At 70.4% G+C, this 57671-nt stretch carries 46 protein-coding genes (2 of these 46 cut by a window edge); 29 read left to right on the top strand and 17 right to left on the bottom strand.

The genetic code is table 11. The features are described 5' to 3' along the window. Positions 1 to 1065 carry the 5' portion of an Ig-like domain-containing protein gene (locus OV208_RS38140; RefSeq protein ID WP_267578872.1) on the bottom strand. The gene continues 1785 nt to the left of window position 1, outside the view, so the window shows 1065 of its 2850 coding nt (coding positions 1–1065); it begins with the start codon at positions 1063 to 1065; the stop codon falls past the left edge of the window. A gap of 511 nt (positions 1066 to 1576) precedes the next feature. Here OV208_RS38140 and OV208_RS38135 point away from each other — a divergent pair. Then, on the top strand, positions 1577 to 3157 hold the full coding sequence (locus OV208_RS38135) for a sensor histidine kinase (protein ID WP_267578871.1): 1581 nt from the start codon (positions 1577 to 1579) through the stop codon (positions 3155 to 3157). 12 nt (positions 3158 to 3169) lie between these two features. Here OV208_RS38135 and OV208_RS38130 read toward each other — a convergent pair whose 3' ends face one another. After that, positions 3170 to 3838, bottom strand: coding sequence for an ATPase, T2SS/T4P/T4SS family (locus OV208_RS38130; protein WP_267578870.1), 669 nt, complete (start codon positions 3836 to 3838; stop codon positions 3170 to 3172). Positions 3839 to 3973: 135 nt separating this feature from the next. On the opposite strand from OV208_RS38130, the gene OV208_RS38125 reads away from it, so the two are divergent. The 10 genes from OV208_RS38125 to OV208_RS38080 all read left to right on the top strand — a co-directional run bounded on the left by OV208_RS38125 (position 3974) and on the right by OV208_RS38080 (position 16461). Continuing rightward, positions 3974 to 4207 carry a hypothetical protein gene (locus OV208_RS38125; RefSeq protein WP_267578869.1) on the top strand — a complete coding sequence of 78 codons (234 nt, stop codon included), beginning with the start codon at positions 3974 to 3976 and terminating at the stop codon, positions 4205 to 4207. Continuing rightward, complete coding sequence (locus OV208_RS38120) at positions 4204 to 7161, top strand: ATP-binding protein (protein WP_267578868.1); 2958 nt, start codon at positions 4204 to 4206, stop codon at positions 7159 to 7161. The genes OV208_RS38125 and OV208_RS38120 overlap by 4 nt, the downstream gene beginning before the upstream one ends. Next, positions 7158 to 8543, top strand: a complete 1386-nt coding sequence (locus tag OV208_RS38115) for a sigma-54-dependent transcriptional regulator (protein ID WP_267578867.1) — start codon at positions 7158 to 7160, stop codon at positions 8541 to 8543. Before OV208_RS38120 ends, OV208_RS38115 begins: the two co-directional genes overlap by 4 nt. Before the next feature lie 174 nt (positions 8544 to 8717). Further along, complete coding sequence (locus OV208_RS38110) at positions 8718 to 9197, top strand: hypothetical protein (protein ID WP_267578866.1); 480 nt, start codon at positions 8718 to 8720, stop codon at positions 9195 to 9197. A 39-nt stretch (positions 9198 to 9236) separates the two neighbouring features. Beyond that, a complete protein-coding gene (locus OV208_RS38105) occupies positions 9237 to 10331 on the top strand; it encodes a serine hydrolase domain-containing protein (RefSeq protein ID WP_267578865.1) in 1095 nt (364 codons plus the stop codon). Positions 10332 to 10433: 102 nt separating this feature from the next. Continuing rightward, positions 10434 to 11237 (top strand): hypothetical protein, encoded by an 804-nt coding sequence (locus tag OV208_RS38100; protein WP_267578864.1) that lies wholly within the window; start codon positions 10434 to 10436, stop codon positions 11235 to 11237. 212 nt (positions 11238 to 11449) lie between these two features. After that, complete coding sequence (locus OV208_RS38095) at positions 11450 to 12520, top strand: hypothetical protein (RefSeq protein WP_267578863.1); 1071 nt, start codon at positions 11450 to 11452, stop codon at positions 12518 to 12520. A gap of 12 nt (positions 12521 to 12532) precedes the next feature. Further along, the gene (gene acs, locus OV208_RS38090; protein WP_267578862.1) at positions 12533 to 14497 is read left to right on the top strand and encodes an acetate--CoA ligase; all 1965 of its coding nucleotides are present in this window, start codon (positions 12533 to 12535) and stop codon (positions 14495 to 14497) included. A 43-nt stretch (positions 14498 to 14540) separates the two neighbouring features. Then, positions 14541 to 14819: a DUF485 domain-containing protein gene (locus OV208_RS38085; protein ID WP_120540733.1), complete on the top strand. Its 279-nt coding sequence runs from the start codon at positions 14541 to 14543 to the stop codon at positions 14817 to 14819. Positions 14820 to 14835: 16 nt separating this feature from the next. Then, positions 14836 to 16461, top strand: coding sequence for a sodium:solute symporter family transporter (locus OV208_RS38080; RefSeq protein WP_267578861.1), 1626 nt, complete (start codon positions 14836 to 14838; stop codon positions 16459 to 16461). Between the two features lie 113 nt (positions 16462 to 16574). On the opposite strand, the gene OV208_RS38075 is transcribed toward OV208_RS38080, so the two are convergent. Together OV208_RS38075 and OV208_RS38070 are read right to left on the bottom strand one after the other, a co-directional pair. Next, positions 16575 to 17687: an alpha/beta fold hydrolase gene (locus OV208_RS38075; protein WP_267578860.1), complete on the bottom strand. Its 1113-nt coding sequence runs from the start codon at positions 17685 to 17687 to the stop codon at positions 16575 to 16577. 43 nt (positions 17688 to 17730) lie between these two features. Continuing rightward, a complete protein-coding gene (locus tag OV208_RS38070) occupies positions 17731 to 18492 on the bottom strand; it encodes a hypothetical protein (protein WP_267578859.1) in 762 nt (253 codons plus the stop codon). A 188-nt stretch (positions 18493 to 18680) separates the two neighbouring features. Between OV208_RS38070 and OV208_RS38065 the strand changes: the two genes are divergently transcribed. From OV208_RS38065 to OV208_RS38055, 3 genes are all read left to right on the top strand, one after another. After that, positions 18681 to 19544 (top strand): ion transporter, encoded by an 864-nt coding sequence (locus OV208_RS38065; RefSeq protein ID WP_267578858.1) that lies wholly within the window; start codon positions 18681 to 18683, stop codon positions 19542 to 19544. 11 nt (positions 19545 to 19555) lie between these two features. Next, a complete protein-coding gene (locus OV208_RS38060) occupies positions 19556 to 21133 on the top strand; it encodes an N-6 DNA methylase (RefSeq protein WP_267578857.1) in 1578 nt (525 codons plus the stop codon). Between the two features lie 111 nt (positions 21134 to 21244). Continuing rightward, on the top strand, positions 21245 to 21820 hold the full coding sequence (locus OV208_RS38055) for a superoxide dismutase family protein (RefSeq protein WP_267578856.1): 576 nt from the start codon (positions 21245 to 21247) through the stop codon (positions 21818 to 21820). Positions 21821 to 21879: 59 nt separating this feature from the next. Here OV208_RS38055 and OV208_RS38050 read toward each other — a convergent pair whose 3' ends face one another. Beyond that, on the bottom strand, positions 21880 to 24159 hold the full coding sequence (locus OV208_RS38050; protein ID WP_267578855.1) for a glutamine amidotransferase: 2280 nt from the start codon (positions 24157 to 24159) through the stop codon (positions 21880 to 21882). A gap of 21 nt (positions 24160 to 24180) precedes the next feature. Then, entirely contained in the window at positions 24181 to 24939 is a 759-nt protein-coding gene (locus tag OV208_RS38045; RefSeq protein WP_120540724.1) for a DUF4159 domain-containing protein, read from the bottom strand. Positions 24940 to 24995: 56 nt separating this feature from the next. Here OV208_RS38045 and OV208_RS38040 point away from each other — a divergent pair, with 56 nt between their 5' ends. From OV208_RS38040 to OV208_RS38025, 4 genes are all read left to right on the top strand, one after another. Then, a complete protein-coding gene (locus OV208_RS38040) occupies positions 24996 to 25268 on the top strand; it encodes a molecular chaperone DnaJ (protein ID WP_267578854.1) in 273 nt (90 codons plus the stop codon). Between the two features lie 27 nt (positions 25269 to 25295). Beyond that, a complete protein-coding gene (locus tag OV208_RS38035) occupies positions 25296 to 26003 on the top strand; it encodes a hypothetical protein (RefSeq protein WP_267578853.1) in 708 nt (235 codons plus the stop codon). Positions 26004 to 26084: 81 nt separating this feature from the next. After that, positions 26085 to 27539, top strand: a complete 1455-nt coding sequence (locus tag OV208_RS38030; RefSeq protein ID WP_267578852.1) for a hypothetical protein — start codon at positions 26085 to 26087, stop codon at positions 27537 to 27539. A 28-nt stretch (positions 27540 to 27567) separates the two neighbouring features. Continuing rightward, on the top strand, positions 27568 to 29133 hold the full coding sequence (locus OV208_RS38025) for a beta-ketoacyl synthase N-terminal-like domain-containing protein (RefSeq protein ID WP_267578851.1): 1566 nt from the start codon (positions 27568 to 27570) through the stop codon (positions 29131 to 29133). Between the two features lie 36 nt (positions 29134 to 29169). Here the strand turns inward: OV208_RS38025 and OV208_RS38020 are convergent, their stop codons facing one another. Continuing rightward, the gene (locus OV208_RS38020; protein WP_267578850.1) at positions 29170 to 30297 is read right to left on the bottom strand and encodes a sigma-70 family RNA polymerase sigma factor; all 1128 of its coding nucleotides are present in this window, start codon (positions 30295 to 30297) and stop codon (positions 29170 to 29172) included. A 68-nt stretch (positions 30298 to 30365) separates the two neighbouring features. Between OV208_RS38020 and OV208_RS38015 the strand changes: the two genes are divergently transcribed. Next, on the top strand, positions 30366 to 32792 hold the full coding sequence (locus OV208_RS38015) for a DEAD/DEAH box helicase (protein WP_267578849.1): 2427 nt from the start codon (positions 30366 to 30368) through the stop codon (positions 32790 to 32792). A gap of 59 nt (positions 32793 to 32851) precedes the next feature. Here the strand turns inward: OV208_RS38015 and OV208_RS38010 are convergent, their stop codons facing one another. Then, positions 32852 to 33343 carry a helix-turn-helix domain-containing protein gene (locus OV208_RS38010; protein WP_267578848.1) on the bottom strand — a complete coding sequence of 164 codons (492 nt, stop codon included), beginning with the start codon at positions 33341 to 33343 and terminating at the stop codon, positions 32852 to 32854. A gap of 62 nt (positions 33344 to 33405) precedes the next feature. Here OV208_RS38010 and OV208_RS38005 point away from each other — a divergent pair, with 62 nt between their 5' ends. The 4 genes from OV208_RS38005 to OV208_RS37990 all read left to right on the top strand — a co-directional run bounded on the left by OV208_RS38005 (position 33406) and on the right by OV208_RS37990 (position 42489). Beyond that, a complete protein-coding gene (locus OV208_RS38005; RefSeq protein WP_120543922.1) occupies positions 33406 to 34635 on the top strand; it encodes a Glu/Leu/Phe/Val family dehydrogenase in 1230 nt (409 codons plus the stop codon). 134 nt (positions 34636 to 34769) lie between these two features. Beyond that, positions 34770 to 35987, top strand: a complete 1218-nt coding sequence (locus OV208_RS38000; protein ID WP_267578883.1) for a threonine ammonia-lyase — start codon at positions 34770 to 34772, stop codon at positions 35985 to 35987. Between the two features lie 58 nt (positions 35988 to 36045). Continuing rightward, complete coding sequence (locus tag OV208_RS37995; protein WP_267578847.1) at positions 36046 to 37410, top strand: tetratricopeptide repeat protein; 1365 nt, start codon at positions 36046 to 36048, stop codon at positions 37408 to 37410. 117 nt (positions 37411 to 37527) lie between these two features. Continuing rightward, a complete protein-coding gene (locus tag OV208_RS37990) occupies positions 37528 to 42489 on the top strand; it encodes a DUF6982 domain-containing protein (RefSeq protein ID WP_267578846.1) in 4962 nt (1653 codons plus the stop codon). Between the two features lie 118 nt (positions 42490 to 42607). Here OV208_RS37990 and OV208_RS37985 read toward each other — a convergent pair whose 3' ends face one another. Further along, positions 42608 to 43237 carry a YceI family protein gene (locus OV208_RS37985; protein ID WP_267578845.1) on the bottom strand — a complete coding sequence of 210 codons (630 nt, stop codon included), beginning with the start codon at positions 43235 to 43237 and terminating at the stop codon, positions 42608 to 42610. A 34-nt stretch (positions 43238 to 43271) separates the two neighbouring features. Beyond that, the gene (locus OV208_RS37980) at positions 43272 to 44147 is read right to left on the bottom strand and encodes a DODA-type extradiol aromatic ring-opening family dioxygenase (RefSeq protein ID WP_267578844.1); all 876 of its coding nucleotides are present in this window, start codon (positions 44145 to 44147) and stop codon (positions 43272 to 43274) included. 127 nt (positions 44148 to 44274) lie between these two features. Between OV208_RS37980 and OV208_RS37975 the strand changes: the two genes are divergently transcribed. Beyond that, positions 44275 to 45933 carry a sigma 54-interacting transcriptional regulator gene (locus OV208_RS37975; protein WP_420715087.1) on the top strand — a complete coding sequence of 553 codons (1659 nt, stop codon included), beginning with the start codon at positions 44275 to 44277 and terminating at the stop codon, positions 45931 to 45933. Between the two features lie 67 nt (positions 45934 to 46000). On the opposite strand, the gene OV208_RS37970 is transcribed toward OV208_RS37975, so the two are convergent. The 7 genes from OV208_RS37970 to OV208_RS37940 form a co-directional block, all read right to left on the bottom strand. Next, complete coding sequence (locus OV208_RS37970) at positions 46001 to 46738, bottom strand: DUF1751 domain-containing protein (protein ID WP_267578843.1); 738 nt, start codon at positions 46736 to 46738, stop codon at positions 46001 to 46003. A 133-nt stretch (positions 46739 to 46871) separates the two neighbouring features. After that, a complete protein-coding gene (locus OV208_RS37965) occupies positions 46872 to 47069 on the bottom strand; it encodes a hypothetical protein (RefSeq protein ID WP_120544774.1) in 198 nt (65 codons plus the stop codon). A gap of 184 nt (positions 47070 to 47253) precedes the next feature. After that, a complete protein-coding gene (locus tag OV208_RS37960) occupies positions 47254 to 47469 on the bottom strand; it encodes a hypothetical protein (RefSeq protein WP_014399195.1) in 216 nt (71 codons plus the stop codon). Positions 47470 to 47521: 52 nt separating this feature from the next. Continuing rightward, on the bottom strand, positions 47522 to 48718 hold the full coding sequence (locus OV208_RS37955; protein WP_267578842.1) for an acetyl-CoA C-acetyltransferase: 1197 nt from the start codon (positions 48716 to 48718) through the stop codon (positions 47522 to 47524). 72 nt (positions 48719 to 48790) lie between these two features. Beyond that, positions 48791 to 49441: a hypothetical protein gene (locus OV208_RS37950; RefSeq protein ID WP_267578841.1), complete on the bottom strand. Its 651-nt coding sequence runs from the start codon at positions 49439 to 49441 to the stop codon at positions 48791 to 48793. 20 nt (positions 49442 to 49461) lie between these two features. Beyond that, positions 49462 to 50118 carry a 2-hydroxychromene-2-carboxylate isomerase gene (locus OV208_RS37945; protein ID WP_267578840.1) on the bottom strand — a complete coding sequence of 219 codons (657 nt, stop codon included), beginning with the start codon at positions 50116 to 50118 and terminating at the stop codon, positions 49462 to 49464. A gap of 28 nt (positions 50119 to 50146) precedes the next feature. Further along, positions 50147 to 53806, bottom strand: coding sequence for a serine/threonine-protein kinase (locus OV208_RS37940; RefSeq protein WP_267578839.1), 3660 nt, complete (start codon positions 53804 to 53806; stop codon positions 50147 to 50149). A gap of 367 nt (positions 53807 to 54173) precedes the next feature. On the opposite strand from OV208_RS37940, the gene OV208_RS37935 reads away from it, so the two are divergent. The 5 genes from OV208_RS37935 to OV208_RS37915 all read left to right on the top strand — a co-directional run. Continuing rightward, entirely contained in the window at positions 54174 to 54809 is a 636-nt protein-coding gene (locus tag OV208_RS37935; RefSeq protein ID WP_267578838.1) for a S1 family peptidase, read from the top strand. Between the two features lie 215 nt (positions 54810 to 55024). Next, positions 55025 to 55309 carry a hypothetical protein gene (locus tag OV208_RS37930; protein WP_267578837.1) on the top strand — a complete coding sequence of 95 codons (285 nt, stop codon included), beginning with the start codon at positions 55025 to 55027 and terminating at the stop codon, positions 55307 to 55309. 147 nt (positions 55310 to 55456) lie between these two features. Next, positions 55457 to 55855 (top strand): response regulator, encoded by a 399-nt coding sequence (locus tag OV208_RS37925; protein ID WP_120542748.1) that lies wholly within the window; start codon positions 55457 to 55459, stop codon positions 55853 to 55855. 153 nt (positions 55856 to 56008) lie between these two features. After that, positions 56009 to 57664: an L-glutamate gamma-semialdehyde dehydrogenase gene (pruA, locus tag OV208_RS37920; RefSeq protein ID WP_267578836.1), complete on the top strand. Its 1656-nt coding sequence runs from the start codon at positions 56009 to 56011 to the stop codon at positions 57662 to 57664. A gap of 3 nt (positions 57665 to 57667) precedes the next feature. Beyond that, on the top strand, positions 57668 to 57671 hold the beginning of the coding sequence (locus OV208_RS37915) for an aldose epimerase (protein WP_267578835.1). The gene runs 845 nt beyond the window's last position; 4 of the gene's 849 nt are visible here — the first part of the coding sequence; it begins with the start codon at positions 57668 to 57670; its stop codon lies beyond the right edge, outside the window.

The raw sequence follows: 57671 nt of genomic DNA, 5'->3' as shown, positions 1-57671 counted from the left end.
CACCTCCACGCTGAAGTCACCGAAGCACGCGAGACCCAGCGACGCGAACGTCGTCGGGATGTCCGGCGTCGCCGTGCCCGAGCCCCAACTGCCGTCCGCCGCCTGCCGCGACTTCAGCCATTCAATGGCGTTGAACAACCGCGTGTTGTCCGCGGGCTGCTTGCCCGCCAGGCACAGCGCATACACGCCGATGCCCGTGGCGAAGTCGTTGGACGCGTTCGCGGGGAGGTCGCCCCAGCCCTGGCCGCCCACCGGCGCCATCGCCGTCAACTGGTTGGCCAGGGTGGTGATGGCGGCGGTGTTCACACCGTCCGTGCCCGGACCCGCGGCCTTCAGCCCCACGATGACCCACGACTTCTGGAACGTGTACGGCATGCCGTCACCGGCGTAGGACGTGTCGTTGTTGTTGAGGTTGGCGCGAAGAAAGGCCGCCGCCTTGTCGATGGCCGCCTGGTATTGCGCCGCCTTCGCGGGGTCCACTCGCTGCTTCGCCTGCGCCAGGACGACGAGGAAGCGCGACGTCAGGGAGACGTTGCCGTAGTTCACGGGGAAGCTGTTGTGGTCCTCCACCCACCTTCCGCTCGCCTGCTGCGTGGTCAGGGCCCAGTTGGCCGCCATCACCAGCGAGTTGCTGTACTGCGTGGACACGTACTGGTCGAAGCCCGCCAGGCCAAAGGACGCCCAGCTCGTCTTCGAGTTCGGGTAGGGGGGAGAGGAGTGCAGCCAAACTCCCGAAGGCTGCTGGTCCGCCTTGATGCGCGCGCCCAGCAGGTCCAGGTTGGCCTGGATGGTGCGGCCGTTGGAGGTGACCTGGGCCATGTTGTAGCCATTGGCCTTGGCGCTCGACAGACCGAACACCGCCGCGCCCTGGCGGTGACACGCGATGCAGTTCTGCGACGTGGTCCAGTTGGCCACGTCGGAGCTCAGGAAGTGGATGGCCTTCTGCGTGGCCTCCGTGTTGGTGGCCGCGGCCGCCGGCAGGCTCAAGCCTGACAGCAGCAGCGCCGCGAACACGGCGACGCACGCCGCCCAACGGGGCGACGAACGGGTGACGACAGGTGACATGGAATGCGTCCGGGGTAGTGGGTGAGCACGGACCAGACGCGAGGAGCCGGGCCCCCAGGGCACACGCAGGCCAGCCACCCGCGCGCTTGCATCCCGCGCCCCGGTGTTCCGGCACTTGTGTCTGACCTGGAAGGTTGCGCCCCGCGAAGGACGTGCCAGGTCAGAATAAACAGTATTCAAGTAAATTGTCCAGGGCACCCAAAGACAGCCATTCCATGGTGTTGCAAGCAATCATCGACCCATCCGGAGTCATCCAAGACTCACAACACCGAATCGCTACAGCGCTGTCACACCGGTCGCATCAATTCCCAATCCCATCACCTTCGGGAACGGGAGGGCCCTCCGCGGCATGGGCCCCTGATCACGGACCGCGAGGGCGAGCGGTGGCAGGCACGCATGTCCCAAGCCCCCGCCCGCCTGGGTGCATGACGCCCAGGCGGGAGTGTCCGGCGGCCGAACCTGCCGTGCGACACCGCCGAATCGCCCCCCGGAAGGGTTTAGGCTTCGAACCATGCGAAGCCCCCAGGATGACCGCCTCGAGCCCGAATCCCCGGGCAGCGGAGGCATCACCTACGTCACCCGTCACAACACCGCCGACGCGGACGCCCAGTTGCGCCTGCTCATCGACAACGTCAGGGACTACGCCATCCTGACCCTGGACTTGGAGGGGCGCGTCGCCAGTTGGAATGCGGGGGCCGAGCGCATCAAGGGCTACCGGGCCGAGGAGAGCCTCGGGCAGCACTTCAGCCGCTTCTACCCCGCCGAGGACGTGGCCCGGGGCAAGCCCCAGGCGGAGCTGGAGCTCGTCACCCGGGAGGGCCGCTTCGAGGAGGAGGGGTGGCGGCTGCGCAAGGACGGAAGCCGCTTCTGGGCCAGCGTCGTCATCACCGCGCTGCGCGACGAGCAGGGGACCCTGCGGGGCTTCGGCAAGGTGACGCGCGACTTCACGGAGCGCAAGCTGGCCCAGGAGCGCCTGCTCCAGAGCGAGGAGCGCTTCCGGCTGCTGATTGAAAGCATCCAGGACTACGCCATCTACATGCTCGACCCCGAAGGCCGGGTCAGCACCTGGAACGCGGGGGCCGAGCGCATCAAGAACTACCGGGCCGAGGAGATCCTCGGCCAGTACTTCGGCCGCTTCTATCCCCCGGAGGACGTGGCCCGGGGCAAGCCCCAACGGGCCCTCCAGGTGGCGGCGGAGGAGGGGCGCTTCGAGGAAGAAGCCTGGCGGATCCGCAAGGATGGCAGCCGCTTCTGGGCCAGCGTCGTCATCACCGCGCTGTATGACCCACAAGGGACGCTGCGGGGCTTCGCCAAGGTGACGCGCGACTTCACGCAGCACAAGCAGACCCAGGAGCGGCGCGAGCTGGAGATGCTGCGGGACGCCGTGCTCGCCCGGGACGAGTTCCTGTCCGTCGCCTCCCATGAGCTGAAGACGCCGCTGACGCCGCTGCAACTGAAGCTGACGTCCCTGCTGCGCGTCGTGGAGAACCACCCGGAGGCCACCCTGCCCGTGGGGCGCCTGGTCCGGGACCTGGACGTCGCGCGCCGACAGGTCCGCAAGCTCGCGGACCTCATCGAGGACCTGCTGGATGTCTCACGCATCAGCATGGGCCAGCTGCGCCTGGACCGGACGCCCATGGACCTGACCGCGCTCGCGCGGGAGGTGGTGGTGCGCTACACGCCGCAGGCCCTCCAGGCGGGCTCCACGGTGAACCTGGAGGCGCCGGCCCCCCTGCCCGGCAACTGGGACCGGGTCCGGATGGAGCAGGTGCTGACCAACCTGCTCACCAACGCGCTCAAGTACGGCGCGGGAAAGCCCATCCGCGTCCACGTGCGCATGGACTCGGGGCTGGCCCTCCTCACCGTGCAGGACGAAGGCATCGGCATCGCGCCGGAGCATCAGCCCCGCGTCTTCGACCGCTTCGTGCGCGCGGTGTCCGAGCGCAACTACGGGGGGCTGGGGCTGGGCCTCTTCATCACCCAGCAGATCGTCGAAGCCCACGGCGGCATCGTCCAGGTCCGGAGCACGCTCGGGCAGGGCTCCGCGTTCACCGTGCTGCTGCCGTCGGGCCTGGACGCGAAGCTGGACTGAACGCCGTCGCTGTCAGCCCGCCGTACCGCGATCCTCGCGCGCCGTGACGAGGTAGCGGTATGGCACCACGCGCGTCAGCTCATGCAGCGTGGTGACGCCCGCCGCCACCTTGCCCACCGCGACGTCGAGCAGGCGGATGACCACGTCCTCGCCCGACGGCGACGGCGCCACGTTCACGCGGAAGTCCACCGACTTGGGCCCCGCCTCCCCGTGGTAGAGCGCGCGAAGCCGGCCGTCCTGCGGCCTGCGCCGCTCGGAGATGTCCAGCCCGGCCATCACCTTGATGCGGCCCACCACCTCCGGCAGGGAGTCCGGGGAGATGTCCGTGTATGCCTGATGCAGGATGCCGTCGACGCGGTAGCGCAGGTCCACGTCGTCCGGGTAGCTCTCCAGGTGGATGTCGGACGCGTTCTGCTCCACCGCCCGCGTCAGCACGTGGTTCACCAATTCCACGGGCGTGGGCTTCTGCGACAGGGGCGTGCCCGGACGCAGCACCACGTCCACCGTGACGTGGGAGCCCGCGCCGAAACCCACCTCCAGCGCGGTGTCGATTTCGTATTGGTTCAGCCGCACCGGCTGCACCGGACGGCGCAGGAAGTCCGCGATGTGGTAGCGCACGGACAGGTCGTCCGGATTCAGCATCGCCACCGTCACCGGAGCCTGCTCCTTCGTCGAGTCCACCCACCCCATCACCGCGACGCCAGGCGGCGGCAGAAGGACTCCGGCAGCAGCCGAAGTGATTCGCGGTCGAGCGTGAACTGGGACAGCTCGGTGAAGGGGGGCACTTCCGGGGGAGCCATGGGCAGGCGGCTTATCATGGCCCCCCTCACGCCCGACGGGGCTGTTATCCTCGTGCCCATGTCGCGGCCTCCCGCGGAACCTCCCGCCATGCCGTCGCTGCTGGTGTTCGCCGTCGCGGTGCTGCTGTTCGGCTCGCCGCTGCGGCGACTGTGGCTGGCGGAAGGCGCGCCCGCCTACCTCCCCTTCGTCGTGTGGCTGGGCGTCATCGCCCTGGGCGGCTGGGTGGCGCACCGGAGCCTGCGCCCATGACGCTGGGCCTGGGCCCGCTCGTCGTCGCCTCCGTCGCCTATCTGGGCGTGCTGTTCCTGGTGGCCTACGCGGCCGAAAGGGGCCGCATCCCGGCCCGCATCACCCAGCACCCGCTCGTCTACGCGCTGGCCCTGGGCGTGTACGCCACGTCCTGGTCCTACTTCGGCAGCGTGGGCTACGCGGCCCGCCACGGCTTCCGCTACCTGGGCATCTACCTGGGCCTCACGCTCGCATGCCTGCTGGCCCCCGTGCTGTGGCGGCCCCTGCTGCGGCTGACGCGCGAGCTGCAACTCACGTCGCTCGCGGACCTGCTCGCGTTCCGCTACCCCGGTCAGGTGACGGGCACCGCGGTGACGCTGTTCGCGCTGGCGGGGAGCCTGCCGTACCTGGCCCTCCAGATTCGCGCCGTCGTGGAGTCCGCCCGCCTGCTGAGCCCCGCCGCGTCCCCCGCGCTGGTGGGCCCCGGCTTCTGCGGCGTGCTGGTGGTCTTCTCGCTGCTCTTCGGCGCCCGCCACCCCGCCCCGCGGGAGCGTCACGAAGGCCTGATGCTGGCCATCGCCTTCGAGTCCGGCGTGAAGCTGTTGGCGCTCGTCATCGTCGCGGGCTGGTGCGTGGTGTCTGTCTTTGGTGGCGTGGGCGGGTTGCAGGACTGGCTCACCCTCCACCCCGAAGCGGTGGAGGCGCTGCAACGCCCCGCGCGCGACGCGTCGTGGGCCCCGCTGCTGGTGCTCTCCGTCGTCGCCGCCTTCCTCACGCCCCGCCAGTACCACGTGGCCTTCACCGAAGCCCCCGAGCGCGACGGCCTGGCCACCGTCGCGTGGGCCTTCCCGCTGTTGATGCTGCTCATCAACGCGGCGGTGCCGGTGCTGCTGTGGTCCGGAGAGGCGCTGGGCCTGCCCTGGCCCGCGGACTTCCACGTGCTCTCCGTGCCCGCCGCGAAGGGGGCCACGGCCGTGGCGCTGCTCGCGTTCCTGGGCGGCGTGTCCGCGGCGAGCGCGATGGTCATCGTCACCACGCTCGCGCTCGCGCCCATGTGCCTGACGCACCTGGTGTTGCCATTGGGCACCGCGCGCGGCCGGGACGACCTCTACGGGTGGCTGCTCTGGGCCCGGCGCGTGCTCATCGCCGCCATCATCCTCGCGGGCTACGGCTTCTACCGGCTCATCGACACGCGGGCGACGGGGCTCGTGGACCTGGGGCTCGTGTCCTTCGTGGCGACCGCGCAGTTCGCGCCGGGCGTGCTGGGCCTGCTGCTGTGGCCCCAGGCGACGCGCGCGGGCCTGCTCGCCGGGCTGGGCGCGGGGGCCGCGACGTGGACGGCCACGCTGGTCGCGCCCCTGTGGGAGCCGCCGTCGGTGGTGGCGTGGACGAACCAGGCCTCCGTCGCGCTGGGCTTCTCCGCGGAGGAGCCGTGGGGCTTCGCCACGTTCACGTCGCTGGGGCTCAACGCGCTGTGCTTCGTTGCCGTATCGCTGATGACGCGCCAGTCGGCGGAGGAGAAGGAGGCCGCCCGCGTGTGCGCGCGCGAGGCGCCGGGGCTCGCCGAGGGCAGCGTGGCGGCCAGCTCCCCCGACGAGTTCCGCCGGCAGTTGGAGCCGGTGCTGGGCGCGCAGGTGGCGGCGGCGGAGGTGGACCGCGCGCGCGAGGCCCTGGAGTTGCCCCCGGACGAGCGCCGGCCCGCGGAGCTGCGCCGCCTGCGCGACGGCGTGGAGCGCAACCTGTCCGGCCTCATCGGTCCGGTGCTGGCCCGGCTCGCGGTAGGCGAAGCGCTGCGGTTGGATCCCGGCGCGCGCACCGCCCTGGCGGATCAGCTGCGCTTCGTGGAGGAGCGGGTGCGCGACGCACGGGACATTCGCGGGCCGGTGCGCGAACTGGAGGTCGTGCGCCGCTACCTCTACCGCATCCTGGAGGACCTGCCGCTGGGCGTGTGCACGGTGGGCCCGGACGGAGAGGTCGTCATCTGGAACGCGGCGCTGGAGGCGGTGTCGCGCGTGCCCATGGACGCGGCGCGAGGCCACCCGCTTGCGCACCTGCCGGAGCCCTGGGGCGCCCTGCTTTCAGACGTGGCCACGTCCCAGGCCAGCGACACCGAGGCGCGCGTCCCGGTGGCGGGCCAGACGCGCATCCTGCGCGTGCACTGCTCGCGGCTGGCGCCTTCCGACGGGGACAGCGCGGGGGATGCGCAGGGCATGACGCTCCTGGTGGAGGACTGGACGGAGCGCAAGGCGGTGGACGCGCGGCTCGCGCACCAGGACCGGCTCGCGTCGCTGGGCCGGGTGGCCGCGGGCGTGGCGCATGAGATTGGCAACCCGCTCACCGCCATCGCCAGCCTCACGCAGAACCTCAAGTACGACCTGGAGGACCCGGAGGCGGTGCGCGACCGCGTGGGGCTCATCCTCCAGCAGTGCCGCCGCATCGACGCCATCGTCCGGACGCTCGTGGGCTTCGGCCACGCGGGCACGGTGGGCGGTGAGTCCCGGCCCTTCACGCGCGTTCCCGTGGGCCCGCTGCTCGCGGAGGCCACGCAGCTGGCGCGGCTGTCGCGCAAGAGCCGCGACGTGGCGTGCACGCACCAGAGTCCGGACGGGCTGGACGTGAGAGGCGACGCGCAGCGGCTGGAGCAGGTACTGGTGAACCTCCTGACCAACGCCATCGACGCGTCGCCCACGGGTGCTCAGGTGGACCTCCTGGCGGAAGCCGCTGGAGATCAGGTGCGCATCCAGGTGGAGGACCGGGGCCACGGCATCGCCCCGGAGTTGTCGCAACGCATCTTCGAACCCTTCTTCACCACCAAGCAGCCCGGCGAAGGCACCGGCCTGGGCCTGATGCTGGCGGAGGGCATTGTGCGCGAGCACGGTGGCACGCTGCGCATCGAAGGCCGTGTCGAGGGCGGAACTCGCGTCACCGTGAGCCTGCCCCGCGCGCCCCTGAACCTCCCGGAGGCTTCCGCGTGAGCCGCATCCTGGTCATCGAGGACGAACCCATCATCCGCACGGAGCTGCGGCGGCTGCTCACCCGCGCGGGCCACGACGTGGCGGAAGCCGGCGCCGTCCCAGAGGCCGCGGCCGAGCACGCGCTGGACGCGTTCGACCTGGTCATCTCCGACCTGCGCCTGCCCGGGCCGCCGGGCACGGACATCATCGGCCTGTGTCCGGGCGTGCCGGTGCTCATCATGACCAGCTACGCCACGGTGAAGTCCGCCGTGGACGCGATGAAGCTGGGCGCGGTGGACTACATCGCGAAGCCCTTCGACCACGACGAGCTCCTGCTCCAGGTGGAGCGCGTGCTGCGCGAAGGACGGCTCACCCGGCAGAACGCCGCGCTCAAGCGCGAGGTGGAACAGACGTGGGCGCCCGGCGGCATGGTGGGCAGTTCCGCCGCGATGCGCGACGTGTTCGAGCGCGTGCGCAAGGTGGCCTCCTCCTCCGCCACCGTGTTGGTGCTGGGCGAGTCCGGCACCGGCAAGGAGTTGGTGGCCCGCGCCGTCCACGCGCAGAGCCCGCGCGCGGAGGGCCCGATGGTGGCGGTCAACTGCGCGGCCATCCCCGAGGGCCTGCTGGAGAGCGAGCTGTTCGGCCACGAGAAGGGAGCCTTCACCGGAGCGCAGGCCGCGCACGCGGGCCTGGTGGAGGCCGCGCACGGAGGGACGCTCTTCCTGGATGAGATTGGAGAATTGCCCGCGCCCGCGCAGGCGCGCCTGTTGCGCATGCTCCAGGACGGCGAGGTGCGGCGGGTGGGCGCCACGCGCTCGCGCAAGGTGGACGTGCGCATCCTCGCCGCCACGCACCGCGACCTGCCCCGCCGCGTGCAGGAGGGGCTGTTCCGCCAGGACCTCTACTTCCGCCTGCGCGTGGTGGAGATCCGCCTGCCGCCCCTGCGCGAGCGTGGCGAGGACCTGCCCGCGCTCGCGAAGCACCTGCTGGAGAAGGCCACCCGGCGCCTGGGGCGCGCGCCCGCGTCGCTGTCACCGGAGGCCCTGGCGGCCATCGCCGTGCACCCGTGGCCGGGCAACGTGCGCGAGTTGGAGAACGCCATCGAGCGCGCGGTCATCCTCGCGGACGGGCCGCTGCTCACCCCGGACCTGCTGGCGCTGGAGCTGCCGGGTGCGGCGGCGACGGACGTGCCCGCGGCCGCGATGGAAGAGTTGGACTTCGCGCCGCTCGTCGCCGGAGAGGATCCGCGCTCGCCGGATTCGATGGAGGAGTACTTCCGCCGCTTCGTGCTGGAGCACCAGGACCGCATGGGCGAGACGGAGCTGGCGCGCAGGCTGGGCATCAGCCGCAAGACACTCTGGGAGAAGCGCCAGCGGCTGGGCATTCCGCGCACCCGCGCCTGACTTCCGACGCGTCGACATCGACGCGTTTCGACGCGTCGAAGGGCGTCGAACCCCGTCGACGGCGCCGTCCCTCACGGTCGCCCAGAGGGAAGCAAGGCGCGGCACATCGCTTGCTCATGGCTCCTGGCATCCACCGGATGAGTCCAACCCCCGGTGCCCCAGGAGCAGCCCACCATGTGCAATTCCATCCACCTTGACTCGAAGGGTCAGCCCCGGTCCGGCTTCGACACCCGCCTGCGTCCCGATACGGCCCGCACCGCCGCGAAGGGTGGCGCCCCCCTGTCCACGGAGCGCACCGCCAACTGCGTCGTCGTCAACCAGTGGGGCTCGGCCATCAGCGGCGTGACGCTGCGCCACCGCTACAACAACGACCCCAGCTATCAGCAGCAGGGGAACTGGCCGTCGCTCGCGCAGAACGCCACCAGCTCTTCGTTCTCGGCCATCTACTGGACCGGCGCCATTGGCCACGACTACTGGTGGGTCCAGTTCCAGGATGACAACGGGAAGATCTGGACGTGCAAGCAGAACTTCTACTGCACCCTGGATGCCTCCGACGACGGCACCACCGTCTACTTCTTCCTCAACGGCGCCTCCGAGGACATGAAGATCCAGATGACCAGCAATGGCTGCGACATCTCCCTCTACGAGTCGTAGGCGCCCACGCCTGCCTCCCCCTTCTTCCGGAGCCATTCCATGCCGACCGAAGCGCAGGACCCCGCGCGGCTGAAGCAGTTCGTCGCGGCGGCCATGAAGGACTACCTGGGCACCCAGACGGAGATTGGCGTGTCGGCGGCGGTGGCCGTCGGAGACGTGCGCGCCCACTACGTCGCGGGCCTGTCGGACCGTGAAGCCCGCCAGCCGGTGGCCGAGGACACGCTGTTCCTCATCGGCTCCGTGCAGAAGGTCTTCACCAACACGCTCGCCGCCGCGCGCATCGTGGAGGGGAAGCTGGCGCTGACGGATCAAATCACCCGCTTCCTGCCGGGAGAGGTCCGCCAGCAGGGGACCGTCATCCGGCAGGTGACGCCTCAGACGCTGGGCACCATGACGGCGGGCATGCCCTCCGCCAACGTGCCCGGCCACCCCGCGGGCGCGTTGTACCGGGGCGAGGTGCCACCTCCCGCGATGTTCGATTTCTGGACGCGCTTCAACCCGGAGACGCGCGTGGGAGCGCACTACAGCTACTCCAACGTGAGCGAGGTGACGCAGGGCTTCACCACCACCTTCGCCGCGCGGCGCAGCTACCCGGAGATGTTCGCCACGGACCTCCAGGAGCCGCTCGGGATGCGCGACACCCGCGTGGACCTCACCGGCATCCGTCCCGAACGCATCGCGCAGGGCTACACGGCGAAGGGAAAGCGCATCGGCTACCGGGGCGTGGGCTTCAACTCCACCGCGTCGGACATGCTGCGCTTCCTGGAGGGCAACCTCTTCCGCATCCCCTCCATGCCGCTGCTCACCTACCGCGCGATGAAGCTCGCGCACACGCCCCACTTCGACATCTCCGCCCGTCAGTCCATTGGCCTGGGTTGGTACATCACCGATGCGGGCGCTGGCGCGAAGGTGGTGAGCAAGGCCGGCGGCAACGGCGGCTTCGTGGCGTGGGCGGGCTTCCTGCCTGGACACGCCGCGGCGGTGGTGCTCCTCACCAACGGGCACCCGACCACCGGTCTCAGCCTGCCCGCCACGGGCCGGAAGATCCTCCTGGAAGCGGCGGGGCTCGACACCTCGGAGGTGCCGCCAGACGCGGACGCGGGCATCCAGTCCGACGAGGACGCGGCGGACTGAGCCCTCCGGGGCTCGCCCGGCGGACTGCCCCTCATTGTCCTGCCCCGGTGCGTGCGTAGCTTTCGACACGACACGCATCCGGGCACAGGACGAGGAGGCCGCATGGCCGGCACACCCATGTTCCGCGCAGTCGTCTCACCCTGGGGCCAGCGCGCCTGGGCGATGCAGGTGGAGCGCACCGCGCGCAGCTACCTGCGCAGGCCCCGGATGAACCTGTCCCCGAAGGCCACCGACGTGGAGACGGCCACGCGCCGCTTCCTGCTCTACTTCATGCTGCCCGCATGGCTCATCCCCGGCGTGGTGGACTGGGTGTGGCACAAGAAGACGGACATCGAACACACCAGCGGCGCCGGCGAGTCGATGATCCACTGCCTGATGATGTCCGAGGTCGGCGTGCCCGTGGTGATGGGGCTCCTGCTGGAGATCAACCCGCTGACGCTCTCCATCATGCTGGGCCATTCGCTGGTGCACGAAGCCACCGCCTTCTGGGATGTGCGCTACGCCACGAACCACCAGCGAGAAGTGCTGCCCCGCGAGCAACACACGCACAGCTTCCTCGAAATCCTCCCGTTCATGGCGGTGTCGTCGATGATCTGCCTGCACTGGGACCAGTTCCTCGCCATCTGGGGCGTGGGAGGCCGCAGGGGGAAGTGGCGCATCCGGCTCAAGAAGGAGCGACTGTCAGGCGGCTACCTGAAGGGCATCTTCGGCGCCATCGCCGCCACGCTCGCCGTGCCCTACGCCAACGAGCTGTGGCGCTGCGTCCGGGCCCAGCACCGGGGCGAGGCCCAGACGCCCTGGCTGTTGGGCAGGCAGGACCCCGTCACCGTCCCCGACTCCCTCCCGCCTGAACCCACGCCGCCCGCGCGCACGCATGTCTCGGCATCCACGGAAGGGCTGCGCTGACGCATCGCGTGGCGGTGCCACCCGGTGTTACCCAGGCGTTACGACGCAGTGCGAGAATCGTTACGGGCGGTAACGCCCTGTCACCTTCCGCCACATCCTGACGCGGCGAGCCAACCCCCAAGGTCCTGAAACCCGACGGATGCGGGTGTGGAACAGGCATTGCTCATGCGACAGGGCCTATGCGCCCTGCCCCGAGCCTCCTGAAGCGCTGGATGGTGCTGACGGCCCTGCTGACCGCGCTTCCCGCGGCGGCCGGGAAGATCCAGCTCGGCGAAGACGCGGTGCTCAACGTCGACGTGCTGCTGCATCCCCAGATGCAGCTCGTGAAGGGCGGCGCGCCCACGGGAGGCGTGAGCACGGACTTCTTCCTGCGCCGCGTGCGCCTGCTCCTCTTCGGCTCCATCACCAAGCGGCTGTCGTTCTTCATCGACACCGACCAGCCGAACCTGGGCAAGAACGGCGACTGGAACCCGGCCTTCTACATCCAGGACGCGACCATCGCGTACGAGGTCGCCGACAAGATGTGGGTGGAGGCGGGTTTCATCCTCGCGCCGCTGTCACACCAGGCGTTGCAGGGCGCCATCGCGCTCCAGACGGTGGACTACCACTCCGACATCATCCGCTACCCGCTGGGCGTGGGGAAGGTCTGGCGCGACATGGGCGTGCAGGTGCGCGGCTTCGCCGGCCCCTGGACGTACCGCGCGGCCATCCTCAACGGCGTGGAGGGCGCGAAGCTGGAGAACGGACAGATCGTCAACCCGGACGACCTGCCGCGCGTGGTGGGCCACGCGCGCTACAACGTGCTCGGCCACGAGTACGACCAGTTCCTCCGGGGCATCTACTTCACCGAGGAGCCCATGCTGTCGTTCGGCGTGGGCGGCGACTACCAGTACTCCGCCATCGCCACCGCTTCCGGCGTGCATGACGCCGTGGCGATGGCGGCGGACGTGTTCCTGGACATCCCGGTGGGCGCGAACCAGGAGTTCGTCTTCCAGAGCAACGTCTTCTCCTGGCAGCAGGGCTTCGACAACCCGCGCAGCGGCACGGGCTTCTTCGTGGAGATGGGCTACCGCATCGGCATCGTGCAGCCGATCATCTCCGGCGAATACTTCAACGGGCGTGTGGACGCGCAGGACCTGCTCACGCTGCGTCCCGGCTTCAACATCTGGTTCCAGAAGCACACCTTCAACCTGAAGACGGAAGTGGCCGTGTCGCGCGTGGGGGACATCGCCCACGCCTCCACGGGCATCACCGGCACCGCCCAACTCCAGCTCTTCTACTGAGGACCCTCCGCCATGGCACCCGCCCAGGACCTGCTCGTCGCGCCCAAGGAAGCCTTCCGCCGCACCGCCCACGTGAAGAGCCTGGAGGACTACCAGCACCTCTACCGTCAGAGCCTGGACGCGCCCGACGCCTTCTGGGGCGAACAGGCCCGCCAGCTCACCTGGTTCCACCCACCGGACACCATCCGTGAGGTGAATGAAGAGGCCGCCGACTTCAGCTGGTTCGGGGGCGGCAAGCTCAACATCGCCGTCAACTGCGTGGACCGCCACGCGAAGGCGCGCCCGGACAAGGCCGCCATCATCTGGGCGAAGAACACGCCCGGCGAATACGAAGTCATCACCTTCCGCGACCTGCAACACCACGTGGGCCGCGTGGCCAACGTGCTCAAGGCGCACGGCGTGAAGAAGGGCGACCGCGTCATCGTGTATCTGCCCATGGTGCCGGAGCTCGCGTACACGATGCTCGCGTGCGCCCGCATCGGGGCGGTGCACTCCGTGGTGTTCGCCGGCTTCTCCGCGGACTCGCTGCGCGAGCGCGTGCTGGACTGCGGCGCGAAGCTCGTCGTCACCGCCAATGAAGGCCCGCGCGGCCCCAAGAACGTGGCGACCAAGGCCATCACCGACGAGGCCCTGGAGGGCCTCGCGCAGGTGACGTCCGTCCTCGTCGTGCGCCGCACGGCCAAGGAAGTGCCGATGCGCGAGGGCCGCGACCACTGGCTGGACGTGGAGGTGAAGAAGCACCGGGGCGTGTGCCCCGCGGAGTGGATGGATTCAGAGGATCCGCTCTTCATCCTCTACACGTCGGGCTCCACCGGGAAGCCCAAGGGCGTGATGCACACGACGGCGGGCTACCTCGTGTACGCGGCCACCACGTTCCGCTACATCTTCGACACGCAGCCGGACGACGTGCACTTCTGCACCGCGGACGTGGGCTGGGTGACGGGACATTCGTACCTCCTGTACGGCCCGCTCTCCACCGGCACCACCACCGTCCTCTTCGAGTCCACGCCCACGTGGCCCGACGCGGGCCGCCTCTGGCAGGTGGTGGACGACGTGAAGGCCACCACGCTCTACACCGCGCCCACCGCGCTGCGCTCCCTCATCAAGGAGGGCGACGCGTTCGTCACGAAGTCCTCCCGCAAGTCATTGCGCCTGTTGGGCAGCGTGGGCGAGCCCATCAACCCGGAGGTGTGGCGCTGGTATCACGACGTGGTGGGCGAGGGCCGCTGCCCCGTGGTGGACACGTGGTGGCAGACGGAGACGGGCGGCATCCTCATCGCGCCCCTGCCGGGAGCGACGCCGTGCAAGCCGGGCAGCGCCACCCTGCCCTTCTTCGGCGTGGAGCCGGTGCTGGTGGATGAAGAGGGCAAGGTGCTGGAGGGCAACGGCGTCAGCGGCAACCTGTGCCTGGCGCGCTCCTGGCCGGGTCAGGCGCGGACGCTGTACGGCCACCACGAGCGCTTCGTGGAGACGTACTACGCGAGATTCCTGCCCCTGTACTTCACCGGCGACGGCTGCCGACGCGACGAAGACGGCTACTACTGGATCACCGGCCGCGTGGACGACGTGCTCAACGTGTCCGGCCACCGCCTGGGCACCGCGGAGGTGGAGAGCGCGCTCGTGGCGCACGAGGCCGTCGCCGAGGCCGCCGTGGTGGGCTACCCGCACGACCTGAAGGGCACCGGCGTGTGCGCCTTCGTGACGGTGAAGCCGGACTTCGTGCGCACGCCGGACGAGAAGATGATGGGCGCGCTGCGCGAGCAGGTGCGCCACGTCATCGGGCCCATCGCCGCGCCGGACCGGGTGGTGCTGGTGTCAGGCCTGCCCAAAACGCGCTCGGGGAAGATTCTGCGCCGCATGCTGCGGAAGATCGCCAGCGGTGAGACGGAGAACCTGGGCGACGCCAGCACGCTGGCGGACCCCGCGGTGCTGGACGAATTGCTGACCAAGGGGCTGCCTCCGGCCCCGCGACGCTGAAGTCCCGCGGTCCCTTCCCTTTCCCTGCCGAGGAGGCACACCGATGTATGGCAATTCCAAGGACGATGTCCTGAAGGCACTCGCCGCCGCGCGCTGGCGCGTGGCGGGAGCGCTCACGGTGGCGATGCTCGTGACGTACCTGGGCTTCATCCTGCTCGTGGCGTTCAACCGGCCGCTGATGGGACAGCAGCTCGTTCCAGGGCTGTCCATCGGCATCGTGCTGGGCGCGGTCACCATCCTGGTCGCCTGGGTGCTGACGGGCCTCTACATCCTGTGGGCGAACCGCAAGTACGACCACATCCTCGACGAGCTGCGCCGCTAAGCCGAAAGGGCACCTCATGAATCCCTCGACCGCGGGCTCCCAGATTGGCCAGCCCAACACGACGGCCATCGTCTTCTTCCTCATCTTCGTCAGCATCACGCTGGCCATCACCTACTGGGCCGCGCGCCGCACCAAGACGACCTCCGAGTTCTTCGCCGCCGGCGGCAACATCAGCGCGGTGCAGAACGGCTTCGCGCTCGCGGGCGACTTCATGAGCGCCGCGAGCTTCCTGGGCATCGCGGGGCTCGTCGCCACGTCCGGGTTCGACGGGCTCATCTATTCGGTGGGCTGGCTGGTGGGCTGGCCGGTGGTGACGTTCCTCATCGCGGAGCCCCTGCGAAACCTGGGCAAGTACACCTTCGCGGACGCGGTGGCCTACCGGCTGAAGCAGACCCCGGTGCGCCTGTCCGCCGCGGTGGGCACGCTCACCGTCGTCGTCTTCTATCTGATTGCCCAGATGGTGGGCGCGGGCAACCTCATCCACCTGCTCTTCGGCCTCTCGTATGAGATGGCCGTGGTCATCGTGGGCGCGGTGATGATCCTCTACGTGCTGTTCGGCGGGATGATCGCCACGACGTGGGTGCAGATCGTGAAGGCGGTGCTGCTGCTGGGCGGAGCGTCCGCGCTGGCGGTGGCGGTGCTGTGGAAGTTCGGCATGAACCCCGCGGCGCTCTTCAACGAGGCGGCGAAGATGTACGGGCCGGAGGTGCTGGCCCCGGGCAAGCTGGTGTCAAACCCGCTGGAGACCATCTCCCTGGGCGTGGCGCTGATGTTCGGCACGGCGGGCCTGCCGCACATCCTGATGCGCTTCTACACGGTGCCCAACGCGAAGGCGGCGCGCACGAGCGTGTTCTACGCCACGGGCCTCATCGGCTTCTTCTACCTGGTGACGTTCGTGCTGGGCTTCGGCGCAGCGGTGCTGGTGGGCCGGCAGGGCATCACGGCGGTGGACAAGGGCGGCAACATGGCGGCGCCCATGCTCGCGGAGGTGGTGGGCGGCACGGGCTTCCTGGGCTTCATCGCCGCGGTGTCCTTCGCCACCATTCTCGCGGTCGTCGCGGGCCTGACGCTGTCGGGCGCGGCGGCGCTGTCCCACGACCTGTGGTCGCACGTGGTGCGCAAGGGCCACGCGCCGGAGAGCGAACAGCTCAAGGTGGCGCGACTGGCGAGCCTGCTCCTGGGCGTGCTGGCCATCATCCTGGGCGTCGTGTTCAAGGGGCAGAACGTGGCCTTCATGGTGGGCCTGGCGTTCGCCATCGCGGCGAGCGCGAACTTCCCGGCGCTGCTCTTGTCCATGATGTGGAAGGGCTTCACCACGCGCGGCGCGGTGGCGAGCATGTTGACGGGCGCCTTCAGCGCGGTGCTGCTCATCTTCCTGTCGCCCACGGTGCAGGTGGAGTTGCTGGGGCATGCGTCGGCGCCCTTCCCGCTGAAGAACCCGGGGCTCGTGACGATTCCGCTGTCGTTCTTCGTGGGATGGATTGTGTCGCTGGTGTGGCCGGAGCCGGAGGCGTCGCGGCGGTTCGCGGAGGTGCAGCACCGCATGCACGTGGGCGCGCTGGTTGCGCCCCCGATGGTGACGCCGCCCGGCGTGGCCGGCTCGGTGCCGCCCGGCATCCCGGAGGCTCCGCACAAGGTTTGAAGGTTGCTCGGCGGTCCTCCACGGTTTCTTCCTCGACGTGGGGGACAGGGACGGAACCCGGGTGTTTCCAAAGGGGCCCGGGTTCCGTCCTCTCTTCTTCCAAGGCAGAAGCGCTACTTCCCCCGAGTGAGCGGAAGCACGTCCTGCACGAGTCGGACGAGCACCTTGCCGGGCTCCTCCTCGTGCACCATGTGGGCGGAGTCCTCGAACCAGACGAGCTTCTTCGAGGGCGCCTGGAGGGTGTCGTACCAGGGCTCGATGAGGCGCGCGGACGTGGTGAGGTCATGCCGTCCGTGAAAGAAGAACACCGGGCAGGCGAAGCGCTTCACCGGCGTGAAGTCCACCTGGGAGATGGCGCCCCAGAGCGCCACGAAGCTCGCGTCCAGGCCTTCATCCCGCGCCTGGAGGTCCTTCTCCGTGACGTCCGGGCTGAAGCGCCAGACCTCCGCGCCGTGCCAGCTCCGGTCTCGCCAGTTGTAGCTCTCATAGCGGGACAGCCACCGGCGCTCCTTCGGCAGGCTCGCCAGTTGGCGCGCGGCGTCCTTCGGATCCGGAAAGGGCGCGAGCGCTTCCAGCTCCGCGACGGCCTTCGCGTTTCCATCCGCGCGAGCCGCCTGGAGCGTGGCCTCGTAGCCCAGCGCTTCGTTCCGGGGGATGTCCACGACCTGGCCGATGCCGACATAGGCGTCGAACCACTCCGGATGGCGCTGCGCGAGCTTCACCCCGAGCACGGTGCCCCAACTGTGTCCCACGAGCACGATGCGCTTCTTGCCGTAGGTCTTGCGCAGGTAGCCCACCACCTCCTCGGCGTCGGCCACCATGCGGTCCACGGTCAGGGTGGGGCGCACCTTGTCCGGGGCGTTGAGCGCGTGCGTCCTTCCCGCGCCCCGCTGATCCCAGTGCGCGACGGTGAAGAACTCCTCCCATTCGCCCTGGTAGAAGTACGCGGACGGCAGGGACGTGAAGCCCGGGCCTCCGTGCAGGAAGAGCAGCAGCGGGTTGTCGCGGTGGCGGCCCCGGACTGAAATCCACTGGTCGATGCCCCCGATGCGGACCGCCTCCGCCTTCTCGATGCCGTCCGGGAGCACGCTGCGGCGCGCCTCGCGCATGACGGCCTGGGGCGTGGGGGGAGCTTGCTCCGCGGTGGCCGTGCCGGCGCTCAGCGCGAGGCCCAGCCCCAGCAGGCAGAGGGGGGCGCGCTTCGGGATGTCTTTCAGGGTCCGCATGTCACCTGAACGGACGGAGTCCGCGCCGATTGCCGTGGGAACGTCAGGGCATGGAGCGCAGTTGCTGCTGGAGATCCCGTAGCGGTTTTTGATCGGACCGGATGCGTCCACGCAGGGGGACATCCAGGTCCACGAGGGTGAACATCACGGCGGTGAGGATCACCACGAAGATGAGCCAGGGAATGCCGCCCCGATTGCGCGTATCCGGCCGGAAGCCCAGGAGCATCGCCGAGCCGAGCATCCCGACGAGCAGCAGGGCGAAGATGGTGTTCGGAATGATGTTGCGGGCTGACGCCAGGCGCTCCTCGGAGACATCAATCAGGTCGTTGAGGGCCTCGGTGGAGAGGGTCAGGACCGCGGTCGGGGTCTGTGGCGCCACGCCTTTCAGCAGGGACCAGAGCTCGTCCTGGAGCGCATTCGATTCCTGGAGCAGCTGCTCGAAGAGCTCCGGCTCCCCCGCGGCCTCGTAGCCCTCCAGCCGGATGTCGGTGTAACGGCGCAACCGGGTCCGCATCTCGCCGCGCGTGGGTTCGGGGAAGAAGTCCGTGCGCAGGTAGAACGTGCCAATCGCGTTCGCCTCCTTGACGACGAGGTCGCGGCGCAGCGTGTACCGGTCAGAAGCCATGGAGAAGGAGAAGGCGAGCAGGAGCGCCACCAGGCCGAGCACCGAAGCCTGAAGCGCCGACACGTCGTCCATCCCTGACTTGCGGTGGCTGAGCCAATAGCCGGCTTCCAGGCTCAGATAGAGCAGGGCCAGCACCCCCATGGCGAGCCCCCACGTAGGCATCATTTCGACGATTCGCATTGCGCCGGAAAGCCTCCGCTCCACGGAAATGGAAGCCAGGAACGGTGGACCCGGGAGCCGGTGACGGCAACGCGCCCGCGGGTCCAGGACCAGGGAGGGTCGTGAACGTTCCGGCGCGAAACCGCCCTCCCTGGGACGTGGCTCCACCATCCTCGACGGAGGGAGGATTGCGCCTAAGCTGCGCGGCCGTGAACCGGCCTTCCGAGCAGAGCCCCGTGGGCGGCTTCCGCGCCCGCCTGCACACCGTCATCTTCGAAGCGGATACCCCGGCGGGAAAGGCCTTCGACGTGGCCCTGCTGTGGGCCATCGTGTTCAGCGTGGCCGCGGTGATGCTGGAGAGCGTGTCGCAGGTGCGCACGCACCACAGTCACGCGCTGCACGTGGCCGAGTGGGTCTTCACCGTGCTCTTCGCGCTGGAGTACGTGCTGCGGCTCATCGCGGTGCGCCGGCCCATGCACTACGCGCGCAGCTTCTTCGGCATCGTGGACCTGATGGCGCTGTTGCCGTCGTTCCTGAGCGTGTTCTTCCCCGGCGCGCAGACGCTGCTGGTGGTGCGCGTGCTGCGCCTGCTGCGCGTCTTCCGCATCCTCAAGCTGGGGCACCTGCTGGGGCAGGCGGAGGTGCTGATGACCGCGCTGCGCGCCAGCCGCCCGAAGATCATCGTCTTCCTGGGCACGGTGCTGAGCATCGACGTCATCATGGGCGCGCTCATGTACATGGTGGAGGGCGAGGCGAACGGCTTCGACAGCATTCCCCGGTCCATGTACTGGGCCATCGTGACGATGACGACGGTGGGCTTTGGCGACATCACGCCCAAGACGGTCACCGGGCAGTTCCTCGCGTCCATCCTGATGGTGATGGGCTACGGCATCATCGCGGTGCCCACGGGCATCGTGTCGGTGGAGCTGGCTGCCGCCACGCGTCAGCACGTGGACACCCAGGCCTGCCCGGGCTGTGGCGCACAGGGTCATGACCCGGATGCGCGCTTCTGCAAGCGGTGTGGGACGGCCCTGGATTGGACCCCGCCCAGCACCGAAGGTGAAACTGGCTAGGATGGACGGGCATGGCCCGCTCCATCGACACGCCCGAGGTGGACGAGGAGCTGCTGGTCCACCAGTTCCCCGGCATCAACCGCAAGGCGGTGGGCGCGTTCTACACGCCCGCGCCCATCGTGGAGCGCACCCTGGCGCTCGCGCTGGCGCACGTGGGCTCCAGCCTGCTCACGGTAGTGGACCCGGCCTGTGGCGCGGGAGCGTTCCTCGCGGCGGCGGCGCGGCACCGGCCGGACGCGAGGCTGTGCGGCCTGGAGCTGGACGCGGGGGTCGCGCGCCTGTGTCAGGCCCGGGTGCCCGGCGCGGACGTGCGCGTGGGAGATGCGCTGCGAGGAGGCCTGGAGCCCCTGCTCGCGGGGACACCGGAGGGGCACGCCGAATTATGGGTGGGAAATCCGCCCTACAACGGCACGTCGTCGGTGCTGAAGGACGCGGACGCCTATGCACGCTTGAGGGCCCTGGTGCCCCTGGCGATGCCGCACGGCACCAGCCTGCGGGATGACTTCGCCTTCTTCCTGCTCGTCGCCATGAAGCGCCTGGCGACCCGGCCGGGGGCGCTGGCCTTCATCACGCCCGCGAGCCTGCTGGAGTCGTTCATCTACGCGCCGCTGCGCCGCGCGCTGCTGGATGCGCTGCACCTGCGCGAGGTGGTGGACCTGGGGCCGGGCATCTTCACGGGCACGCAGGTGCGCACGTGCATCACGGTGTGGACATCACGGTCCGGAAGCGAGGCCCCGCCCCCGCGCTACGAGCACAAGGGCGTGGGCCAGTGCTTCACGCCGGAGCCCCCCGAGTGGCGGCTGTCCCCCATCGCCCAGGAGGCCGCCGTGCTGGACGCGGACTGGCGAGCGCGGGGCGAGCTGCTCACCACGCTCATCCCGGTGAGCCTGCCCGGGGTGAAGACGCGCTTCGACGAGCTGTTGGTGGACGCGGACGCGGAGCGGCTGGTCGCGCGCCTGCGGGCCTTCGCCGCCGCGACGGACGCCACGCTGGAGGACTTCGCTCGGGAGTTTGGAATGGAGCCGGGGCTGTTGCCCAAGCTGCGGGCGTTGAAGCAGGGCCCGGCGCTGGAGGTGGACGCCTGTCACGTGCGGCCGTTCTTCCGCTACGGAGGAGCACGGCACCGGGGCGCGCTGCCGCCCGGAGCGAAGGCGTTCTGCTACCTGGACCGGCGGTTGATTCCACGCGGGGACCACCGGCTGCGCGGTCCGTATGATCCGCACCAGGACGCGGTGAAGCTGCTCTTCAATGTGAGGGAGCTGCCCCTGTCCGCGGCGCTGCTGGAGGAGCCCGGCTGCGTGCACGACCACCGGCACGCGAGGTTCGCGCCGCTGTACGTGCCCCAGCGGGTGCGGGACGAGGGCCTGGGCATCACCCGGAGCGCCGAGTCATGCGAGGAGCTGGGCCCGAGGGTGCCCAACCTGTCCCCCCGAGGCCAGGCCTGGGCCGAGACGCTGGGAGGGCCGGAGGCGGCGTTCCGCGCGGTGATGCGCTTCCTGAACGGAGCGCCGGTGCAGCGGGTGTGGGCGCCCGCGTTCGGCGCGTCCCGGGTGGTGCCGGTGCCGCTGGAGGGAAGCCTGCCGGAGTGATGACTCCCCATCACCCGACGCGTGGGAGCCTGGACATTCTCCTGCGAGGCAGCCGGGTGGAAGGTAGTGTCGCGGCGTTTCGTAACCCTCCCTCCTGGAGCCTTGGACCCCATGAAGATTCGCGCCCTGCTGATTGCCGCTGCCCTGACCACCACGCCCGCCCTGGCCCAGGATGCGGGGACTCCGGCCGCCATGGCGCCGGCTCCGGCGGCGACGGAAGCGGCCAAGAAGCCCGCGCCCAAGCCGGGCGAGATGGCGAAGGCGACGCTGAAGGACGCCCAGGGCAAGGACGTGGGCACGGTGACGTTCGAGCAGGCGCCGACGGGCGTGCTGGTGAAGGGCACGCTGATGAACCTGCCCGCGGGCGAGCACGCCATCCACATCCACGAGACGGGCAAGTGCGAGGCCCCGGACTTCAAGACGGCGGGCGGGCACTTCAACCCGACGAAGAAGGCGCACGGCGTGCTGGCGGCGAAGGGCAAGCACGAGGGCGACCTGCCGAACCTCTACGTCCCGGCGGACGGCAAGGTGCAGTTCGACTTCTTCGCCCAGGGCCTCAAGGTGAAGTCGATGTTCGACAAGGACGGCTCCGCCGTCGTCGTGCACGCCACCAAGGACGACTACCACACCGACCCCGCCGGTGACGCCGGCGGACGCATCGCCTGCGGTCTGGCGGAGAAGCCGTAGTCACGAATCGTGCGCAACACGGCGCCGGGTCCCAGGCTCACGGGACCGGGCGCCCCGCCTCACACGTACCCGAACCGCCGGCGCGCGAACCACTCCGCGCCGAGCAGGGCGATGAGCGCCACGAGGTAGTACCAGCGGTCCCACAGCGGCTGGTCCTTCGCGCGCCCCACCTCCACCACCGGCGGATCCAACAGCGGCACGTCCGGCATCCCGTCCTGCGGCAGCTTGTACGCCTTGCCCTCGGTGATGCTGGCGATCTGCTCCATCAACTGCGGCCGCACCGACGCGTCCGAAAGCTCCGGGCCCACCGCGCGCACCGCCACCGCGTCCTCGCCCTTGCCCAGGTCCGTCTCGCCCTTCTTCGCCGACGCGAGCAGTTTGTACGGCCCCGGTGCCGGCGGCGCGAACTCCAGCCGCACCACACCGTCCGCGCCCGTGGCCCCCGTCTGCACCGCCACCGGCTTCTGCGTCGCCACCGAGAACAGCTCCACCCGCACCTGCGCGTCCTGCGCCGGCTGGTAGTCCGCCATCCGCGCCTGAACCACCACGCCCACCGGACGCCCCGGCTCCACCGACGGAGGATCCGCCGTCACCTTCAGCGTCGTCAGGTCCGGGTCGCGCACCAGCCACCGCAGGGCATTGCCCCAGAAGCGGTCATATGCCCGGTTCGGCGAGCCATCCCGGTGCGCCGTGAACGCCCACGACCACGTCGCGTCCGTCGCCACCACCATCGCCCGCCCCCGCCCGTAGTCCCACACCGACACCAGCGGCGCGTTCTTCCCATCCACCGTCACGAACGGGTGGTCCATCAGCACCGTCGCGCCCTGCCGCGCCCGCGTCAGGTTCGCGCCCGGAATCGGCGCCAGCTCTCCCCACGTGCCTTCGGTGCTCGCCGCGCCCGTCCCAATCGACGTCACCGGATGCCGCAGGCCCTCCGGCGTGAGCCTCGGCTTGAAGGGCTCTGGGTTCGCCGGCCCCGCGGCCTCCACCGGCAGCGCCTCCATCAGCGTGGGCATGCTGGCGCGGCCTTCGCCCAGCACGCTGTCGCCACCAATCATCACGAACGCGCCGCCCTCGTGGATGTAGCGCTCCAGGTTGCGCTCGTACTCCGCGATGGACAGCGAAGGATCCGAGTAACCGAAGTTCTGGAAGATGACGACGTCGAACGTGTGCAGCTTCGTGTCGAAGATCTCCTCCATCGGGAACGGGATGAGCGACAACTCGCGCTCGTTCGTCACCCCCGGATCATCCGACAGCGTGCGCAGGATGTAGAACGACACTAGGTCCACGTTCGCGTCCTGCTTGAGCAGCCCGCGCAGGAACCGCTCGTCCCACGACGGCCGGCCCACCACCAGCAGCACGCGCACCCGGTCGCGGATCACCTTCAGCGTGAACGAACGGCTGTTGTTCTCGCTCACGGCCTCATCCGGGAACGTGGGCACCGTCACGGTGTAGACAAACCGCCCCGTCTGGTCCGGCGTGAAGGTGAAGGACACCGGCTTCACGTCGTCGGCGGTCGTCATCCGCACCAGCTTGTTCGCGACCGTCTTGCCCTCCTGGCTGAGCACCACCGGGATGTCCTGGCCCGCGAAGCCCCGTCCGTGGATCTCCACCTCCACCGTGAGCGAGTTCCTCACGAAGGCGAAGTCGTCCACCTTCAAGCCCTCCACCGCCAGGTCCTTCAGCGCCTCCTGCCCCACCAGGAACGTGGACACCGGCACGCCCAGGTCCGTCAGCGCCGCCCGCGCCCGCCCCACCGCCCCGGCCTTCAATTCCGCGTTGTCCGCGCCGTCGCTGAACAGCAGCACGCCAGACAGCTTGCGCGACCCCTGCCCCGCCGCCGAAGCGGACCGCAGCGCCGCGAGCAGGTCCGTCGTCCCCGCCCGCGCGGGCTCGCTGCCCAACTGCGCGGGAGTCACCGGGGCCAATTCCGGATCCACCCCGTACACCTCCACCGTGAAGCGGTCCTGCCAGGACGCGAACGTCGGCGCGGCCTTCTCCAGGAACGCCGCCACCTGCGCGCTTCGCGTGGGCCCGCCCGGCTCCGACGGGAAGTTCATGGACGCCGAGCGGTCCACCAGCACCGCCACCCGGTTCTTCATCCGCGCCACCTGCAGGTGCCGGATGCCGGGCTCCAGGAGGAAGAAGAACGCCGCCAGGCCCGCGCCCAGGCGCAGGCCCCACAGCAGCAGCCGCCGGCCGCGCGAAGGCTCCCGGCGCACGCCCCAGGCCGCCAGCGCGATGCCCGCGACGAGCCCCACCGCCAACAACACCAGCGCCCACACCGGCAGGGGCGAAAGGCTGACGAGCTTCCACGCGTTGAAGGACGGGGAGTTCATTCGGTCGCGCGCCAGGGTCCTTCAGCGCCGCTTGTTGAGGATGAGGGGCAGGTGCACCGCGTCGTCCTTGTAGTCCAGACACAGCGCGTACATGCACAGGTTGATGCCCAGGCGGATCGCCAGCTCGCGCTGCGGCTCGCCGCCGGGGGACACGTCGAACTCGTAGTCGCCGGACTCGCTGCGGCTCCACGCGCCCGCCACGTCGTTCTGCGAATAGATGATCGCCGCCCGCTTGCCCACGCTCGCCACCAGCGGCAGCGGCTTGTGCAACAGCCGCCCGGGCGCCGCGTCCAGCAGGAAGAAGGACTTGAAGACGACGTGCGTCCCCGGCGTCTCCTTCAGCGGGTTCTGCGGCAGCACCCGCGCCATCTCCCGCCGGAAGCTCGCGTCGAAGCCGTCCCCGTCGCTGCCGTCGTTGGCGTCGCCGAACACGAAGCCGCCGTACGTGAGGTAGCGGCGCAGGTTCGTCACCTCCGCGTCCGTCAGCGGAGGGAAGGCCCCGTCCCCTCCGAAGTACAGGAAGGGGTATTCGAAAAGGTCCTGGCTGCTGAGCGCGAACGGGCGCGCGTCCGGCACCACCTCCACGGACGTGCGGCGCTGAAGCTCCCACGCGAGCCGCCGCAGGCCGGACAGCCGACCGTCCCAGCGGCCTCCGTGCCGGGCCACGGCGGGGATGAACCGGCTCTTCTCGCCAAAGGCGGACGCACGCCGGGACAGCAGCGGGACGAGCGCGGACGTGGCGAGCAGGAGGCTTCGACGGGACAGGGACCGCACGGGCATGGAGACGTGCTTATACCGTCGGCGGGTGTCCACATTCCCTGGTATAGACGCGCGCCATGGCGAAAGGCGGACAGACGCCCTCAGGGCCCAGCGCCCCCGGCTCCGATGAAGTGCGCGCGGCCTGGGCCCGCAAGGACGCCGGAGACGTCGTGGGGGCCCGCAAGGACGCCCGGCGCATCCTGGCCCAGTCCCCCTCCCCCGAAGACCGTGAGCAGGCGGAGGACCTCCTGCGCGCCACCGCCACGCCCCGCGCCCTCTATGGCTTCGCCCTGCTGGGCGCCGTCATCCTGGCCGTCCTGCTGGGGCTCGCGCTGACCCGCTATTCCTAGCGGCCATTGTCGGTAGGATGACGTTCCATGGAAGGCTTCCTCCAGGCGCTCAAGTCCTACCAGACCTTCAACCCCTCCGGCTGGGTGGGCATCTACCGGCTCCTGCCCATGTGGGCCGGCGTCGTGCTCGCGGCCGTGGGCATGGTGCTGCTGCTCGCGGGCGGAGGCCGGATGTTCCGCCTGGTCGCGGGCCCGGTGGGCGCGGTGCTGGGCCTCGTGTGGACGGGCGCCCTCACCCAGAAGCTGGGGATGATGGACCTGGATCCGCGCCTGCCCACCTTCGTGGCCGCGGGGCTGATGGCGGTGGGCTTCCTCTTTCCGCACGCCGTCACCTTCGTGGGCGTGGGCGTGCCCCTGGGCCTCGTCGCGGGGCAGGTCGCCGGACAGAACGACTTCCTGCTCGGCTTCGGACCGGGCTTCATCGTGGGCGGCATCGCGGGCGCCCTCCTGCACCGGCAGGTGAGCAGCATCGTCGCCTCCGCGGTGGGCGCGTGGCTGCTGGTGATTGGCGCGCTCGCGGCGCTGCACCAGTTCGGCGGCGTGGTGGAGGCCGTGGCCAGCCGTCCCTGGGGCGTCATCATCGCCGCCCTGCTCTTCGCCCTGGCCGGCAGCGTCTACCAGCTCGCCGTGCGCCCCACGCCCGAGGAGTCGGATCAAAAGGGTGCCGAGCGCGAGAAGCAGAAGCTGCGCCAGGCGGAGCAGCGGGCGCTCGAGAAGCGGTGGGGGGTCAAGTAGTCCCCGCCCGGCAATCCTTTACGCCGGGGGGGCCGGGGCGTACATTCCGCCGCCATTTCCCCCGGAGTTCCCCGAGCATCGATGGGCCAGGCCAGCCGCAAGGACAAGGAGAAGCAGGTCGAGTCCCCCACGGCGGAGCCCCTGCCGCCCTCCCCCGGGGCCTCCCCCGCCGAGGCGTGGCAGAAGCCCGCCGGGCTCACCCGCAAGGGCTGGGCCGTCCTGGCCGGCATCGTCGTCCTCATCCAGTTCCCGCTCATCCACTACGCGCTCTTCCGGGGCCAGGCGGACATCACCGCCACCGTCCCCTACGCGCAGTCCTTCAACGACCCGGCCATCGTCGCCCGCGACTTCTTCTCCACGGGCGCCTTCTGGCGCGTGACGAACGGGGAGCTGCTGGGCCCCGCGCCCAAGAACAACCCGCTGTGGCTCCAGGCCGTGCTGCCGGACGACGTGGCGGTGGAGTTCGACGTGCGCCCGGAGTACCCGGACGGCGACATCCGCGTGGAGCTGTTCGGCAACGGACGCGACCCGGCCTCTGGCTACGTGCTGGTGCAGGGCGGGTGGAACAACAGCCTGTCCGTCATCGCCCGGCGTGACATCAACGCGCCTTCGCTGGACGCGCTCCAGCGCCGCGCGGCCCGCGTCGCGGAGAAGGGCGGCGGCCAGGGCGCGGACCTCGTCGCCACCGGCGTCTTCAAGAAGGACACCGCCATGCGCGTGGAGTCCCGCGTGGGCGCCCCCGTGCAGTCCGGCCGCGTGTACCACTGGCGCATCGAACGGAGAGGCAACGTCCTCAAGTGGGCCATCGACGGCACGCTCGTGGCGGAGCTGGACGACCCGTTCCCCTTCAAGGGCAAGGGCCACGACCGGCTGGGCCTGTCCGGCTGGGAGTCGCAGTTGTTCTTCGACAACCTGCGCATCGGCACGCCGGACTCCATGCCCGCCACCGCCATGAAGCAGGAGCCCGTCCTGCCCGCGGGCCCGTCCGAGGACGACTTCAACCGCGCCACCATTGGCGACGCGTGGAACGTGACGAACCCCGGCGCCGTGAAGATTGAAGACGGCGCGCTGGTGGTGCAGGGCGTGGGCAACCGCCCCATGTGGCTCAAGAAGCCCCTGCCGCAGAACGCCTCCATCGAATTCGACGCCTGGGCCGACAGCGCCGAGGGCGACATGAAGGTGGAGGCCTGGGGTGACGGCCGCTCCTTCTACGCGGGCGACCCGCGCCTGCAGTACACCGCCACCGGCTACGTCTTCATCTTCGGCGGCTGGCGCAACACCCAGTCCATCATCGCCCGCCAGCACGAGCACACCAACGACCGCGCCGTGCGCGACGGCGCCGTGGTCACCCCCGGGCAGCGCTACCACTTCCGCATCACCCGGCGGGATGGACTCCTGTCGTGGGAAGTGGACGGCAAGCCCTTCCTGTCCCTCCAGGACGCCTCCCCCCTCCAAGGCCCGCGCAACCAGTACTTCGGTTTCTCGGGCTGGCAGACGCGCGTCCACTTCGACAACCTCAAGATCCAGCCGCTGTAGTCTTCCCCCGGCGGCGAAGGAAACACCCGTGCGCAGAGTCGGAATCTTCGGCTGGGGCGTGGTTGCCCCGCGTTCCCCCAACATCGAGGCGTTCGCGAAGAACCTCGAGTCCTCCGAGACCTGGCTGACCCCCTTCAACGGCTTCGGTCCGGACAACTTCCTCGTCGGCAACCCCACCTTCAACCTGGCCGACTACAAGCCGTGGATCGACGCGCGCTTTCCCGGCAGCCGCTTCTCCCAGCTCGAGCGGAAGATGGGGCAGCCCACGCAGTACGCCATCGGCGCCTTCATCCAGTCGCTGTCGCAGAACCCCGGCATCGAGAAGGAGCTCCAGGACCTGGGCGCGCGCGCGCACGTCTACGTGGGCACCGGCCTGGGCGACCTGCCCACCATCCAGAACATCTCCCTGGACCTCTACCGCGCCCAGCGCCGGTGGGACCGCTTCTGGGCCAGCCCCGAACACAACAGCGCCGTGCGCGCGTGGCGCGAGACGCGCGAAGCCCTGCCCGGCATGCCCCCGGAGCCCTCCACCATCGAAGAGGTGGAGCGCGACAAGGCGGAGGACGACTGGTGGCACTTCTGGGCCGGCCGCTCGCCGGAGCTGCGCGAGTACCTGGAGGAGCTGCGCGAGATTGAAGCCATGGGCGTGCCCGACGAGGGCGACGTGGAGTCCGCCAAGCTCGCCGTCATCAAGGAGAAGCGCACGCGCAACGCGCGCCTCCAGAAGAAGTGGAGCTCTCCGGAGCCGCCCTGGAACGCGGTGTCCTCCAACGTGCTGTGGAACATCCACAACACGCCCGCCTCTCAGGTGTCCATGCTGGGGCAGATTACCGGCATGACGTTCGCGCCCGTGGCCGCGTGCTCGTCGTTCGGCTACGGCCTGAAGCTCGCGATGAACTCCATCCGCCTGGGCGAGGCCAAGGCGGTGGTGCTGGGCATGACGGACGCGGCGCCCAACCCCCTGGTGGTGGGCGGCTTCTACAACGCGCGCGTCATCTCCGCGGACGCCGCCGTGTCCAAGCCCCTCACCGCGCTGCGCGGCACGCACATCGCCGGAGGCGCGGTGGTGTGGGTGGTGGGCGACTACGAGCACTTCACCCAAAAGGGCTACAAGGCGCTGGGCCTGGAGCCCGTCGCGGTGGGCGTCACCGCGGACGCCGACCACATCATCACCCCGTCCAAGGAAGGCCCCACGCTGGCCATCCGCGAGGCGCTCGCCTCCGCCGGCTGCGAGCCCAAGGACGTGGGCAACTGGGACCTGCACGCCACCGCCACCCCGGGCGACTTCCTGGAGGTGCAGAACCTGCGCGACGTGCTGCCCGACTCGGTGCTCATCACCGCGCGCAAGGGCACCTTCGGCCACGGCATGTCCGCGGGCGGCGGCTGGGAGCTCACGGCGCAGTACCTGGGCGCTGAAAAGGGCAAGGTCTACCCCACGCCCCTGGCGGCCCCGGAGCTGAACAAGCAGATCGCCAAGGTGCACAAGCACTTCGTGTTCGACCACGAGGAGCCGGCGCCCGAGGGGTGCTCGGGCAAGCTGTCCATGGGCGTGGGCGGCATCAACGCCTGCATCATCTCCCGGCCCTGGAAGTAGCGGCCGGGAGGTGTCGCGCAAGCCCGGGGGCTGCTTTCAGCCCTTGGGCACCGCCACCATGTCGAAGTCCGGGATGCGCTCGCGCATGAACTCGCGCATCCGGTTGATGAGGGCCGCTTCAATCTGCCGGGCCCGCTCGCGGCTGACGCCGTACTTGTCTCCGATGTCCTGGAGCGTGAGCGGTTCGTCCGCGGTGAGGCGGTTTTCGAAGATGTAGCGCTCCTTGCCCTCCAGCGTCAGGGCGAAGGCGTTCAGGTTCTCCCGGAAGAGGGCCTTGAGCTGTTCGCTTCCCAGGCGCTCGTCGGCGGGCACCGCGGTGGACGACAGGTAGCGGTCCGCGCGCGTGGCGCCCGAATCCCCGTCGTTGCCCAGCGGCGCGTCGATGGACAGCTCGTCGTGCCCCAGCCGCTGGTCCATCTCCACGACGTCCTGCTCGGTGACGTTGAGGCGCTCGGCCAGCAGGCGCGGGCTGGCCTCGAAGCCCTGGGAGATGAGCTTCTCCTGCTCCTGGCGCAGCTTGAAGAAGAGCTTTCGCTGGGCCTCGGTGGTCCCCAGCTTCACCATCTTCCAGTTGTCCATGATGTAGCGGAGGATGTACGCGCGGATCCACCAGGCGGCGTAGCTGCTGAGCTTCACGCCCCGGTCCGGGTCGTACTTCTTCACCGCCTGCATCAGCCCGATGTTGCCCTCCTGCACCAGGTCCAGCAGTGCCAGCGGGTTGCGGTGGTACTCATGCGCCAGCTTCACCACCAACCTCAGGTTGGAGGCCACCAGCCGGTAGGCCGCCCGCACGTCCCCCGTGGCCTGGTAGTCCTTGGCCAGCTGATGCTCCTCCTCGCGGGTGAGCAGCGGGTGGCGCGTCACCTCGGCCATGTAGGCCTGGAGGGGGTCCCGGTTGGTGAGGGCGGACGCGCTCTCCGCGCGCACCAGGGCCGCCTTCGCCGGCGCCCGGGGGGCGACACGGGGCGCGGGTTCCTCGATTTCCGCGTCTGCTTCGTTCAGTTCCGACAGCTGCGGCTCCAGGGAGTCCGGATCCAGGGCTTCGCCCTCATCGGCGTCCACCCCGGCCTCCTCCCGGGCGGCGTCCGGGCGGGCGGGGGCCGACGCCCGCTTCGCGCGGGCCTTGGGGGCCGGATTATTGGTTCTCTTCCTCCCATTCGCCATGCGCGCTCCATACCCCAAAGTGCCGCGATTGTTGCCAGAGGGTAATGCAGGGGCTATGCCCATGCCTGATGAGCGACATCCAAGAGCCCACGCCGGGAGCCCCGGCGCCTGACGAAGCCCCGACGCGTCCCGGCGATTACATCGCGGACATCGGCTTCGACGACATGAACCTCTCCGAGCCCCTCCGCCGCGCGCTGGCGGAGCGCGGCTACACCCACCCCACCCCCGTCCAGGCCAAGGCCTTCGGTCCCGCGATGGCGGGCAAGGACCTCATCGTCCGCAGCAAGACGGGAACGGGCAAGACGGCCGCGTTCGGCCTGCCCCTGCTGGAGAAGATTCCCGCGGACGAGAAGCGCGTGCGCGCCCTCATCCTCTGCCCCACGCGCGAGCTGGCGCTGCAGGTGGCGGAGGAGCTCACCACGCTCGCCAAGTACAAGGGCGTGAAGGTGGCGGCCATCTACGGCGGCGCCTCCATGAAGCAGCAGGAGGACGCGCTGGAAGAGGGCACGCCCATCATCGTGGGCACCCCCGGCCGCGTCTTCGACCACATCAACCGCGGCAACCTGAAGCTGGACGCCTGCGACCACGCCATCCTCGACGAAGCCGACGAGATGCTGAACCAGGGCTTCTACGAGGAGGTCACGCGGATCCTCGACCGTCTTCCGAAGACGCGCCAGGTGCTGCTCTTCAGCGCCACCGTCCCCACGGACATCCAGAACCTCATCGCGCGCTACACGACGAACGCGGAGACGCTGTTGCTTTCCGGCGACGTCTTCACGGTGGAGCACATCCACCACATCCGCTACGACGTGTCGGATCAGTTCCCCAAGCCGCGCAACCTCATCTACATCCTGGAGAAGGAAGAGCCCTCCAACGCCATCATCTTCTGCAACACGCGGGATGACACGGCGCTGGTGACGGCGGTGCTCAACCGCAACGGCTTCGACGCGGAATTGCTCAACGGAGACCTGCCGCAGAAGGAGCGCGAGCGGGTGATGGGCAAGGTGAAGCGCGGCGAGGTGGCCTTCATGGTCGCCACGGACATCGCGGCGCGCGGCATCGACATCTCCGGGCTCGAGTACGTCATCAACTACTCGCTGCCGGAAGACCCGGCCGTGTACCTGCACCGCGTGGGCCGCACCGGCCGCATCGGCAACAAGGGCACCGCCATCAACCTCTTCTCCGGGCGCGAGCTGGCGACGTTCTCCGTGCTGGAGAAGAAGTTCGGCATCAAGTTCGAGATGCGCGAGATGCCGGCCCCGGAAGAGGCCATGCACCTGTGGACCGAGCGCCACGTGCGCGAGATCCGCGAGGCGACGGGCAACAGCATCTTCGAGGGCTTCCTGCCCCTGGCGTCGCAGCTCAAGACGCGCAGCGACGCGGACGACCTCATCGCGTTCCTCATCAAGTACTTCTTCAGCCACCTGCGCATGGAGAAGGCACAGGCCGCCGGCGAGACGGAGAAGCGCGAGCCGGTGAAGCCCCTGGAGCGCCGGGGCAAGGACCGCGAGCGTGAGCGCGAGCGTCCTCCCCGCCGCGAGGACCGGGGTGAGCGCACGGAGCGTCCCGCCCCGCGCGCGGAGTCCGCGGAGCGTGAGCGCCGTCCGCGCCGCGACGAGCCCCGCCGCGAGGACCGGGGTGAGCGCAGCCGTGGCGCACCGACGTCGTCCGCCGCGCTGGAGCCGGGCCCGGGCGAGGTGAAGCTCTGGGTGAACCTGGGAACCGCCGACGGCCTGGGGCCGGGCAGCATCGCCACGGCGATGGAGGACGCGGGCGCCCCGGTGGGCAAGATGGTGCGCGCTGAATTGCGCCCCACGTTCGCGTACGTGTTCGTCGCGGAGGCCGACTCGCCGGGCTTCGAGGCCCTCAACGGCAAGCAGCACGGCAGCAAGACGCTGCGCGTGGAGAAGAGCAAGCCGCGCAGCGAGCGCGACGTCACCAGCACCCGCCCTCCCCCGTCCCCGGACGCGGCCCCCGGCGAGGTGAAGCTCTGGGTGAACCTGGGCATGGACGACGGCATGGACGAGGCGAAGCTGCCCGCCACGCTGGAGTCGCTGGGCGCCCCGGGCGGCAAGGTCATCAAGGCCCTCACCCGCGCCACCTACGGCTACGTCTACGTGCCGGAGGCGGAGGCCCCGGGCTTCGAGGCCCTCAATGGCAAGACGCACGCCGACAAGGCGCTGAAGCTGGAGCGGCACCGTCCGCGCGGCCAGCGTGAGGAGCGCCGGCCCCGCCACGAGTCCCTGCCGGACCTCCCCGGTCAGGCACGCCTCTGGGTGGGCCTGGGCCGTCAGGAAGGCCTGGACGAGGCGGGCGTCACCGCCGCGCTGGAGGCCGCGGGCGCTCCGGCGGGCAAGGTGCTGCGCACCGACCTGCGTCCCACGTACGCGTACGTCTTCGTCGCGGAAGAGGACGTGGCGGGCTTCGAGGCCACCCAAGGCAAGCCTCACGGCGAGAACAAGACGCTGAAGGTCGAGCGCGCGAAGCGGAAGTAGTCCCCTTCGTCGGTGCCTTCCAGGGCGCCGCGCCTTCCGAAAGCGGAAGGCGCGGCGCTTCAGGAAGGCACCTTCCTCCTGCGGGCCCGGTGGTAGTGCGCGGTGCACAGCCCCCGGGCCAGCACGGGCCGGCCGCAGTCCGGTTCGGTGCAGGAGGCGGCAGTGTGCCCCTGGGACGGGGGGCATGCGGCGTCAGGCCCGCCGCTGAACATCGCGTCCGCCACGGCCAGGAGGCGGTCCACGTCTCCCCGGCCCAGTCCCCGCACCCGAACCCACTCCACCAGCCGATGAGCCCCCGCGTCCTCCGCGTCCTCCAACCGGAACAGCTCCCAGAGCGGCAGCTCCAGGGCGGCCGCGACCTGGAGGAGCGTGTCGTAGCTGGGGTTGCGCTCGCCGCGCTCCAGCAGCGACACGAAGCTCACGGAGATGGCGCAGCGTTCGGCGAACTCCTCCTGCGTGAGGCCGCGCCGCTCGCGCAGCGTGCGGATCCGCCGCGCCAGTCCCTGGAGCGAGCCACTTGCGTCGCTTGGGGGCGGAGAGCCGGGGCGCATGGACGCACCCATCGTAGCGCACCCCTTCTGTTATGGTTTTCCGACCAGGAGCCAGCCCCCACATGAACGCCGTCGACGGCACCAACTACTACTTCCGCAAGGCCGCGCGGGTGATGGACGTGGGCACGCCCATCGAAACGCTCCTGGCCACGCCCCTGCGCGAGGTGAAGGTGCAGGTGTCCATCGAGATGGACTCCGGGGAGATCCGCACGTTCCTGGGCTACCGCATCCAGCACGACAACAGCCGCGGCCCCATGAAGGGCGGCCTGCGCTACCACCCCGCCCTGGACCAGGACGAGTGCGTGTCGCTCGCGTCGCTGATGACGTGGAAGACCGCCGTGGTGAACGTGCCCTACGGCGGCGCCAAGGGCGGCGTGGCGTGCGACCCGTCGCAGATGAGCCTCAAGGAAGTGGAGCGGCTCACGCGCAAGTTCGTGGATCAGATTCAAGACGTCATCGGGCCCACGCGCGACATCCCCGCGCCCGACGTCAACACCAACCCCCAGGTGATGGCGTGGGTGATGGACCAGTACTCGCGCTACCACGGGCACTCGCCCGCGGTGGTGACGGGCAAGCCCCTGGAGCTGTACGGCTCCAAGGGCCGCGAGGCCGCCACCGGCCGGGGCCTCTTGTACGTGTGCCGTGAAATCCTGCGCGACCTGGGCCTGCCGGTGAAGGGCACGCGCTTCGCCATCCAGGGCTTCGGCAACGTGGGCAGCCACATCGCGCAGCTCATCTGGGGCGACGGCGGCGTCGTCGTGGCCGCGTCCGACGTGCTGGGCGGCATGTACAACCCGCTGGGCCTGGACGTGCCGTCGCTCTTCGAGCACGTCAAGCGCACCGGCACCGTCACCGGCTTCAGCGGTGGCACGCCGTGCAGCAACGAGGACGTGCTCGCGGCGGACTGCGAGGTGCTCATCCCCGCCGCCCTGGGCCATGTGCTCACCCGCGACAACGCCAATAGCGTGAGAGCCCGCCTGGTGGTGGAGGGCGCCAACGGCCCCACCCAGCCGGAGGCGGACGACCTGTTGGAGAAGCGCGGCATCTTCGTGGTGCCGGACATCCTCGCCAGCGCGGGCGGCGTCACGGTCAGCTACCTGGAGTGGGTGCAGAACCTCCAGCACGTCTCCTGGGAAGAGGACCGCGTCAACGCGGAGCTGGAGAAGACGATGAAGGAGGCCTACGACCGGGTGGCGCAGATTGCCCGCTCCCGGAAGGTCTCCATGCGGACGGCCGCCTACATCCTGGCCATTGGCCGGGTGGGCAAGGCCACCGTGCTGCGCGGCATCTGACGCGGGCCCGCGGCTGCGGAAATTGCTTCGGGCGCCAACATCCTAGCGCGCCCGCTGCCGCATCGCGTCCAGGCAGGCGTCGGGCCCCGCGTCGCTTCCGTGCGGGGCCGGCATCCGCTACACGGCCGGGCATGATGGTCACCCTGCAGGACATCCAGACGGCCCGCGAACGGCTGCGCTCGGCGCTGCGCCCCACGCCGTGCCCCGCGTCGGACTACTTCACCGAGAAGACGGACTGCGCGGTGGTGTACTTCAAGCTGGAGAACCTCCAGCGGACCGGCGCCTTCAAGGAGCGCGGCGCGCTCAACAAGCTGCTCACGCTCACGCCGGAGGAAAGGCAGCGCGGCGTCATCGCGGCCTCCGCCGGCAACCACGCGCAGGGCGTGGCGTACCACGCGCGACGGCTGGGCATCCGCGCCACCATCGTGATGCCGGAGCGCACGCCGCTCATCAAGGTGACGCGCACGCGGGATGACTACGGCGCGCGCGTGGTGCTCAAGGGCGCCAACTTCGACGAGGCCTACGCGGAGGCGCTGCGCATCCAGCAGGCGGAGGACCTGGTCTTTGTCCACCCGTTCAACGACCTGCACGTCATCGCGGGTCAGGGCACGCTGGGCCTGGAGCTGTTGGAGCAGTGCCCCGACCTGGAGCTGGTGCTGGTGCCGGTGGGCGGCGGCGGACTGATTTCCGGCGTGGCCGTAGCCCTCAAGGAGACGAACCCGCGCATCCAGGTGGTGGGCGTGCAGGCCTCCACCATCGCCAGCATGAAGGCGTCGCTGGACGCGGGGGTCCGCACGGAGCTCACGGCCGCGGGCACCACCATCGCGGACGGCATCGCGGTGAAGATTCCGGGCGACATCACCTTCGAGCACGTGCGCAAGTACGTGGACGCGGTGGTGACGGTGGATGAAGAGGAGATCGCCGCCGCCATCCTGCTGATGCTGGAGCAGGAGAAGACGGTGGCCGAGGGCGCGGGCGCAGCGGGGCTGGCCGCGCTGCTCAACGGGAAGGTGCCGCAGGCGAAGGGCAAGCGCGTCGCCATCATCGTGGGCGGTGGCAACATCGACATGAACGTCATCAGCCGCATCATCGAGCGGGGCCTCGTGAAGGCGGGCCGCCTGGTGCAGTTGGAGGTCCGGCTGCCGGACCGGCCGGGCATGCTGGCGCGGCTCACCACTCAAATCGCCCAGATGCGCGCCAACGTCGTGGACCTGCACCACGACCGCGCCTTCTCCAAGGCGGGCCTGGGCGAGGCCACGGTGGAGGTGATGCTGGAGACCACCGGACACGCCCACATCCAGGAGCTGATGGCGTCCCTGGAGGCCCAGGGCTGGCAGGTCGCCCGGACGTAGTCCAAGGGAGCAGGGAGCTTGCACGCCCGAGCGCGGCTTCGGCGATACTGGGGATTCCATGAACACGCCCCTCATCGCCCTGTTGCTGCTCGCCGCCGCCCCTCCGCCGCAGAAGGCCAAGGAGCTGGCCGCCCAGAAGCAATGGGAGGAGCTGTATCTGGCGTACGCGGCGGCGTCCCCTTCCGACTATCCGGAGGCGGAGCGGCCGACGGTCGCGGCTCCGCTGCTCAAGGGATGTGAGGCCCTGCTCGCGGAGGACGCGGTGATGGCGTACTCGCTGGGTGAGCGCGCCGTGGCCTTCCAGGAGACGGCCGGCGCCCTGCGGTGCCTGGCGAAGTCGGCGCTGAAGACGGATCAGCGCGCGTCCGCGGAAGAGGCGCTGCGAAAGGGCCTGGAGCACTTCCCCAAGGACGGCGCGTTCGGGCTGGAGCTGGGACGACTGCTGCTCCAGGACGAGGACACGACGGCGGCCATCGCCACGCTGGAGAAGGTCCCCGCGAAGGCGAAGGAGGCGAAGGAGGCGCGCAAGCTGATCCAGAACGCGCGCGCGAAGGTGGCGGAGGCCGGGGCGGCGCGAGGCGAGGTGGAGCGCCTGGAGCGGCGGCTGAACGGCGAGGAGGACACGCGCACCGCGAAGGGCACGCAGGGGGACGGTGAGGTGCGCTCGGCGAGCCTCAGCTACGAGTCCAGCGTGGGCAAGGACGGCATGCGCGTGCGCTCCAACCGGCGCTTCGCCATCCGCTACTTCAACAGCGATCGCGACTTCGGCCAGCGCGCCGAGTACGAGGGACAGGTCGTCGCCGCGCTGGAGGAGGCGTTTGATTTCACGTTGCAGACGCTGGGCCGGGCACGCGAGCGGCAACTGGATGTGGTGCTCTACACGCGCGATGAGTTCCGCACGCACATGGGGGCCACCTTCGCGGCGCGGGTCGCCGGGTTGTACGTCGACAACGCCATCCGCATGAACGACGCGGCGCAGCTGACGGCCGGGACGAAGGGCACGTTGGTGCACGAGTATGTGCACGCGGCGCTGGATGAGATCTGCCCGAAAGGCGGCATCGGCCTGCCCCGCTGGTTCAACGAAGGCACGGCCTCGTACCTGGAGTGGCGCTACATGAAGCAGGATGGCCCTCCGCGCGGCCTCCGGGACCGGATGCGCTCGGCGGCGAAGCAGGGCGTGCTGCCGCAGATGGGGCAGATGAACTCGCGGGCGCCCATGAGCATGAACGATCCCGAAGTGGCCTACGCCGCCTCCGCCCTGGCCGTGCAGGAGCTGGTGCGGCTGGGCGGGATGGAGAAGCTGCTGGGCTTCATCCAGTCGGTGGACGGGGCTGTCTCCTTCGAGGCCCTCCTCCAGTCCACCTATCAGCGGGACTTCGAGGCCCTGGACAAGGCGGTCCTCACCGCCCTCTCGGGGAGGTAGCGGCCGGTCGGGCGTGGCGGATTGGTTTACCCCCTGGCGGGAGTCCCCTACACTCGCGACCCTCCAAGATTTTCGCTGCGGCGGTCCCTGTTGGACGCTGGCGCAGCAAGGTGACGGATGTCCGATACGCGCGCCGCGATGAGAGAATTCCGCTTCCTGGATGAGAAGCGGAAGCTGGGAAGCCTGTCCGCCGTCGAGGAAACTCGCTGGGTCGAGTTGCGCGGCCTGTTGGGCATCCAGGACGCGGCGGACACCGCGGCGGCGGCCCAGGCCTGGGCCCAGCCCCAGGAACAGGTCCAGGAGCAGCCCCAGGGTTACTACGGCGAGGACGGCCAGTGGTACGCCTACCCCGCCGGCTACGAGCAGCCCCAGGGCTACTACGGCGAGGACGGCCAGTGGTACGCCTACCCCGCCGGCTACGAGCAACCCCAGGGCTACTACGGCGAGGACGGCCAGTGGTACGCCTACCCCGCCGGCTACGACCCCAACGCGGCCTATGATCCGAACGCGGCGGCGTGGCCCCAGCAGGGCTACGACGCGAACGCGGCGGGCGCCTACGCGGCCCCTGCCGGCACCGACGCTGGCGGGGCGTATGATCCGAACGCGGGCGATGCGCAGGCGTGGGCGGCCTATTCGGGGGGCGAGGCGCAGGCTGACCATGCGCCGCAGGCTCCGGTGGATCCGGACAACCTGAACCTCAGCACCGACGACATCGACATCCCTTCGCTGAGCGAACCCGCGCCGTGGATGCCCCAGCCGGCGGCGGAAGCGGCACCCGCCCCAGTGGAAGCGGAGACGTGGGAGACGAGCGCCGAGGAGGACTTCTCCGGGCTGTCCACGTCGACCCCGCCCCCGGTGGCGGCCGCCGAGCCCGAGGCGTCGCTGGAGGACTCGTTCGCCGAGCTGTCGATGGAGGTCGAGACGGAGGCCCAGGCCCCGGCGAGCTCCGGCCTGGATCCGATGGCGGAGGCCCTGGCCTCCGCCGAGCACGCGGCCTCCGAGGAAGCGGCGCTGCTGGACGCCGAACCCGGGTCCGAAGCGGTGATGGCCGAGGACCTGGCCCCCGCGCCCGTGGACGCCGCGTGGGATGCGGCACCGCTCGCGGTGGAGTCCGACGAGGCCCGCGACGCGGCGCTCGACACGACGCCGCTCGCGGTGGACACGTCGGCCCCGGCCGAGGGTGGAGGGTCGGATTGGGACTGGAGTGACGTCGCGACGACCCAGGCCCAGGCCCCGGCGGAGGGCGCCGTGCTGGAGGCGTCCGCCGAGGAGCTCGCGACCGACGCGGGTGGATCCGAGACGGCCTGGCCGACGGAGTCCGACTCCGGAGCGACGGATCCCGATGGGGACATCGTGCTCGGCTCCGGCGACCTCGCGGAGGCGTGGACGGACAGCGCCGCGGCTTCGGAAGCGCCCGCCGAGGAGATCGCCGTGGAGGCGGAGGACGCCAGCGGGGCGTGGCAGCCGGAGGCAGCCGGCGCGGATGCATGGCAGGCGGACGGAGCGGCTTCCACGGAAGCGCCCGCCGAGGAGATCGCGCTCGGCCAGGACGACGTTTCGGCCCACTGGCAGTCCGACGGCGCAACGCCGATGGAGGCGTCCGCCGAGGAGATCGCGCTCGACCCGAGCGAGGTCTCGGAAGAAGGCGCGGCATGGACGGACGATGCGACGTCGGACGAAGGCGAGGCCATCGCGCTGACGGACTCCGACGCCCTGACGTCCTCGCAGGCGGCGGAGACGCCGACGTTCGACGCAGCCGACCTGGGCGCCGAGGAGACGCTCACCCCGCCCCCTTCACCGTTCACGGAGGATCCGGGTTCATCCCTGGGGATCCGCAGCATTCCGGTCGGACCGGACGTGGAAGCCGAGACGCTCGAACTCGGCGCGGAGGATGTCGAACCGTCGGCGCTGTCGGCGGCGCGTGACACCCTGGCCGCGGAACAGTGGAGCGAGCTGAACGGCCATTCCGACGAGGCCGTGCCGCTGGCCACCGCGAGTGAATCCCTCGCGGAGGCACAGTCCACCGAGGCCTCGGCGTGGGGGGGCCAGGACGCGCAGTCGGACTGGTCCGCCGACGGCTCTCCGTCCGACGCGACCGCCACCGTCGGGTTGCAGGAGGAGTCCGCGCCCATCGAGTTGCAGCCCGAGTGGGCTTCCGATGCCGTGGAGTCCCCCGCCGAGACGCCCGCATGGGCGCAGGCCTCCGAGGAGTCCTCGCCCATCGAGTTGCAGCCTGAGTGGGCCGCTACCGCTGGCGAAGAGAACGCGACCGGCACCCAGGACGCGTGGGCCACCCCTGAGTCGGAGGGCACGGGGTCGGAGTGGTCCGCCTCGTCCGAGCCGTCCGCCGAAGCCGGGACGGCCGCCGGGTGGAATGCTACGCCGGATGCATCCGCGCCCATCGAGCTGCAGCCGGAGTGGGCCGCGGCCGACGCGGAGACCGGATCCGATGCTCCCGTGGAGGCCGTGCCTGGAGAGGCGCAGCCGGAGTGGAGCACCGGGGAAGCGTCCGCGACCGAAGCGACTGCCGCCGAGTGGGAAACTCCGGTGGAAGAGACCGCGTGGGCGGCGTCCTCCGCGCAACTGGCCACCGACAACGTCCAGGCGGCGGGGAGTGATGCCGCCGGAGAAGCGCCGCTGATTGAAGCGCAGGCGGACTGGGCCACGTCGGAAACGGCCCCGGAGGCCGCGGCGGAAGAGTGGTCGGATCCGTCCGCGGTGGCGGCGCCCATCGAGGCCGAATCCGGATGGGCCGCCGAGGGTGAGGCAGCGCCCGTCGCGCAGACGTCGGACTGGGGCTCCACGCAGGACGCCGCACCCATCGAAGCTCAGCCGGAGTGGGCCACGCCGGATGAAGCCGCGCCCATCGAGGCTCAGCCGGAGTGGGCCACGGCCGAAGAGTCCGCCCCTGCCGCCGCGCAGTCGGAGTGGTCCGCCACCGAAGAGGCCGCGCCCGTCGCCGCGCAGCCCGAATGGACCTCTTCCGAGGAAGCCCCCATCGAGGCTCAGCCTGAGTGGGCCACGGCCGAAGAAACCGCACCGGCCGCACAGTCGGCTGAGTGGTCCGCCACCGAAGAGGCTGCGCCCCTCGAAGCCCAGCCTGAGTGGGCCACGGCCGAAGAGTCCGCGCCCGTCGCCACGCAGCCTGAGTGGGCCACGGAAGAAGCCGCGCCCATTGAAGCTCAGCCCGAATGGGCCTCGGCCGAAGACACCGCGTCAGTCACCGCTCAGCCTGGATGGGCTGCTTCGGAAGAAGCCGCGCCCATCGAAGCCCAGCCCGAGTGGGCCTCGGAAGAAGCCCCGCTCGAAGCCCAGCCGGAGTGGGCCACCGCTGAAGAGGCCGCGCCCGTCGCGCAGTCGGCTGCGTGGTCCGCCACGGAAGAGGCCGCGCCCATCGAAGCCCAGCCTGAATGGGCCACGGCCGAAGAGTCCGCGCCCGTTGCTGCTCAGTCGGAGTGGGCCACGGAAGAAGCCGCGCCCATCGAAGCTCAGCCGGAGTGGGCCACGGAAGACGCTGCCCCCGTCGCTGCGCAGTCGGAGTGGGCCCCGGAAGAAGCCGCGCCCATCGAGGCCCAGCCGGAGTGGGCCTCGGAAGACGCTGCCCCGGTCGCCGCGCAGTCGGAGTGGACCACCCCTGAAGAGGCCGCGCCCATCGAGGCCCAGCCGGAATGGGCCACGGCCGAAGAGTCCGCGCCCGTCGCCGCGCAGTCGGAGTGGGCCGCCACGGAAGAGGCTGCCCCCGCCGCACAACCGGAATGGGCCGCCACGGACGCGGACACCTCCGAAGCGACCTCTTCAGACTGGGCCTCCACCGAAGCTCCGGCTGCGGTCGCCGCGCAGCCGGAATGGGCCACCTCCGAGGAAGCGCCCATCGAAGCCCAGCCCGAATGGGCCACGGAAGACGCCGCACCGGTCGCCGCGCAGTCGGAGTGGGCCACGGAAGAAGCCCCGCTCGAAGCCCAGCCCGAATGGGCCGCCACGGAAGAGGCCGCTCCCGCCGCCGCGCAGCCGGAGTGGGCCACGGAAGAAGCCCCGCTCGAAGCCCAGCCCGAGTGGGCCACGGCCGAGGAGTCCGCTCCCGTCGCCGCACAGCCGGAATGGGCCGCGGAGGAGTCCGCCTCCGGGGCCTGGGCCCCGCCGGCCGCCGAGGCCCAGCCCGCGTGGGACGCCCCGGTCGAGGAAGCCGCCGCCGAGTGGTCCTCGCAGCCTGTCGCTTCCGAGTGGAACGCCCCGGCCGCCCGGTCCGCCTGGAGCGCCCCCCAGGAGGCCCAGCCCGAGTGGATGGCCGCCGCCGAGCCCGAACCCCTCGCCGAGGAAGAGGTCTCCCTCACCGGCCTCACCCCGCTCGCGCCCGCATCCTCGGGTTGGGAAGAGCCCGCGCCCCTCGAATCCCCGGAGCCCGCCTGGGCCGCCCAGCCCGCCCTCGATGTCGAGGAGGTGGAGCCCGAAGCCGAACCCCTGGCGGACATCGAACTCGTGGAGGAGGAGCCCGCCCTGCCCGTCGCGGCCATGCCTCCGCCGCCCCCGCCCTCCCTGTCACTCGCTCCGGCCAAGGCCGTGCCTTCCGCCAGCCCGGCGAGCGCGTCCCCGCGGAGCGCGGTCCCCGCCGCGCCGGTGGCCATGGGCGTGGCCTCCGCCAACCACCTGCGCCCCACCGAGGATGCCCTCTTCGAGGCGCACGCGGCCGCGCTGGCGGGCTCCATCCACTCCTTCGTGGAGGGTGAACACCGCGTCATCATCCACACCGTCGAAGGCCAGGTGAAGCGCGGCACCATCCGCGACGCGGACCTGCTCGAGGACACCATCTCCCTGGAGCAGCAGAGCGGCTTCGCCCCCGAGCGCATCCCCGGCAAGCGCGTGAAGGCCATCTTCTTCATGCTCGCCGCGGGCGCGCGTCAGCCCCAGGCGGAGGGCTCCAAGATTCGCGTCACCTTCAACGACGGTCGCCAGGTCGCCGGCTTCTCCCAGGACTTCAAGGGCCCCACCCCGGGCTTCTTCGTCATCCCCGCCGACAACCGCACCAACACCGCGCGCATCTTCATCTACCGCGCCAGCGTGCAGGCCGTCGCCGAAGGCTAGCGGACACCCCGGGGCGGGCCTCCCCCGCCCCCCAGGCTTCACGCACAAAAAAGAGGGGCCTCGTCACCGAGGCCCCTCTCTTCATTTCACCGACCCCGAAGGACTGGTGAAGCGATGACTACTTCGCGTCCTTGGCCGCCGGAGCCGCCGCCGCGTCGGCCTTCTTCGTGGCCTCCAGGTCGAGCGTGATGGTGACCTCGTCGCCCACCGCGAAGCCGCCCGTCTCCAGCGCCTTGTTCCAGGTCAGGCCGAAGTCGCTGCGCTTGATCTTCGTGGTCGCCGTGGCGCCACGGCGCAGGTTGCCCCACGGATCCTTCGACTCGGCGGACGGGCCGTCCACGTCCAGCACCACGGGCTTCGTCACGCCGTGCATCGTCAGGTCGCCGGAGACCTTCAGCTTGTCCTTGCCGGCCTTCGCGACCTTCGTCGACTTGAAGGTGATGGTGGGGAACTTCGCCGTGTCGAAGAAGTCCGGGCTCTTCAGGTGCTCGTCGCGCTTGGGCTCGTTGGTGTTGATGGTGGTCGCGTCGATGGTGGTCTCGATGGTGGACTTGGTGATGTCCTTGTCATCGATGTTGATGGTGCCCTTCACGTTGCTGAAGGCGCCACGCACGGTGGACACCATCATGTGCTTCACGCCGAACTGCGCGCTGGAGTGCGACGAGTCCAGCTCCCACGTGGTCGCGAAGGCGAACGAGGGGGCGGCGACGGCAATCAGGGCGATGGCGGACTTCAGGGACATCTTCATGGTGTGGACTCCTGGGTGCTGCGAACTGCGAGGTTCAGGCGCGCAGCGCGAAGCTGCGCATGGACAAGGTTCCGTGATGGAAACCCTCGAACACCGGGGTGAGACGGTCCTCGGCGAGGGCGGCTCCGAGGACGAAATAGATGGGCAACCAGTGCTCGGGAGATGGATGCGCGAGCTGCGCATTCGGTGCGTCCCTCCACGACTGAAGCCCGACGAAATCACGTGCGACAAGTTTTCCGGCGACCCACGCATCGAACTCGGCGGCCCATGGCTCCACGGACGCCAGCTTGGATCTGAAATTCACCCGGCGCAGGTTGTGGACCACCCCGCCGCTGCCCATCAGTAGCACGCCGTCCGCGCGCAGCGGGCGCAAAGCCTCGCCCATCTTCGCCACCGCCGCGGGTGACGCGCCCGCCGGCAAGGCCACCTGGATGACGGGCACGCGCGCCTCCGGGAAGGCATGCCGCAGCGGAACCCAGACGCCATGATCCAGGCCGCGCTCGGTCTCCGCCACCGCGGGGACGCCCGCCGCCGTCAGCCGCGCCACCACGTCCGAGGACAGCTCCGGCGCGCCGGGCGCCGGATAGCGCAGCCGGTACATCTCCTCCGGGAAACCATGGAAGTCGTAGACGAGCGGCGGCGCGGCCATCGCCGTGACGTGCACGCGCGCGTCCGTCTCCCAGTGCGCGGACACCACCACCAGCGCCTTCACCGGGCCCACGCCCTCACCGAAACGCTTGAGCGCCTGCGGGTACTCGTCCGCGTCCAGCGCCGTCATCGGGGAGCCGTGCGACACGAAGAGCGCCGGTGCCACCTGCCGGGCGACCGTGGGCCCGCTGCCCATCACACCCGCCACCCCGGCGGCCGCCACACCCTGCAGCACCTCGCGTCTGTCCACCCCGGAACCCATCGTGGGCGACTTCTAATGCAACCCCAGGACCAGCGCAGCAAACACGCCAACCCCATGGAATCACAAGGCTTCGAATTCCAGCCCTGCGAAAACACTCTCAGAATGATAGAGAAGCCCCTCAGTCTGAATGGATTTGGGAGTCAACGTGGCCGGGTTGGAAGGGCTGGACCTCAGGGAGCTGCTGGCGTTCGAGCCGAAGGGCGGCGTCATCCACTTCGCCGGGCAGCGGGCGCTGCTGATGGATCCGGTGGCGCTGGGGCTCTTGCGCACGGAAATCGTCGGGATGATGGGGATGACGGTGGCGCGCGGCATCTTCACGCGGCTGGGCTACGCGCACGGCTGGCGCACGGCGGAAGCGATGCGCACGGCGGTGCCGTGGACGGACGAAGCCGAGTGGCGCCGCGCTGGAGGACGGCTGCACACGCTGATGGGCCAGGTGCGCGTGGAGCGCATCGAGCGGACGGAGAAGGACGGCCCGGAGCCCTTCGCCGAGGCGCAGTGGCGCGACTCCTATGAAGCGGAGCAGCACCTGCTCCACCTGGGACAGGCGGATCAACCGGTGTGCTGGAGCCTCACGGGGTTCGCGTCCGGGTACCTGAGCTACTGCAACGGCAAGCCCATCTATTGCGCGGAGATGAAGTGCGTCGGCAAGGGGGACGCCCTCTGCCAGATTGTCGGCCGGCCCGCGGAGGAGTGGAGCACCGAGTGCGCGGAGGTGCTGCGCTTCTATGAGACGCAGTGCATGGAGGGCGTGCTCGGGCAGGTGACGGAGGCCCTGCGGCAGGCGGAGCGCAAGCTGCGCGCGAAGCGCCAGTCGCTGGCCCGGGTGTCCGGCGTGGCGGAGGACCCGTCGGGCATGGTGGCGCGCGCGGACGCCATGCAGAAGGTGCTCAACCTGGCCCGGCGCTCGGCGAAGGTGGACACCACCATCCTCGTCACCGGCGAGAGCGGCGTGGGCAAGGAGAGAATCGCCCGGCTCATCCACGACGAGTCCGGCCGCGCCCACAAGGCCTTCATCGCCGTCAACTGCGCCGCCGTGACGGAGAGCCTGCTGGAGAGCGAGCTGTTCGGCCACGCCAAGGGCGCCTTCACCGGCGCCACGCACGACAGGCCCGGCCTCTTCGAGGCGGCCCACGGCGGCACCCTCTTCCTGGACGAGGTGGGCGAAGTCCCTCCCGCCATGCAGGCCAAGCTCTTGCGCGTCCTCCAGGAGCGCGAGGTGCGGCGCGTGGGTGAGAACCTCAGCCGCAAGGTGGACGTGCGCGTGGTGGCCGCCACCAACCGCGAGCTGACGGAGGAGGTGCGCCTGGGCCACTTCCGCCAGGACCTCTTCTACCGGCTGCGCGTCATCGAGCTGCGCATCCCGCCCCTGCGCGAGCGCAAGGAGGACATCCTCCCCCTGGCCCGCATGCTGCTGGCGGAGGCCGGTGAGCGCCTGGGCCGGCGCGTGAGCAGCCTGTCCCCGGACGCCGCGGATCAGCTCCTGCGCTACCCCTGGCCGGGCAACGTGCGCGAGTTGGGCAACGCCATCGAACGCGCGGTGGTGCTGTGCGAGGGCCCGCGCGTGGAGCGCGAGGACCTGCCCGAGGAGGTGCGCGCCGCGCCCCCCAGCATGATGCCCACCGGCAGCCCGCGCCGCCTGGAGGACATGGAGAAGGAGTACATCCTCGCGGTGCTGGCCCAGAACGGCGGCAACCGCTCACGCACCGCGGAGCAGTTGGACATCGGCGTGGCCACGCTCTACCGCAAGCTCAAGCAGTACGGGCACCCGGAGGCCGCGCACTAGCCAAAGCGAACGGGCCCACCAACGCTTTCGCGTCAGCAGGCCCGTGTCACGACTCAACGAAGCGACTTCAGTTGAGGAACTGGTCGCGGTCCGGCGGGCGCTGCTCCTTGCCCACCACGCGCAGGTGCTTGGAGCGGTCGCGCAGCTGGCGCTGCAGCCGCCAGTGCTGCAGGTGGAGCATGAGCCGCTTGGGGCTCGCGCCTCGCACGTAGGCGAACACCAGCACCAGGCTGAAGAGCTCCGGCGCCAGGAACTGCCAGGACGGCGCGGTGAGCAGCCGCAGCACGGTGAAGCCCGCGCCAATGGCCGCGAACCAGTTGCCCGTCAGCGGGATGCCCCAGAAGTTCGCCTGCCCCCGGCCGATGACGAGCCCGTACGCCACCCACAGCACCGTGGTCATCACCGAGCCACCGGCGTAGGCGCTCGCCATGGGCGTCACCAGCGCCAGCAGCACCGTGAGCAGGCCCGCGAACACCGTGATGCCCACCGAGGCCATCAGCAGGCGCCGCGAGCCCCAGGTGGACTCCAGGAAGCCGCCAATGGACCAGATGATGATGCCGCCGAAGATGATGCCCAGCGGGTCCGGCGCGATGAACGCGTAGGTGAACACCTCCCACACGCGTCCGCGCAGCACGTCCGCGGGGTTGAGCAGCAGCAGCACGCCCTGCCCGCCGCGCGTCGCCAGGAACAGCGCGGAGAACGCCACCAGCGCCACCGCCAGCTTGGCGGCCATCGATTCCAGGCCGACGAAGCCGCCGCCAAAGCCGCCGCCTCCGCCCCTGTTGAAGCCCCGCATGGGTCGCATAGAGGCCCAAAGGTGGTGGAACACCGCCCGGTCCGCAACCCCAATCGCAGAAACGATGAAGGGCGCCCCACCCTGATGTCTCCAGGGAGAAGCGCCCTCACCTCCATCCGCCTTCACTCGCCCGTCGTAGGACTCAGACCTTGTGGCGGTAGAAGAGCGTGATGGTCAGACAGTGAAACTCCTTGTCCGAGGACTGCGTGACGATCTTGTCCACGATGTCCACGCCGGAGTTCTCCTTCAGCCACTTGGTGATGTTCTCACCCATGTTCTCGCGATCGCGCGCGAGCGTGGTGGAGAACACCTTGACGCCCGTGAAGCTGATAAGGCCCATTCCAACCCTCGTGTCACCAGAGATTACGAACGTTTACCCCGAGTCGCGGGCGCCATCAAGAAACGGGCCCGACAATCCGGCCCGGCGTGGACCCAGGGGGATCCGCTCCCTGGGCCTCCGGGGGGCGGCGGAAGCCACCGTCCTCCCGCCAACACTCCGGCGGCGGGGGACGGGCTAAGTCTGTTCAGCGACCCGCGGCGGCGCGGCGGGCCTGACACGTCACCTCGTCCTTGCAGGCGGGACCGATGCCTTCGGGGTGGGCCGTCAGGGGCGTCTTGTCGCTTTCTTCCACGCCACACACCACGCAGCGGCGTTTGCGGTTGCGGCGCTCGGCGCGGCGCTGCTCGGCGATGGCCTTGGCCCGCTCCCGGGCCGTCTTCGCGTCCACCTCGTTGCTCATCTCACGTCCCGTCCGGAAGTCGTCAGCCCCGTACCCCGTCCCCAACAGGCGCCTAGAGCGCCTCGACCAGCACGGCGATGCCCTGGCCGCCGCCGATGCAGGCAGAGCCGATACCATAGCGAGCGCCCCGACGCTTGAGCTCGTAGGCCAGCGTCATGGTGATGCGCGCCCCGGAGGCCCCCAGCGGGTGGCCCACGGCGATGGCGCCCCCGTTGACGTTGGTGGCGTCGCGTGGCAGGCCCAGCTCCTTCTCCACCGCCAGGTACTGGGGCGCGAAGGCCTCGTTGACCTCGAAGAGGTCCACGTCCGACAGCTTCGCGTCCGCGCGCTTCAAGAGATTCCGGATGGCCGGCGCCGGGCCAATGCCCATGATCTTCGGGTCGCAGCCGGACACGCCCCAGTTGACGAGCCGCGCCACCGGCTTCAGGCCGTGCTTCTCCACGAAGCTGCGCGTCGCCATCACCATGGAGCCCGCGCCGTCGCAGATGCCGCTGGCGGCGCCCGCGTGCACGACGCCGTCCTTCTTGAAGACCTTGGGCAGCTTGCGCAGGGTCTCCACGGTGGTCTCCGGACGGTTGTGCTCGTCCTTCGACACCACCGTGTCGCCCTTCTTGCCCTTGAGCGTCACCGGGGCGATCTCATCCCCCAGGCGGCCGGCTTCCTGCGCGGCGGCGAAGCGCTTCTGGGTGAGCACGGCGTACTGGTCCACGTCGTCCTGGGTGAGGCTGTAGTCCACCGCAAGCTGCTCGGCGGTGAGCGCCATGGCCTGCCCGGTGTAGCTGTCCGTCAGGGCCGTCCAGAGCATGTCCTCCAGGCCGCCCTTGCCCAGGGGGATGCCCCAGCGCGCGCCCCGGATGACGTGGGGGGCCTGGCTCATGGACTCGGTGCCGCCCGCGAGCACGCACTCGGCGCCGCCCGTCAGCATCATCTCCGCGGCGGTGACGAACGCCTGGAAGCCGGAGCCGCACAGCCGGTTGACGCCCAGCGCGGGCACGGACACGGGCACGCCCGTGCGCAGGCCCACGTGGCGCGGCAGGTAGATGGCGTCCGAGCTCGTCTGGACGACGTTGCCGTACACCACATGCTCCACCAGCTCCGGGGACACGCCCGCCTGGGCCAGGGCCGCCTTCGCGGACTCCACGGCCAGGTCGGTGGCGCTCAGGTCCTTGAGGCTGCCACCGTAGGTACCAAACGGGGTGCGCTTGCCGGACAGGAAGAAGATTTCCTCGTTCTTGGACACGCTCTTCATGGTGCTCGTCTCCCTACTCTTCCGGGGCGCGCGGTGCACGCGCGACGTGAGGTGGAAAATACGGGGGCGGCTTCAGCCCGCGCGCCCGCCCAGGAAGGCGCCCGCGACGATGGCAAGCGCGATGGCCGTCCACAACAATCCCTGGAGGTTCTGCCGGCGGATTTCCTTGCGGCCAAGGCCCTGGTACCAGGCCCGCCCGGCCTGGACCCGGCCCTCCCAGGTGAAGGCGCCCGGTTCCGACAGGGCCAACCCGTCCAGTCGGCGTACATGTGCGCGCAACAGGCGCTCCGGGGACGCGTCCTCCAGGCAGCCGGAGCGGTAGTCGGGCAGGTCCAACGCCGGGCGCCGGTAGCTGGCCGTGACGACGAAGCCCCCGGAGGCCAGGGGGGTGAGCAGGTAGAGCCGGGGCCGGTCCTCCCTGCCCAGGTGCAGGGTGGCGAAGACGCGCTCGCCAGTGTGGGCCCAGTCGTAGGAGCGGGTGGCCTTCTGGAGGAGCGGCTTCTCCTCGTGACTGCCCAGGGGGGTGAAGCCCAGCGTCTGGAGCTGGCCGGCGAGCGGGGCCAGCTCCTCTGGCAGGTCCATCTGGTCCGCGGGGGCCTCCGGTTCGATGCCGACCTTGCCGGGGAAGAGGAAGAGCAGCGCGCGCCAGAAGTTGAGCGACAGCAGCACGCCCGCGAGCACGAGGCTCCCGACGACGAAACCCAACTGACCGAGGACGTTCATGGACCGGGGGCCTTCGGTGTTCAGCGGCGCGACGCGGTGGAGGGCAGGTGCTGCCAGCGCGCCAGCGCCTCGGGGGTGAGCGGGTCGCGTCCCTCCAGGTAGCGCTCCAGGTGCCCCAGCGAGTCCACGCCCCAGAACATCTCCCCGTCCACCAGCACGGAGGGCACGCCGAAGGTGCCCTGGGCCAGCGCTTCGTCGGTGTTCCTGCGCAGGCGGTCCTTCACCTCCGGCGTCGCCGCCCGGGCGAGCAGGGCCTTCGCGTCGAAGCCGGCCGCCTCCAGCACCGCGCCCACCTGCTCCGGCGTCTCGATGCCCCGGCCCTCGCCCCACGCCGCCGAGTAGAGCGCGGTGACGAGCTTCGTCCGGGCCTCCACGTCGTCCACCGCGGCCGTCACGCGCAGGGACAAGAGCGGGTTGAACGGATGCGAGGGCGGCAGGGTGAAGGGGGCGCCCTGTTCGTGCGCGATGCGGAAGGTCTGCTTGAAGACGTAGACGCGCTTGGCCGGAATCTCCGCGGGCCCCACGGAGCCTACGGCGTTGAGCAGCCCCGCGAGCAGCACCGGCACGGGCTCCAGCGTGCACCCGTGCCGCGCCGCGAGGGCGGGCATCCGCAGCCAGGCGAGGTACGCGTACGGGGAGAGGTAGTCCAGGCAGAAGCGCAGGGGGGACGGGGCCATGGGGCCATCCTACCCAGGACGCTCGCCGTCAGGCGCTCCGCTTCAGCTCTTCCAACTGGCGCGACAGTGGGCCGCGCAGGGAGCTGGCGAGCGACTGGAGGTGCGTGGCCTTCGCGTTGCCAAAGGCCCGCTCGGCGATCTCCAGCTCCAGCATCACCTCCTCGTGCGTGCCGTGCCGCTCCGCGTGCTGCAGGTACACGAGTCCCATCTGCAGCACGTTGCCGGTGGCCTCCGCCAGGATGAGCGCGTGGCGCAGGTGCGCGTCCCCTTCCGCCTGGGGCACCAGGGGCGCCAGCGCGCGGCGGGCGAGGATTTCATCCCATGGGTTGGCCAGCACCGGATCCAACGCGCGCTCCAGCGCCGCCTGCGCGGCGGCGAGCGCGGCGGGCCGCCGGCCCTGGTCCCGTTCGAAGCGCGACTGGTACACGTGCACCAGCGTCTCCATGCGCAGGCCTCCCTTGCGCGCGGCCTCCAGGGCGCGGGGCAGCGACTCGCGCGCGGCGGCCGCGTCCTCGAAGAGCACGTCGCGGCACGCCTGGTACACCTGCACGTGGGCCTGCAACCAGCGGTCCTGGGGCAGCACCCGCGCCAGGGCCTCGCCGCGCGCCACCACCGCGGCGACGAGCTCGTGCTCGCCGCGCTCCAGGTAGTACGGCGGCGTGAAGAGGGCCAGGTTGCGCTCCATCAGCCGGGGGCTGCCCAGCCTGCGGATGAGCTCCGTCTTCTGCGCCAGGGCCGGCGCGAAGGCGGCGCCGTCGCCGGTGAAGGCCGCGCGCGTCACCTTCGCGAAGAGGTGGTAGGCGCGCACGTCGGTGAAGCCGTGGGCGTCCGCCACCGCGAGCCCGCCGCGCAGCACGTCCTCGTCCAGCGCCTCGCCACGCAGGGCCAGGTTCACGTTGAGCAGGTAGCCGCCCATGCCCAGCGCCCACGCGAGCCGCCGGGGCGGACGGCCCACCGCGTCGCGGAAGTCGCTCAGCCGCTTCACCTGCTTGCGCTGCTCGGACACGCCGCCCGACCAGCGGCCGGTGTACGCGCTCAGCGTCGCGCGGGCGATGGACAGCCCGGCCAGGTAGGGCGAGTCCTCCGGGTGCTCGGCGGCCGCGCTCGAAAGCAGCGCCTCCATCTCCTGGGTGCGCCCCAGGATGGCCAGCGACATGCCCTGGAGGATTTGCAGCTCCGAGCGCTTCCAGAAGACATCCACCGGCGTCATGCGCTCGCCCGCCGACACCTCGCGGAACAGCGGACAGAGCAGCTCCTCGTGCTCCGTGGGCGTGGCCGTGCGCGCGGACGCCAGCCGATGGGCCGCCTCGCGACGTCCGGCCTCCACGTCCACCGTGGACTCCCAATACGCGAAGAGGCGCTCCCCGTACGCCACCGACGTCGGAGGGTCGCTGGAGTAGCCCACCTCCACCAGCGACACCCACGAGCGGAGCAGCTGTTCCATGCGCCCCGGGAAGTCCGGCGCGGACTCCAACAGCCCCGCCGCCTCCTTCAAGAGCAGCGTGGCCTCCAGCAGCGCCTCCGCCTCGATGGCCGCCTTGCCCGCCTCCAGGAGCGGCTGGATGGCCTCCGCCGGCGCGTCCGAGCGCGCGTAGTGCCAGCCCACCGCGCGCACCAACCCGGCGCGCCCCGCGGGCTGCGCCTGGAGCGCCCGCGCCACGAGGCCGTGGTGCCCCCTTCGATCCATCTCCGGCGTGCTGTCGTAGACGGTCTGGTGCACGGTGTCGTGCGTGAAGACGTACCGGCCCTCCACGTCCTGGAGGAACTGCCGCTCCACGATGCCGTCCAGCACCGCGAACAGCTCCGCCTCCGGCAGCCCCGCCAGCGTGCGCACCAACGGCAGGTCCAGCATGCGGCCCACGGGCGCCAGCTTGCGCAGCAGCGCCACCTGCTCCGGGGGCGCGCTCGCCAGCCGCACCAGCACCGCCTCCTGGACGCTGTCCGGCAGCCGCCGCGTCCCCAGCCCCTCCTCCGCCTCCCAGCGCCCGCCCACGCGCTTGAGCGCGCCCGCCTCCACCAGCATGCGCAGGCACTCGGTGGCGAAGAAGGCGTTGCCCTTCGTGGTCGCGTGCAGCCGGGTGACGAAGCCCTCCGGCATGTCCAACCCGGGCAGCACCAGCTCCACCAGCGTGCCCACGTGCTCCGCGGACAGCGGCTCCAGGTCCATGCGCGCGGTGAGCTTCTCGTCCACCGTCTGGAACGCGAGGCTCAGGCGCGACAGCTCCGCGGAGCGGAACGTGCCCACCACCATGCCGCGCGTGCCGTGCAGCGCGCGGATGAGCACGTTGATGGCCTCCAGCGACGCGCTGTCCGCCCACTGGAGGTCCTCGAAGCACAGCACGAACGACTGACGGCCTCCGAGCGTGCGCGTCCACTCCGACAGCGCCTCGAAGAACGCGCCCTTCTCCTCCGTCCCTTCGCGCAGGGCCCGTTCGTGCACCTCGCCCTCGGGCACCTCCGACGACAGGCCCGGCAGCAGGCGCATCAGCCGGGGTCCCAGCCGGTCCATCAGCTCCGACGGCGTGTGCGGCACCATGCTGCGCAGGGCCTGCGCCACCGGCGCGAGCGGGGCCAGGCCCTCCGCGCGGCACTGGCCCCGGCCGAAGGGCAGCTCCGCCAGCTTCGCCTGGAGCTCGAACTCCTGGAGCAGCCGCGTCTTGCCCACGCCCGCGGGACCGCCCACGAGCACCGCGCGCGACTGGCCCCAGTCCGCCTCGGCCAGGCCGTTCATCAGCCCTTCGAGCTCCGCCTCGCGGCCCACCACCTCCGGCACGTGCAGGTAGCTGGCGCGCGCCGACAGCGGCTCCTCCGGGGACGGCTCACCGCTCGCGTGGCAGAGCGCCTCCATCAACTCGCTCGCGTCCTGGAAGCGCTCGCGCGGATCCTTGGCCATGAGCAGGAGGATGATCTCCTCCAGTTGCGGATCCACCGCGCAGAGCGTGGAGGGGCGCGGCGGCGGACGCGTCAGGTGGTCCGCCAGCAGCACCGCGGGGTTGCTGCGCTTGAAGGGCAGCTTGCGCGTGGCCAGGTACCAGGCCATCACGCCCAGCGAGTACAGGTCCGCGCGCCCGTCGATGCTCGCGCCCCGCTGCCACTCCGGCGCCAGGTACTCCAGCGTGCCCTTGAGCTTGCCGGGACTGGGCGTGCCCAACTGGTGCATCACGCCGAAGTCCATGAGCTTCACCGCGCCGGACTCGGTGATGCGCACGTTGCTGGCCTTGATGTCGCAGTGCACGTACAGGCGCGAATGGATGAACGCCAGCACCTGCGCCATCTGGATCAACACCCGGTACAGCGTGCGTGTGTCCAGCGGAGCATCGCGCACCAGCGTGCTCAGGTCGTGGCCGCCCACCACCTCCATGGTGATGAAGCGGTTGCCGGCCTCCGTCATGCCCCAGTCGAAGACCTTGAGCGTGGACGGGTGCTGGAGCTTCTTCATGGCGAAGAACTCGTGCCGGAACATCAGCACCAGCTCCTCCACCTTCGCCGCGGACAGCCCCGCCGGGACGTGCATCTCCTTGAGCGCGATGCGCCGGCGCTCCTGGAGATCGTCCGCCAGCCAGATGCGGCCCATGCCGCCCTCGCCCAGCAGCGACTCCACCCGGTAGCGCCCGGTCACGACGACGCCCGGCTCCAGCGAACGACGCTCCCCGATGCCCGCGCCCGGCAACGTGATGGGCGTACGCACCCGGTCCCCCCACGTGCTCGGAGGCCGGGTTCGTTCGTCCAGGACCGTTGTCTTCTCGTCGTCGCTCACGCGCTAGGGGCCGGCCATTCCGCCGGGATCCAGACGTCGGAGGAATAGCACGTTTCAGTGACACCGCCTCCGGGACATCCGAGCAGGTGAGGTGCACCCCTGTGTCCTTAGTTCCTGATCAATCGTTCTGCTGGAAGAAAGCGCGTCCTGCCGCCCGGATGCCTGCTGGGGAGCCGCTTCCAGACGCCCGCTCACGACGCGCCGTGACGCATGCACACCCTTCTTCCAGGCACAGGGCCCACTGCCCGCGCCAGAGGGGGGAGACGGCATGCGGGCATGGAAGCGGGGAGGAGTGGCCGTGGCCTTCGTGGCCGTCACGGCCTGGATGGCCTGCGGTCAACCCGAAACCCAGCAAGCCCAGGGCCTCCAGCGGGCCACGGCGGCCACGGTGACGCTGGGCGATGGCCACTGCGCGGGCGTGGTGGTGGGCCAGGGACGACACGTGCTCACCGCAGCCCACTGCGTCGCGCAGGAGCGCGGACCCGAGTTCACGAACTTCGAGGACGGACGGCGGATGGAGGGCCGTTACGTCTTCGTGGATCGCGGCCGGGACCTGGCCGTGCTGGAGTTGGAGGCGAAGGCGTCGGTGGCCCCGCTGGAGGTGGCCGAAGCGCTGCCCGCGCCCGGGGACGTGCTCGTCTTCACCGGCCGGCATGACCGCCCCGGCGAGCCGCGGCAGGTGATGCTGGAGCGGCTGGGCCGCTGCCCCTCGCTGCCGGACGTGCCCGCCGCGCTCTTCACCACCCTGGACGGCACCCCGGGAGACTCCGGCGCGCCGTTGGTGGATGCACGGATGCGGGTGGTGGGGCTGGTGCACGGCGGCGCGCGGTGCAGCATCGCCGCGCCCACCGCCAACATCGCGCCGGAGGTCCAACGCCTGTCACAGGAGGATGCGCAGCCGCTGGCCCAAGGCCTGCCACCGGCCCCGCGCTGATAGCGGCATGACGACTTTGCCGCGCCGTGATGGCCGGACGGCTACGGCGCGGCGCGACACGGGGCCACCGCTCCTCTCGTCCCTGGGCAACCGGGCAGGCAGGACGGGCCGGACCGCCGTTGCCTCGTTCCTCCGGGGAGGCCCACCTTGCAGCCGGGAGCCGGACCGCGCCCCGACGCAGGGTCCGTCGTCCGTCCCCGTTCGGAGGCATGACCATGGCCGGCCACAAGGGCAGCAGGAACTTCCAACCTCGCAACCGGGGCCAATTGGAGGATGCCCAAGACCGCGCTGCCGCGGAGCTGAGCCGCGAGCGCTCCGAGGCCGCCCTCGCCCCGGACGTCAACCCGGGCCCGGTGGAGGAAACCCCCTGGGAGGCGAGCGTCGAGCGCGGCGAGGAGTGGGAAGACAGAGCCGTCCCGGAACGGGAGGCCCGGGGCGACGAGGAGCCGGACTCCGAGGTTTCCCGGCGGGGGCTCGTGAATCCGCCGCCGGAGGACTAGGGGGCTGGGAGGCAAACCCGTGAGGTGGCGGCTTCCAGGAATTCTTCCGGGTGAGGGGGGACCTCTTGCCCGGTGCGCACGGTGGGGGGATGCTGGGCGCTGTCGTTGCCCGCTGTCCGCGGTCCCCTCCCCGGGAGTCGAAGCGCCGTGAAGCCCAAGGTCCTCATCGTCGAGAACTCCTGGACCATGCGCGAGACGCTGCGGCTGCTGCTGTCGGGGGAGTTCGACTGCACGGTGGCGGCGGACGGCGAAGCGGGGCTGGCGCACGCGCTGACGGAGCCGCCGGACGTGCTGCTGTCGGACGTGAACATGGAGGGCATCGACGGCTATGAGCTGTGCCGCCGTGTCCGCGCCGAACCGGCCCTGGCGCACCTGCCGGTGGTGTTCGTCAGCGGCTACGCGCCGCGCGCGGACCTGGAGCCCGGGCAGCCCCAGCCGGACGCGTACCTGGTCAAGCCGGTGAAGCCGCCGTACCTCATCGCGCAACTGCATGCCGTGTTGCAGCGTGCGCGGGGCGCCACGGCCAAGGCCGCGGGCGAGGGCTGAAGCCGGCCGCGTGCCGGGGGGCCTCGCTCTAGAGGCGCTCGCGGACGCCGCATGCTGTGTCGCGGCGCGGACGGCCCGGGCAACTCTCGCTGACCTGGGACCAAGGGAGGGCTATACCTTGCCCACCTTTCTTTCCCGTCCCGAGGTCCTCGCGTGCTCAACGCCTTTCCCCGCGTCCCGGCTCCCAAGAACGAGCCCGTCCTCTCCCACGCTCCCGGCTCCCCCGAGCGCGCCGAACTCCAGAGCGCGCTCAAGCGCATGAGCGGCGAGCAGGTGGAGATCCCCATCGTCATCGGCGGCAAGTACCTGCACTCCGGCAAGACGGACACCGTGCGCATGCCCCACCGGCACAAGCACGTGCTGGCCACCCTGCACGAGGCCGACGCGAGCCACGTGGAGAAGGCCATCCAGAACGCGATGAGCGTGAAGGAGGACTGGGCGCGGATGTCCTTCCACGCGCGAGCAGCCATCTTCCTGCGCGCCGCGGAGCTGCTCGCCACGCGCTACCGCCCGCTGCTCAACGCGTCCTCCATGCTGGGCCAGTCCAAGACGGCGCACCAGGCGGAGATCGACGCGTCGTGCGAGCTCATCGACTTCCTTCGCTACAACGTCCACTTCGCGCAGCAGATCCTCTCCATCCAGCCGGAGAGCTCCGCGCAGACGTGGAACCTGACGGACTACCGGCCGCTGGACGGGTTCGTCTTCGCGATTACGCCATTCAACTTCACCTCCATCGCGGTGAACCTGTGCGCGGCGCCCGCCATCATGGGCAACGTGGTGCTGTGGAAGCCGTCCTCCACGCAGGGCCTGAGCGCGTGGTACGGCCTGGAACTGCTGCGCGAGGCGGGCCTGCCCGACGGCGTCATCAACATGCTGCCCGGCGACGGCCCCACGGTGGGCAACCCGGTGCTGGCGAGCCCCCACCTGGGCGGCATCCACTTCACCGGCTCCACGCCCACGTTCAACAGCCTGTGGAAGACCGTGGGAGAGAACATCGGCCGCTACAAGCAGTACCCCCGGCTGGTGGGTGAGACGGGCGGCAAGGACTTCATCTTCGCGCACCCGTCCGCGGCGGACGACCTGGAGGCGCTCGCGGTCGCCATCGTGCGCGGCGGCTTCGAGTACCAGGGCCAGAAGTGCTCCGCGGCGAGCCGCGTCTACGTGCCGGAGTCGCTGTGGCCCAAGCTGAAGCCGCGCCTGCAGGCGCTCATCGCGGACATCAAGATGGGCGACGTGACGGACTTCCGGAACTTCATGGGCGCCGTCATCGACGAGCGGTCGTTCAAGAAGGTGTCCTCGTACATCGAGCTGGCGAAGACGGGCCCTGACGCGACCATCATCGCGGGCGGCGGGACGGACAAGAGCGAAGGCTGGTTCGTGCAGCCCACGCTGGTGCAGTGCCACAGCCCGCGCCACCGCATCATGACGGAGGAGATCTTCGCGCCGCTCGTGGGCCTGTACGTCTACCCGGACGCGAAGCTGGAGGAGACGCTGAAGGAGTGCGACCAGTCCGCCAGCTACGCGCTGACCGGCGCCATCTTCGCGCGCGACCGTCAGGCCATCGAGATGATGATGAGCAGCCTGCGCGGCGCGGCGGGCAACTTCTACATCAACGACAAGCCCACGGGCGCGGTGGTGGGCCAGCAGCCCTTCGGCGGCAGCCGGGCGTCGGGCACCAACGACAAGGCGGGCTCCATCGTCAACCTGTTCCGCTGGAGCAGCCCGCGCACCATCAAGGAGAACTTCGTGCCGCCCGCGAAGGTGCCCTACCCCTTCATGGACAGCGACCCGAAGGAAGGGGCCATCTAGGCCATGA

Origin of the sequence: Corallococcus sp. bb12-1, assembly GCF_026626765.1 — a bacterium.
In the GTDB taxonomy this organism is placed as follows: domain Bacteria; phylum Myxococcota; class Myxococcia; order Myxococcales; family Myxococcaceae; genus Corallococcus; species Corallococcus terminator.
Note: the sequence above shows the minus strand (reverse complement) of the source record. Positions and strands in the feature narration are given on the sequence as shown.

What these genes read in the sequence shown, in the direction of transcription:
- OV208_RS37985 (WP_267578845.1), bottom strand. Translation starts at nt 43,237, where the DNA reads ATGAAGATGTCCCTGAAGTCCGCCATCGCCCTGATTGCCGTCGCCGCC.
- OV208_RS38080 (WP_267578861.1), top strand. Translation starts at nt 14,836, where the DNA reads ATGAATCCCTCGACCGCGGGCTCCCAGATTGGCCAGCCCAACACGACG.
- acs (WP_267578862.1), top strand. Translation starts at nt 12,533, where the DNA reads ATGGCACCCGCCCAGGACCTGCTCGTCGCGCCCAAGGAAGCCTTCCGC.
- OV208_RS37930 (WP_267578837.1), top strand. Translation starts at nt 55,025, where the DNA reads ATGGCCGGCCACAAGGGCAGCAGGAACTTCCAACCTCGCAACCGGGGC.
- OV208_RS38035 (WP_267578853.1), top strand. Translation starts at nt 25,296, where the DNA reads ATGGAAGGCTTCCTCCAGGCGCTCAAGTCCTACCAGACCTTCAACCCC.
- OV208_RS37965 (WP_120544774.1), bottom strand. Translation starts at nt 47,069, where the DNA reads ATGGGCCTTATCAGCTTCACGGGCGTCAAGGTGTTCTCCACCACGCTC.
- OV208_RS38020 (WP_267578850.1), bottom strand. Translation starts at nt 30,297, where the DNA reads ATGGCGAATGGGAGGAAGAGAACCAATAATCCGGCCCCCAAGGCCCGC.
- OV208_RS38120 (WP_267578868.1), top strand. Translation starts at nt 4,204, where the DNA reads ATGACGCTGGGCCTGGGCCCGCTCGTCGTCGCCTCCGTCGCCTATCTG.
- OV208_RS38105 (WP_267578865.1), top strand. Translation starts at nt 9,237, where the DNA reads ATGCCGACCGAAGCGCAGGACCCCGCGCGGCTGAAGCAGTTCGTCGCG.
- OV208_RS38085 (WP_120540733.1), top strand. Translation starts at nt 14,541, where the DNA reads ATGTATGGCAATTCCAAGGACGATGTCCTGAAGGCACTCGCCGCCGCG.
- OV208_RS38135 (WP_267578871.1), top strand. Translation starts at nt 1,577, where the DNA reads ATGCGAAGCCCCCAGGATGACCGCCTCGAGCCCGAATCCCCGGGCAGC.
- OV208_RS38015 (WP_267578849.1), top strand. Translation starts at nt 30,366, where the DNA reads ATGAGCGACATCCAAGAGCCCACGCCGGGAGCCCCGGCGCCTGACGAA.
- OV208_RS38070 (WP_267578859.1), bottom strand. Translation starts at nt 18,492, where the DNA reads ATGCGAATCGTCGAAATGATGCCTACGTGGGGGCTCGCCATGGGGGTG.
- OV208_RS38100 (WP_267578864.1), top strand. Translation starts at nt 10,434, where the DNA reads ATGGCCGGCACACCCATGTTCCGCGCAGTCGTCTCACCCTGGGGCCAG.
- OV208_RS37955 (WP_267578842.1), bottom strand. Translation starts at nt 48,718, where the DNA reads ATGAAGAGCGTGTCCAAGAACGAGGAAATCTTCTTCCTGTCCGGCAAG.
- OV208_RS37945 (WP_267578840.1), bottom strand. Translation starts at nt 50,118, where the DNA reads ATGGCCCCGTCCCCCCTGCGCTTCTGCCTGGACTACCTCTCCCCGTAC.
- OV208_RS38050 (WP_267578855.1), bottom strand. Translation starts at nt 24,159, where the DNA reads ATGAACTCCCCGTCCTTCAACGCGTGGAAGCTCGTCAGCCTTTCGCCC.
- OV208_RS37990 (WP_267578846.1), top strand. Translation starts at nt 37,528, where the DNA reads ATGTCCGATACGCGCGCCGCGATGAGAGAATTCCGCTTCCTGGATGAG.
- OV208_RS37960 (WP_014399195.1), bottom strand. Translation starts at nt 47,469, where the DNA reads ATGAGCAACGAGGTGGACGCGAAGACGGCCCGGGAGCGGGCCAAGGCC.
- OV208_RS38040 (WP_267578854.1), top strand. Translation starts at nt 24,996, where the DNA reads ATGGCGAAAGGCGGACAGACGCCCTCAGGGCCCAGCGCCCCCGGCTCC.
- OV208_RS37970 (WP_267578843.1), bottom strand. Translation starts at nt 46,738, where the DNA reads ATGCGACCCATGCGGGGCTTCAACAGGGGCGGAGGCGGCGGCTTTGGC.
- OV208_RS38000 (WP_267578883.1), top strand. Translation starts at nt 34,770, where the DNA reads ATGGTCACCCTGCAGGACATCCAGACGGCCCGCGAACGGCTGCGCTCG.
- OV208_RS38110 (WP_267578866.1), top strand. Translation starts at nt 8,718, where the DNA reads ATGTGCAATTCCATCCACCTTGACTCGAAGGGTCAGCCCCGGTCCGGC.
- OV208_RS37995 (WP_267578847.1), top strand. Translation starts at nt 36,046, where the DNA reads ATGAACACGCCCCTCATCGCCCTGTTGCTGCTCGCCGCCGCCCCTCCG.
- OV208_RS38045 (WP_120540724.1), bottom strand. Translation starts at nt 24,939, where the DNA reads ATGCCCGTGCGGTCCCTGTCCCGTCGAAGCCTCCTGCTCGCCACGTCC.
- OV208_RS37975 (WP_420715087.1), top strand. Translation starts at nt 44,275, where the DNA reads ATGGATTTGGGAGTCAACGTGGCCGGGTTGGAAGGGCTGGACCTCAGG.
- OV208_RS38030 (WP_267578852.1), top strand. Translation starts at nt 26,085, where the DNA reads ATGGGCCAGGCCAGCCGCAAGGACAAGGAGAAGCAGGTCGAGTCCCCC.
- OV208_RS38095 (WP_267578863.1), top strand. Translation starts at nt 11,450, where the DNA reads ATGGTGCTGACGGCCCTGCTGACCGCGCTTCCCGCGGCGGCCGGGAAG.
- OV208_RS38125 (WP_267578869.1), top strand. Translation starts at nt 3,974, where the DNA reads ATGGCCCCCCTCACGCCCGACGGGGCTGTTATCCTCGTGCCCATGTCG.
- OV208_RS38060 (WP_267578857.1), top strand. Translation starts at nt 19,556, where the DNA reads ATGGCCCGCTCCATCGACACGCCCGAGGTGGACGAGGAGCTGCTGGTC.
- OV208_RS38010 (WP_267578848.1), bottom strand. Translation starts at nt 33,343, where the DNA reads ATGCGCCCCGGCTCTCCGCCCCCAAGCGACGCAAGTGGCTCGCTCCAG.
- OV208_RS37980 (WP_267578844.1), bottom strand. Translation starts at nt 44,147, where the DNA reads ATGGGTTCCGGGGTGGACAGACGCGAGGTGCTGCAGGGTGTGGCGGCC.
- OV208_RS38005 (WP_120543922.1), top strand. Translation starts at nt 33,406, where the DNA reads ATGAACGCCGTCGACGGCACCAACTACTACTTCCGCAAGGCCGCGCGG.
- OV208_RS38055 (WP_267578856.1), top strand. Translation starts at nt 21,245, where the DNA reads ATGAAGATTCGCGCCCTGCTGATTGCCGCTGCCCTGACCACCACGCCC.
- OV208_RS38075 (WP_267578860.1), bottom strand. Translation starts at nt 17,687, where the DNA reads ATGCGGACCCTGAAAGACATCCCGAAGCGCGCCCCCCTCTGCCTGCTG.
- OV208_RS37950 (WP_267578841.1), bottom strand. Translation starts at nt 49,441, where the DNA reads ATGAACGTCCTCGGTCAGTTGGGTTTCGTCGTCGGGAGCCTCGTGCTC.